43 protein-coding genes, 2 tRNA genes and 10 pseudogenes are annotated in these 57,671 nt (G+C 60.7%); 24 read left to right on the forward strand and 31 right to left on the reverse strand.

Features of this window, described 5'->3' with window-relative positions; translation table 11 throughout:
• The 5 genes from JFT80_RS04740 to JFT80_RS04760 form a co-directional block, all read right to left on the reverse strand.
• Positions 1-143, reverse strand: a 143-nt coding sequence (locus tag JFT80_RS04740) for a ClpX C4-type zinc finger protein (protein ID WP_274610160.1), incomplete at its 3' end; no start/stop codon positions are given.
• 112 nt (positions 144-255) lie between these two features.
• A complete protein-coding gene (gene clpP, locus JFT80_RS04745) occupies positions 256-891 on the reverse strand; it encodes an ATP-dependent Clp endopeptidase proteolytic subunit ClpP (protein ID WP_150712569.1) in 636 nt (211 codons plus the stop codon).
• Positions 892-983: 92 nt separating this feature from the next.
• On the reverse strand, positions 984-2,294 hold the full coding sequence (tig, locus tag JFT80_RS04750) for a trigger factor (RefSeq protein ID WP_201147097.1): 1,311 nt from the start codon (positions 2,292-2,294) through the stop codon (positions 984-986).
• 401 nt (positions 2,295-2,695) lie between these two features.
• A tRNA-His gene (locus JFT80_RS04755) sits at positions 2,696-2,771 on the reverse strand.
• Positions 2,772-2,803: 32 nt separating this feature from the next.
• Positions 2,804-2,880, reverse strand: a tRNA-Arg gene (locus JFT80_RS04760).
• 274 nt (positions 2,881-3,154) lie between these two features.
• Here JFT80_RS04760 and folD point away from each other — a divergent pair.
• Together folD and pbpG are read left to right on the forward strand one after the other, a co-directional pair.
• The gene (gene folD, locus JFT80_RS04765; RefSeq protein ID WP_201147098.1) at positions 3,155-4,009 is read left to right on the forward strand and encodes a bifunctional methylenetetrahydrofolate dehydrogenase/methenyltetrahydrofolate cyclohydrolase FolD; all 855 of its coding nucleotides are present in this window, start codon (positions 3,155-3,157) and stop codon (positions 4,007-4,009) included.
• A 238-nt stretch (positions 4,010-4,247) separates the two neighbouring features.
• On the forward strand, positions 4,248-5,186 hold the full coding sequence (gene pbpG / locus JFT80_RS04770; RefSeq protein WP_201147099.1) for a D-alanyl-D-alanine endopeptidase: 939 nt from the start codon (positions 4,248-4,250) through the stop codon (positions 5,184-5,186).
• 49 nt (positions 5,187-5,235) lie between these two features.
• Here pbpG and JFT80_RS04775 read toward each other — a convergent pair whose 3' ends face one another.
• The 3 genes from JFT80_RS04775 to JFT80_RS04785 form a co-directional block, all read right to left on the reverse strand.
• Positions 5,236-5,442 (reverse strand): hypothetical protein, encoded by a 207-nt coding sequence (locus JFT80_RS04775; RefSeq protein ID WP_122839350.1) that lies wholly within the window; start codon positions 5,440-5,442, stop codon positions 5,236-5,238.
• Between the two features lie 17 nt (positions 5,443-5,459).
• Entirely contained in the window at positions 5,460-5,666 is a 207-nt protein-coding gene (locus JFT80_RS04780) for a DUF6021 family protein (RefSeq protein WP_122839351.1), read from the reverse strand.
• Between the two features lie 89 nt (positions 5,667-5,755).
• Positions 5,756-6,427 (reverse strand): peptidase C39 family protein, encoded by a 672-nt coding sequence (locus JFT80_RS04785; protein WP_201147136.1) that lies wholly within the window; start codon positions 6,425-6,427, stop codon positions 5,756-5,758.
• A gap of 221 nt (positions 6,428-6,648) precedes the next feature.
• Here JFT80_RS04785 and JFT80_RS04790 point away from each other — a divergent pair, with 221 nt between their 5' ends.
• Entirely contained in the window at positions 6,649-6,804 is a 156-nt protein-coding gene (locus tag JFT80_RS04790) for a hypothetical protein (protein ID WP_201147100.1), read from the forward strand.
• 68 nt (positions 6,805-6,872) lie between these two features.
• Here the strand turns inward: JFT80_RS04790 and JFT80_RS04795 are convergent, their stop codons facing one another.
• Together JFT80_RS04795 and JFT80_RS04800 are read right to left on the reverse strand one after the other, a co-directional pair.
• Entirely contained in the window at positions 6,873-7,622 is a 750-nt protein-coding gene (locus JFT80_RS04795; protein WP_201147101.1) for a TerC family protein, read from the reverse strand.
• A gap of 29 nt (positions 7,623-7,651) precedes the next feature.
• Positions 7,652-7,897: a hypothetical protein gene (locus tag JFT80_RS04800; RefSeq protein WP_201147102.1), complete on the reverse strand. Its 246-nt coding sequence runs from the start codon at positions 7,895-7,897 to the stop codon at positions 7,652-7,654.
• A gap of 133 nt (positions 7,898-8,030) precedes the next feature.
• On the opposite strand from JFT80_RS04800, the pseudogene nhaR reads away from it, so the two are divergent.
• Positions 8,031-8,929 (forward strand): annotated as a pseudogene (nhaR, locus tag JFT80_RS04805) (transcriptional activator NhaR).
• Between the two features lie 4 nt (positions 8,930-8,933).
• On the opposite strand, the gene JFT80_RS04810 reads toward nhaR, so the two are convergent.
• Positions 8,934-10,088 (reverse strand): MFS transporter, encoded by a 1,155-nt coding sequence (locus JFT80_RS04810; RefSeq protein ID WP_201147103.1) that lies wholly within the window; start codon positions 10,086-10,088, stop codon positions 8,934-8,936.
• A 259-nt stretch (positions 10,089-10,347) separates the two neighbouring features.
• On the opposite strand from JFT80_RS04810, the gene sstT reads away from it, so the two are divergent.
• Positions 10,348-11,580, forward strand: coding sequence for a serine/threonine transporter SstT (sstT, locus tag JFT80_RS04815; RefSeq protein ID WP_201147104.1), 1,233 nt, complete (start codon positions 10,348-10,350; stop codon positions 11,578-11,580).
• 154 nt (positions 11,581-11,734) lie between these two features.
• Here the strand turns inward: sstT and JFT80_RS04820 are convergent, their stop codons facing one another.
• Positions 11,735-12,244: a DUF1993 family protein gene (locus JFT80_RS04820; protein ID WP_201147105.1), complete on the reverse strand. Its 510-nt coding sequence runs from the start codon at positions 12,242-12,244 to the stop codon at positions 11,735-11,737.
• Positions 12,245-12,445: 201 nt separating this feature from the next.
• On the opposite strand from JFT80_RS04820, the gene JFT80_RS04825 reads away from it, so the two are divergent.
• The gene (locus tag JFT80_RS04825) at positions 12,446-13,093 is read left to right on the forward strand and encodes a YceH family protein (RefSeq protein WP_201147106.1); all 648 of its coding nucleotides are present in this window, start codon (positions 12,446-12,448) and stop codon (positions 13,091-13,093) included.
• A gap of 134 nt (positions 13,094-13,227) precedes the next feature.
• On the opposite strand, the gene JFT80_RS04830 is transcribed toward JFT80_RS04825, so the two are convergent.
• On the reverse strand, positions 13,228-14,046 hold the full coding sequence (locus JFT80_RS04830; protein ID WP_122839357.1) for a shikimate 5-dehydrogenase: 819 nt from the start codon (positions 14,044-14,046) through the stop codon (positions 13,228-13,230).
• A gap of 244 nt (positions 14,047-14,290) precedes the next feature.
• On the opposite strand from JFT80_RS04830, the gene JFT80_RS04835 reads away from it, so the two are divergent.
• From JFT80_RS04835 to JFT80_RS04845, 3 genes and pseudogenes are all read left to right on the forward strand, one after another.
• Entirely contained in the window at positions 14,291-14,671 is a 381-nt protein-coding gene (locus JFT80_RS04835; protein ID WP_201147107.1) for a hypothetical protein, read from the forward strand.
• Between the two features lie 233 nt (positions 14,672-14,904).
• Positions 14,905-15,098: pseudogene (locus tag JFT80_RS04840) on the forward strand (hypothetical protein).
• Between the two features lie 103 nt (positions 15,099-15,201).
• Positions 15,202-15,384 (forward strand): hypothetical protein, encoded by a 183-nt coding sequence (locus tag JFT80_RS04845; RefSeq protein WP_201147108.1) that lies wholly within the window; start codon positions 15,202-15,204, stop codon positions 15,382-15,384.
• Here JFT80_RS04845 and JFT80_RS04850 read toward each other — a convergent pair.
• Both JFT80_RS04850 and JFT80_RS04855 read right to left on the reverse strand, forming a co-directional pair.
• Positions 15,381-16,443, reverse strand: a pseudogene (locus tag JFT80_RS04850) (AI-2E family transporter). The gene JFT80_RS04845 and the pseudogene JFT80_RS04850 overlap by 4 nt on opposite strands.
• A 553-nt stretch (positions 16,444-16,996) precedes the next feature.
• Positions 16,997-17,713, reverse strand: coding sequence for a FadR/GntR family transcriptional regulator (locus JFT80_RS04855; RefSeq protein WP_201147109.1), 717 nt, complete (start codon positions 17,711-17,713; stop codon positions 16,997-16,999).
• 277 nt (positions 17,714-17,990) lie between these two features.
• Between JFT80_RS04855 and JFT80_RS04860 the strand changes: the two genes are divergently transcribed.
• From JFT80_RS04860 to ampC, 3 genes and pseudogenes are all read left to right on the forward strand, one after another.
• On the forward strand, positions 17,991-19,337 hold the full coding sequence (locus JFT80_RS04860; RefSeq protein ID WP_201147110.1) for an MFS transporter: 1,347 nt from the start codon (positions 17,991-17,993) through the stop codon (positions 19,335-19,337).
• 37 nt (positions 19,338-19,374) lie between these two features.
• Positions 19,375-20,718, forward strand: coding sequence for a glucarate dehydratase (gene gudD / locus JFT80_RS04865; RefSeq protein ID WP_201147111.1), 1,344 nt, complete (start codon positions 19,375-19,377; stop codon positions 20,716-20,718).
• Positions 20,719-20,839: 121 nt separating this feature from the next.
• Positions 20,840-22,005, forward strand: a pseudogene (gene ampC / locus JFT80_RS04870) (class C beta-lactamase).
• 61 nt (positions 22,006-22,066) lie between these two features.
• On the opposite strand, the gene JFT80_RS04875 reads toward ampC, so the two are convergent.
• Positions 22,067-22,615, reverse strand: a complete 549-nt coding sequence (locus tag JFT80_RS04875; protein WP_201147137.1) for a DUF4174 domain-containing protein — start codon at positions 22,613-22,615, stop codon at positions 22,067-22,069.
• Positions 22,616-22,826: 211 nt separating this feature from the next.
• Here JFT80_RS04875 and JFT80_RS04880 point away from each other — a divergent pair, with 211 nt between their 5' ends.
• Complete coding sequence (locus JFT80_RS04880) at positions 22,827-23,297, forward strand: GNAT family N-acetyltransferase (protein WP_201147112.1); 471 nt, start codon at positions 22,827-22,829, stop codon at positions 23,295-23,297.
• Between the two features lie 12 nt (positions 23,298-23,309).
• Here JFT80_RS04880 and JFT80_RS04885 read toward each other — a convergent pair whose 3' ends face one another.
• From JFT80_RS04885 to JFT80_RS04895, 3 genes and pseudogenes are all read right to left on the reverse strand, one after another.
• Positions 23,310-24,095, reverse strand: a complete 786-nt coding sequence (locus JFT80_RS04885; RefSeq protein WP_201147113.1) for a sulfite exporter TauE/SafE family protein — start codon at positions 24,093-24,095, stop codon at positions 23,310-23,312.
• A 216-nt stretch (positions 24,096-24,311) separates the two neighbouring features.
• Positions 24,312-25,525: pseudogene (locus tag JFT80_RS04890) on the reverse strand (MFS transporter).
• Positions 25,526-25,590: 65 nt separating this feature from the next.
• Positions 25,591-26,339, reverse strand: a pseudogene (locus tag JFT80_RS04895) (hypothetical protein).
• 226 nt (positions 26,340-26,565) lie between these two features.
• Here JFT80_RS04895 and JFT80_RS04900 point away from each other — a divergent pair.
• Both JFT80_RS04900 and JFT80_RS04905 read left to right on the forward strand, forming a co-directional pair.
• Positions 26,566-27,387 carry an aldo/keto reductase gene (locus JFT80_RS04900; protein WP_201147114.1) on the forward strand — a complete coding sequence of 274 codons (822 nt, stop codon included), beginning with the start codon at positions 26,566-26,568 and terminating at the stop codon, positions 27,385-27,387.
• Positions 27,388-27,415: 28 nt separating this feature from the next.
• On the forward strand, positions 27,416-27,886 hold the full coding sequence (locus JFT80_RS04905) for a DUF1810 domain-containing protein (RefSeq protein WP_201147115.1): 471 nt from the start codon (positions 27,416-27,418) through the stop codon (positions 27,884-27,886).
• Here JFT80_RS04905 and JFT80_RS04910 read toward each other — a convergent pair.
• Positions 27,851-30,211 carry a DNA polymerase II gene (locus JFT80_RS04910; protein WP_201147116.1) on the reverse strand — a complete coding sequence of 787 codons (2,361 nt, stop codon included), beginning with the start codon at positions 30,209-30,211 and terminating at the stop codon, positions 27,851-27,853. The two genes, JFT80_RS04905 and JFT80_RS04910, sit on opposite strands and share 36 nt — an antisense overlap.
• Before the next feature lie 215 nt (positions 30,212-30,426).
• On the opposite strand from JFT80_RS04910, the gene JFT80_RS04915 reads away from it, so the two are divergent.
• Positions 30,427-30,867, forward strand: coding sequence for a CBS domain-containing protein (locus JFT80_RS04915; protein WP_008084932.1), 441 nt, complete (start codon positions 30,427-30,429; stop codon positions 30,865-30,867).
• Between the two features lie 101 nt (positions 30,868-30,968).
• Here JFT80_RS04915 and JFT80_RS04920 read toward each other — a convergent pair whose 3' ends face one another.
• The gene (locus JFT80_RS04920; RefSeq protein WP_122839373.1) at positions 30,969-31,592 is read right to left on the reverse strand and encodes a glutathione S-transferase; all 624 of its coding nucleotides are present in this window, start codon (positions 31,590-31,592) and stop codon (positions 30,969-30,971) included.
• 156 nt (positions 31,593-31,748) lie between these two features.
• Between JFT80_RS04920 and JFT80_RS04925 the strand changes: the two genes are divergently transcribed.
• From JFT80_RS04925 to JFT80_RS04935, 3 genes are all read left to right on the forward strand, one after another.
• Positions 31,749-32,270 (forward strand): DUF3455 domain-containing protein, encoded by a 522-nt coding sequence (locus tag JFT80_RS04925; protein ID WP_201147117.1) that lies wholly within the window; start codon positions 31,749-31,751, stop codon positions 32,268-32,270.
• Positions 32,271-32,537: 267 nt separating this feature from the next.
• Entirely contained in the window at positions 32,538-33,065 is a 528-nt protein-coding gene (locus JFT80_RS04930) for a sigma-70 family RNA polymerase sigma factor (protein WP_374091325.1), read from the forward strand.
• A complete protein-coding gene (locus JFT80_RS04935; protein WP_201147119.1) occupies positions 33,062-33,781 on the forward strand; it encodes an anti-sigma factor domain-containing protein in 720 nt (239 codons plus the stop codon). Before JFT80_RS04930 ends, JFT80_RS04935 begins: the two co-directional genes overlap by 4 nt.
• A 63-nt stretch (positions 33,782-33,844) precedes the next feature.
• Here the strand turns inward: JFT80_RS04935 and JFT80_RS04940 are convergent, their stop codons facing one another.
• Positions 33,845-34,936, reverse strand: coding sequence for a DUF1615 domain-containing protein (locus JFT80_RS04940; RefSeq protein WP_201147120.1), 1,092 nt, complete (start codon positions 34,934-34,936; stop codon positions 33,845-33,847).
• 291 nt (positions 34,937-35,227) lie between these two features.
• Between JFT80_RS04940 and JFT80_RS04945 the strand changes: the two genes are divergently transcribed.
• Complete coding sequence (locus tag JFT80_RS04945; protein WP_201147121.1) at positions 35,228-36,763, forward strand: FAD-dependent oxidoreductase; 1,536 nt, start codon at positions 35,228-35,230, stop codon at positions 36,761-36,763.
• Between the two features lie 62 nt (positions 36,764-36,825).
• Here the strand turns inward: JFT80_RS04945 and hemB are convergent, their stop codons facing one another.
• From hemB to JFT80_RS04960, 3 genes are all read right to left on the reverse strand, one after another.
• Positions 36,826-37,800, reverse strand: coding sequence for a porphobilinogen synthase (hemB, locus tag JFT80_RS04950; protein ID WP_201147122.1), 975 nt, complete (start codon positions 37,798-37,800; stop codon positions 36,826-36,828).
• 141 nt (positions 37,801-37,941) lie between these two features.
• Positions 37,942-38,784, reverse strand: coding sequence for a PhzF family phenazine biosynthesis protein (locus JFT80_RS04955; RefSeq protein ID WP_201147123.1), 843 nt, complete (start codon positions 38,782-38,784; stop codon positions 37,942-37,944).
• 27 nt (positions 38,785-38,811) lie between these two features.
• Positions 38,812-39,510, reverse strand: a complete 699-nt coding sequence (locus JFT80_RS04960) for a glutathione binding-like protein (RefSeq protein WP_201147124.1) — start codon at positions 39,508-39,510, stop codon at positions 38,812-38,814.
• 362 nt (positions 39,511-39,872) lie between these two features.
• Here JFT80_RS04960 and JFT80_RS04965 point away from each other — a divergent pair, with 362 nt between their 5' ends.
• Both JFT80_RS04965 and JFT80_RS04970 read left to right on the forward strand, forming a co-directional pair.
• On the forward strand, positions 39,873-40,547 hold the full coding sequence (locus JFT80_RS04965) for a histidine phosphatase family protein (RefSeq protein ID WP_201147125.1): 675 nt from the start codon (positions 39,873-39,875) through the stop codon (positions 40,545-40,547).
• A 67-nt stretch (positions 40,548-40,614) separates the two neighbouring features.
• Positions 40,615-41,669: pseudogene (locus JFT80_RS04970) on the forward strand (permease).
• A 38-nt stretch (positions 41,670-41,707) separates the two neighbouring features.
• Here JFT80_RS04970 and mnmH read toward each other — a convergent pair.
• The 3 genes and pseudogenes from mnmH to JFT80_RS24750 all read right to left on the reverse strand — a co-directional run bounded on the left by mnmH (position 41,708) and on the right by JFT80_RS24750 (position 54,445).
• Entirely contained in the window at positions 41,708-42,811 is a 1,104-nt protein-coding gene (gene mnmH / locus JFT80_RS04975; protein WP_122839383.1) for a tRNA 2-selenouridine(34) synthase MnmH, read from the reverse strand.
• Positions 42,811-43,844: pseudogene (selD, locus tag JFT80_RS04980) on the reverse strand (selenide, water dikinase SelD). Before selD ends, mnmH begins: the two are co-directional and overlap by 1 nt.
• Positions 43,845-44,026: 182 nt before the next feature.
• Positions 44,027-54,445, reverse strand: a pseudogene (locus JFT80_RS24750) (autotransporter-associated beta strand repeat-containing protein).
• A 465-nt stretch (positions 54,446-54,910) separates the two neighbouring features.
• Here JFT80_RS24750 and JFT80_RS05005 point away from each other — a divergent pair.
• A complete protein-coding gene (locus JFT80_RS05005; RefSeq protein ID WP_045060943.1) occupies positions 54,911-55,138 on the forward strand; it encodes a DUF6555 family protein in 228 nt (75 codons plus the stop codon).
• 84 nt (positions 55,139-55,222) lie between these two features.
• Here the strand turns inward: JFT80_RS05005 and JFT80_RS05010 are convergent, their stop codons facing one another.
• The 3 genes and pseudogenes from JFT80_RS05010 to JFT80_RS05020 all read right to left on the reverse strand — a co-directional run bounded on the left by JFT80_RS05010 (position 55,223) and on the right by JFT80_RS05020 (position 56,412).
• On the reverse strand, positions 55,223-55,390 hold the full coding sequence (locus JFT80_RS05010) for a metallothionein (RefSeq protein ID WP_122839385.1): 168 nt from the start codon (positions 55,388-55,390) through the stop codon (positions 55,223-55,225).
• Between the two features lie 82 nt (positions 55,391-55,472).
• On the reverse strand, positions 55,473-55,925 hold the full coding sequence (locus JFT80_RS05015) for a DMT family transporter (RefSeq protein WP_122839386.1): 453 nt from the start codon (positions 55,923-55,925) through the stop codon (positions 55,473-55,475).
• Positions 55,926-55,927: 2 nt separating this feature from the next.
• Positions 55,928-56,412, reverse strand: a pseudogene (locus JFT80_RS05020) (DMT family transporter).
• Positions 56,413-56,628: 216 nt separating this feature from the next.
• Here JFT80_RS05020 and JFT80_RS05025 point away from each other — a divergent pair.
• Positions 56,629-57,561: a LysR family transcriptional regulator gene (locus tag JFT80_RS05025; protein ID WP_201147129.1), complete on the forward strand. Its 933-nt coding sequence runs from the start codon at positions 56,629-56,631 to the stop codon at positions 57,559-57,561.
• The last annotated feature ends 110 nt before the right edge of the window (positions 57,562-57,671 follow it).

Genomic DNA, 57,671 nt, shown 5'->3' on the forward strand with positions numbered 1-57,671 from the left:
ATGTCATTGCACAGGTCGACGCACTCGTCGCAGATAAAGACCGAGGGGCCGGCAATCAATTTGCGCACTTCATGCTGGCTTTTGCCACAGAAGGAGCAATAGAGCAGCTTGCCGTTGTCCTCGCCGTTGCGGGTGTCAGTCATTCGTTCGATCCAAATCCGATAGGCTTGCAACACAAGATGAAGGCTATTGCGGGCTTTTTCAAGCCCGCTGGCGAACAGACTCGCCGACCAAGCCTATTTTGAGCTGCTTATTTTAAGCGGGGCGCTGGTTGATCACTTCATCGATCAAGCCGTATTCCTTCGCAGCTTCGGCGCTCATGAAGTTGTCGCGATTGGTATCGCGCTCGATTTCTTCAAGTGTGTGCCCGCTGTGCTTGGCCATCAGCGTATTGAGACGCTCGCGAATGAACAGGATTTCCTTGGCATGGATTTCGATGTCCGAAGCCTGGCCCTGGAAACCGCCCAGTGGCTGGTGAATCATCACACGCGAGTTCGGCAGGCAGAAACGTTTGCCTGGAGCGCCTGCGGTCAGCAGGAACGCGCCCATGCTGCAGGCCTGGCCGATGCAAGTGGTCGATACGTTGGGTTTGATGAACTGCATGGTGTCGTAGATCGACATGCCAGCCGTCACCGAACCGCCCGGGGAGTTGATATAGAGATGGATGTCCTTGTCCGGGTTTTCCGCTTCAAGGAACAGCAGTTGCGCACAGATCAGGTTGGCCATGTAGTCCTCTACCGGACCAACCAGAAAGATCACTCGCTCCTTGAGCAGGCGCGAGTAGATGTCATAGGCGCGTTCGCCACGAGCAGATTGCTCGACAACCATCGGGACCAGGCCGCCTGCGGCCTGGATATCAGAGTTCTGCTGAATATACGAATTACGGAACATGCTCTGCAGTCACTCCCAAATAGTTATGTCTTGAATACGCATAAGCCAGCTCGAAGGCTGGCTTATGTGTGTACTTCTTAACGCAAAAACAATCAGTCGGCTTTTGGAGCTTCTACCGGCTTGACAGCTTCTTCGTAAGAGACCGACTTGTCGGTCACGCTAGCTTTCTGCAGAACAGTATCCACAACTTGTTCTTCCAGCACAACCGAACGAACTTCGTTCAGTTGCTGCTCGTTCTTGTAGTACCACGACACAACCTGCTCAGGCTCCTGGTAAGCCGAAGCCATTTCCTGAATCATTTCGCGAACGCGAGCTTCGTCAGGCTTCAGGTCGAACTGCTTGACCACTTCAGCCACGATCAGACCCAGCACAACGCGGCGCTTGGCTTGCTCTTCGAACAGCTCGGCCGGCAGTTGGTCAGGCTTGATGTTGCCGCCGAACTGCTGAACAGCCTGCACGCGCAGACGGTCAACTTCGTTGGACAGCAGAGCCTTAGGCACTTCGATCGGGTTGGTGGCCAGCAGACCGTCCATTACCTGATTTTTGACCTTGGATTTGATCGCCTGACGCAGTTCACGCTCCATGTTCTTGCGAACTTCGGTGCGGAAACCGTCGATGCCGCTTTCCTTGATGCCGAATTGAGCGAAGAACTCTTCGTTCAGCTCAGGCAGCTTAGGCTCGGATACAGTGTTGACGGTCACGGTGAACTCGGCGGTTTTGCCAGCCAGGTCCAGGTTCTGATAGTCCTCTGGGAAGGTCAGGTTCAGAACGCGTTCTTCGCCAGCCTTGGCGCCGACCAGGCCTTCTTCAAAGCCAGGGATCATGCGGCCGGAACCCAGCACCAGCTGAGTACCCTTGGCGGAACCGCCAGCGAACACTTCGCCATCAACCTTGCCAACGAAATCGATGTTCAGTTGGTCTTCGTTCTGAGCGGCGCGATCGGTCACTTCAAAACGGGTGTTCTGCTTGCGCAGGATGTCGAGCATTTTGTCCAGGTCAGCGTCAGCCACGTCAGCGCTCAGGCGCTCAACGGTGATGCCTTCGAAACCGGCAACGGTGAACTCAGGGAACACTTCGAATACAGCAACGTATTCCAGGTCTTTGCCAGCTTCGAGCGACTTAGGCTCGATCGAAGGCGAACCCGCCGGGTTCAGCTTCTGCTCAACCACAGCTTCGTAGAAGGAGGACTGGATCACGTCGCCTACAGCTTCCTGACGAGCGTCAGCACCGAAACGGCGCTTGATTTCGCTCATTGGCACTTTGCCTGGACGGAAGCCAGCAATCTTGGCCTTTTGGGCAGTCTGCTGCAGACGCTTGTTGACCTGGCTCTCAATGCGCTCAGCCGGCACGGTGACGCTCATGCGGCGCTCAAGAGCAGTAGTATTTTCAACAGAAACTTGCATGGATATTCCTCGTTGCACAGACGTTAGCCGGCCGTTTCCGACCCCAGAATCAAGGGCATGCATTCTAGTGGGTCAAACTCAAGAAGTCACCCTACTGAAAACGGGTAAAAAAACAGCAGGCAATTTATAGGGACCGATGCACGATTGCAGCGCGCCCCACAGGCGAATACAACCAATCACGCCAGGGCTCTGCGCCAACCTCTTCTATATATAGAAGGGACTGCCAATCACTCCCTGACGGCCGGACCTGCAAGCAAGCCCGGCGGGCAGCACGGCATCATCGAGCAACATAAATACGACGAAGCGCCCTGCCCCTGCGACCTAAAGACGGCGACGCCGACTTTTGAAACCCCTAAAACAAAAAAGGCGCCAGACTGTTAAATCTGGCGCCTTTCGAAATATGGGGTGGACGATGGGGATCGAACCCACGACAACGGGAGTCACAATCCCGTGCTCTACCAACTGAGCTACGCCCACCATATCGCGTTACTTGTGCCAAAGCTGCCTAATGGCGCACCCGGCAGGACTCGAACCTGCGACCATCCGCTTAGAAGGCGGATGCTCTATCCAGCTGAGCTACGGGCGCCTTATTAATCTGTACTCTTAAAGGACTACAAACTAAGTGCTTCCAGCCTTCGCAGAATCGTAATCCTGCTTGACCTTCTTAACCAGTGCTAGGCTGTGCCCGACAAGTGCGACGAATAGTATAGAGGGCTCCCAAGGTCGTCAAATCTTTTTTGAAAAAAATTCATTTAATTAAAGGGGTTAGAGGAATTTGCAGACCAAGCGCCTTTGCCCTCACCGCATGACATGCGAGAATGCGTTCTCTTTTTTCCCCTCTCGATGGTTAATCACGCGCAATGACTGCACAACTAATCGACGGCAAATCGATCGCCGCCAGCCTGCGCCAGCAGATCGCCAAACGCGTCACCGAGCGTCGCCAGCAAGGCCTGCGCACTCCCGGTCTTGCGGTGATCCTGATCGGCAGCGATCCTGCCTCTCAGGTTTATGTCTCGCACAAGCGTAAAGACTGTGAAGAGGTCGGCTTCCTGTCCCAAGCTTATGACCTGCCTTCAGAAACCACCCAGGAAGCACTCACCCAGCTGATCGATCGCCTCAACGACGACCCGGCAATCGACGGCGTCCTGCTTCAACTGCCCCTGCCGGAACACCTGGACGCTTCCAAGCTGCTGGAACGCATTCGCCCGGACAAGGACGTTGACGGATTTCACCCTTACAACGTCGGCCGCCTTGCCCAGCGCATCCCGCTGCTGCGCCCGTGCACACCCAAGGGCATCATGACCTTGCTGGAAAGCACCGGCGTCGACCTTTATGGACTGGACGCAGTGGTCGTCGGCGCCTCCAACATCGTTGGTCGTCCGATGGCGATGGAACTGCTGCTGGCCGGTTGCACCGTGACCGTAACCCACCGCTTCACCAAGGATCTCGCCGGCCATGTTGGCCGTGCCGACCTGGTGGTCGTGGCTGCCGGCAAGCCGGGCCTGGTCAAGGGCGAATGGATCAAGGAAGGCGCAATCGTCATCGACGTCGGCATCAACCGTCAGGACGACGGCAAACTGGTTGGTGACGTTGTCTACGAAACCGCCCTGCCCCGCGCTGGCTGGATTACGCCAGTGCCCGGCGGTGTTGGTCCGATGACCCGCGCCTGCCTGCTGGAAAACACCCTCTACGCGGCAGAAACCCTGCACGTCTGATGGCATTGTGTGCCTTGCACGCTGAGCCAACAAACCCCGCCAATGGCGGGGTTTTTTGTATTCGCCGAACCCAACCTACCATTCGCCGGAAACCCGCTGTTTTGTACGTCTTTTCAAGGACTTTGACCTGTTATTTGATCAACCATCGACAGTTCTTCAGCCATACTCCTAAAATGCGCCGCTTTTAAGAAATAACCCGTTACAAAACGGCTTATCCACCTCTTATGAGTCTGCCAGCGTGAAAATTCGTCTTTCGATTCTGAGCCTGTTTTTTGCATTTGCAGGGACATTCATCACGCCATCGGTCAACGCCGCCGAAACCACCTCGGCGCCTCGGGATGCCACACAACTGAAGATCGCCTCCGGCAGCGCGTTGCTGATGGACATGCAGACCAACAAAGTCATCTACTCCAGCAACCCTGACGTGATCGTACCGATCGCTTCCGTCAGCAAGCTGATGACAGGCTTGGTAGTGGTTGAAGCCCGACAGAACATGGATGAATGGATCGATGTCGATATCAGCCACACCCCGGAAATGAAGGGTGTGTTCTCTCGAGTCAAACTGAAAAGTGAACTGCCGCGCCGCGAGATGCTGCTGATTGCTCTGATGTCCTCGGAAAACCGTGCCGCCGCCAGCCTCGCGCATCACTATCCGGGCGGTTATGCCGCCTTCATCGCGGCAATGAACGCCAAGGCCAAGGCGCTCGGCATGACCAACACGCACTACGTCGAACCCACCGGTCTGTCGGAGCGCAACGTTTCCACCGCCCGCGACCTGAGCAAACTGCTGGTGGCCGCGAACAAATATCCAATCCTCAGCGAACTCACCACCACCAAGGAAAAGACCGTGTCTTTCCGTAAACCCAGTTACACCCTGGGTTTTCGCAATACCGATCACTTGGTCAATAAAGCCGACTGGGACATCAAGATCACCAAAACCGGCTTCACCAATCCCGCCGGACATTGCCTGGTACTGGTGACCCGAATGGGCAACCGCCCTGTTGCGCTGGTAATACTTGATGCGTTCGGCAAATACACCCATTTTGCCGACGCCAGCCGTATCCGCAGCTGGATGGAAACCGGCAAGAGCGCCAGCGTTCCAGCGGTAGCTCAGCAATATAAAGCGGAGAAAAACCTCAAGTCGCGCCAGAGCGGCGTGGTTGAAGCCTCGAAGTAAACGCAGCCGCAAAAAAGCCCCGATCGTCCGGGGCTTTTACTGCCTGCCATCAGTCGTTCGGCAGCGGCATCTGGTCATCATCCGGAATGCCATCTCCCGCACTTGGATCCCTGTGGTGCTCGGCCGGCGTCACCAGCGGACGCGCCATTGGATCGCGCAGTGGACTGTCCGGATCGAGGACGGGGTCTATATCGTCCTCAGGCGTAGTCGGGACACTGTCCGGACGCTTGTCATTGAAACTCGAATCGGTAGACATACGCACCTCACAGAAAATCAGGGTTTGAGGTCACTTAGCGGGTCGTAAGGCTTGGCCGGTGCCTTCTCGTTCTTGTTCGGATCCTTGTCCAGTGGCGCGATGGCGGGCCCGACGGGATCGACTTGCGGGTCTGCAGCGTCAGGCGAATCAGGATCAAAACCCAGGTCATCACCGGACGAATGCTCCGATGAATGCGGGCCGGCGGGAGTATTTGAATGTGCCATGGGCGCCTCCTTGGTCTGGCCCGGAAAACCCGGGCCTTGTACTTCAGAGGCTTGCGACGCGCGACGGTGCCCGGCAGATGACGAACGGACTACTGAGAGCCCAGCGCCCTCTTCGCCCGCGCGGCAGCTTGCTCCTGACCGGCCTGGGCCAGATCGTTCGCGGCCTTCAGCCAGCGTTGCTGATCAACATCGGCAGGGATCTGCTCCGGCTTCTGAAGCAGTACCGCCCAGCCGCCGCCGTCCTTGAACGCCGACTCGAATGAACTGAAGCTCATCAGGGTCCGGCGATCCATCCCGGCGCGCAACAGAACGGTCTGCTTCTGGGTGTTGTAGCCGGACAGAATGGCGTAGCGCGGCCCAGCCCAGAACGCCGAGCCTTCGTTGAACCGCACCATCACCGGATAACCGGCGGCCACCTGGGTGAGCAATGCTGGCAGATCGTCGTCCAGGGGGTAGACCACCAGGCCATATTCCCGGGCAAGGTTGACCATGTTCTGCTGCAGCTGAGCCTCGGCTGCCGGCAGACGCAGCGGCTTGTCGAGCAAACCGGGCGTGATCGCGATGCCCTGTTGCGACAGCAGGCTGGCCAGCACCTGCGGACCGCTTTGATGGGTCTGCCCGCGATAGAAGGTGCCACTGAGCTCGACCCGTTCCGGCAGCCGTTTGATTTGCGGCGAGACGCTGCCGGCGCAGCCAGTCAGGCTCGCAAGGCTCCAGGCGAACAGCGCTGCAGCCATAATTCGAGGAAATACCCGTACCATCATCTCTCTTGTTCAAATGCCGGCAATCGATCGACCGGCCAGGTCGTCGATCATAGGGCGACAGGCAGCCAGGGTATAGCCTCAAGTGCCAGTAGCGGCGCTTCGATAGAGCGAACTGGTTGGTGACAGGCGACCTTTGGTCAATAGCCTGCAACATGGCAACGGCTAGACTGTCATTTAGCAAGAGTGGTTGCCCGCAGCAGGGCAAAGAGGAGGCACTGATGAGCCTGACCATGACTATCGTAATGCTGATTGCCGGATGGCTGGCCGTGGCCACCGCCATGCTGTGGGGCGTGCTGCGCATTTCCCGCCGCCACCATCACCCGGTGCAACCTGCACCCCTGGCGCAGCCCCGCAAAACCGTATCTGCGCACTGACTGGCCAGGGTTAAACAAACAAAAACGGCCGCCTGGTGACCAGGCGGCCGTTGCGTTTTCAGTCAGCGTCAAGCTTCAGCAGTCGCACGCTTCTGCCTGGCACGACGCGACAGCATGTTCAGCACCTCGATACCGGCCGAGAACGCCATGGCCGCATATACATAGCCTTTCGGCACGTGGGCACCAAAGCCCTCGGCGATCAGCGTCATGCCGATCATGATCAGGAAGCCCAGTGCCAGCATCACTACCGTCGGGTTGTCGTTGATGAACTTGGCCAGCGGCTCAGCGGCAAACAGCATCACCAATACCGACACCACGACTGCAATCACCATGATCGGCAAGTGTTCGGTCATGCCGACAGCGGTGATGATGCTGTCGATCGAGAACACCATGTCGAGCAACAGGATCTGACCGATAGCGGCGGCGAAGCCCAGGGTCACGGTCGACGTCGCGGTCTTCGGATCATCCGGCGACGGATCCATGCTGTGGTGGATCTCGGTCGTGGCTTTCCAGACCAGGAACAGACCACCGGCGATCAGAATCATGTCCTTCCACGAGAAAGCCTGCCCCAGGATCTCGATCACCGGCGCGGTCAACTGCACGATGAAGGCAATGGTGCTCAACAGCGCCAGACGCAGGATCAGCGCCATGCCGATACCGATGCGACGGGCCTTCTGCCGATGCTGCTCAGGCAGTTTGTTGGTCAGGATCGAGATAAAGATCAGGTTGTCGATGCCGAGCACGATTTCCATCACCACCAATGTGGCCAATGCAACCCAGGCAGCAGGGCTGGCGGCGAGTTCTAACAGATATTCCATGGGTCAGTCCTGACTCTGTGTAAGACGATTTAGATGGTTTTGGAGGAAGATTCGGATTGTTCCGCGTCTTTTTCCGGCGTTTGTTTTTTCTCGATCAACCCGCCGGTGGCGTCGCTGAGCGCCTGCTCGGCAGCTTTGTGGGTATCGTCGATGGCTTGCTTGGCGCTTTCCGCCGCCTTGCCCATCAACTGCTGGGCGCTTTTTTCAGCCTGATCGCAACCTGTCAGAACCAGTAAAGACGTAATCAGCAATAGTGCCGTGGTTTTAAGTTTCATGATGCTTCCTTGATAGAACAGACAGGGTCAGCAGACCGGCCGTCGATGGCTGGGCATTCTAGGCAAGCAAACACTTCAGGAAAATTCGTATTTTTAGCGGCTATACTTCGATTTTTACGAACTGTTGATCAACATGCTCAATTATCGCCAGCTTCACTATTTCTGGGTCGTGGCCAAAACCGGCAGCATTGTGCGCGCCTGCGAACAGCTCAACCTGACGCCGCAGACCATCAGCGGGCAGATCTCGCTGCTGGAACAAACCTATGGGATCGAACTGTTCCAGCGCGTCGGCCGGCAGCTGGAGCTGACCGAAGCCGGGCGCCAGACCCTGCCATTCGTCGAGCAAATGTTCCAGCTGGGGGCGAACTGGAGCTGATGCTGCGCGCCCAGCCCAACGAACAGCAGATCCTGTTTCGCGTCGGTGTTGCCGATGTGGTGCCCAAGTCCATCGTCTATCGCCTGATCGCGCCGACCATGGAACTGAACGAGCCGCTGCGCATTACCTGCCGCGAGGACAAACTTGAACGGTTACTGGCGGATCTGGCGATCCAGCGCCTGGACCTGGTGATCTCCGACAGCCCCATGCCTTCGCACCTCGACATCAAGGGCTACAGCCAGAAACTCGGGGAGTGCGGCATCAGTTTCTTCGCCACTGCGCAATTGGCGGCGCTATACGGCCAGGATTTTCCCCGCAGCCTTCACGGTGCCCCGCTACTGATTCCCGGGCCGGAAACCGTGGTGCGCAGTCGCTTGCAGCGCTGGTTCGCCGAGCAGCAGATACAGCCAAGAATTGTCGGCGAGTTCGATGACAGCGCGCTGATGCAGGCCTTCGGGCAATCCGGCAGCGGGATTTTCATCGGCCCCAGCGTGATCGCCGATGAAGTCAGACGCCAATATGGCGTGGAGGTGATCGGCCAGACGGACGCGGTCACCGAGTCGTTCTACGCCATCTCGGTGGAGCGCAAGGTCAAGCACCCCGGTATCGTTGCGATTACCGAAGGCGCCCGACGCGAGCTGTTTCCCGGGGTTTAACCCCTCAGGCGCAAACTTCCCTGGGTTTGAAGGTCATCAGGGCGATGGCCAGCAGGATCGAGGCAAGGATAAACGCCGCCCCGGCGAACCCGAGGCCTTGCAGGCCAACGCTGTCGATCACGCGACCACCTACCATGGCGCCCAGGCCGATGCCGAGGTTGGCCCCGGCAATGTTCAGCGACGCGGCAAACGCTGGCGCTTCGGGGGCGGCCTTCATGAGCCGAACGTGGCTGACCAGGAACAACGCAGCCTGGGTCACGCCCCAGATCCCCATCGCCGCCGCCAGGCCCAGGGTCGAATGAATGTTCGGCACCAGCGTCACCATGCCGGCAATCATGAATGCGCAAAACATCACCGAAGCAATCAGCGGATGGCGATCCACGGCACGGCCGCCCAGGGAGTTACCGATCAGGCCGACCGCACCAAAGCCCATCAGGCACCAGCCGACCAGGGTGCCGTTGAAACCGGCAAGCCGCTCGAGGATATCCGCCAGATAGGTGTAGGCGGTAAACATGCCGCTGAACACCAGGATCGACAACAGCACATGGCCGATCATCAACGGGCTGCGCAGGATCTTGAATTGCGAGCGGAAACTGACTTGGTGCTGATGCAGGTTGGTCTTCGGCAAATAAACAAACAGCAGCAAGGCCTTGGCGAACGCGATCACCGCCAGAATGCCGAAAGCACTGCGCCAGCCGAACGCATCGGAAATCAGCGTGCCGACCGGAATGCCGAACACCGTCGCGCAGACAATGCCGAAGCCGATCTTGGCGATCGCGCGACCGGCGAAATCCGGGCCGACAATGTCCACAGCCGTCTCGCTGGCCAAGGCCCAGAACACGGGCAACCCCAGCGCCGGGATCAACCGGGCAAACGCCATCACCCAGATATTCGGCGCCAGCGCCGCCACGGTATTGGCCAGACCGAACATGATCAGGATGCTGATGAACAGCTTGCGTCGCTCGAAACGGGCGAAATACGCGGTCAAGAATGGACCGAACATGGCCACCGTAAAAGCGAATAGAGTCACCAGCAGCCCGGCTTGCGGGATGGTCACTTCGAGGTCTCGGGCAATCGCCGGCAGCAGGCCGACGATGACGAATTCCGTAGTCAGCACCGTGAAGCCGGCGGCGGACAACAGAAGGATGGGCAACAGCATGGGAAACTCCAACAAAACGACGACACCAGCGATGACCCGGAGGCCCGCTGGCAGAACTTGAAAATGAGGATCGGCCATCCTACCAGAAGTGTTTGCGCACCGGGATGCACGAACCTGCAAAACCGGTTGAACAACCCGGCGGCCAATCGTCACAGGCCTGAAGGATAAGGCCTACGCTGTGATAAAGTCCGCGCCCCGCGATATGCACACCCTGTTCGTCGGCTAGCCCGCACCTAAAAAAATCAGAGATGCCCGCTTTATGACCCCTTCATCCCCTTCCCTGCTGCACCGCCTGAAAAGCACCGGCCTGGTTACCCAAATCATCATCGGCCTGATCGCCGGCATTGCCCTGGCGCTGCTCGCGCCGGACGTGGCGAAGTCCACTGCATTCATCGGCAAGGTATTCGTCTCGGCGCTGAAAGCAGTCGCGCCGATCCTGGTGTTCGTGCTGGTCATGGCGTCGATCGCCAATCACAAGCACGGCCAGGAGACTCACATCCGGCCGATCCTGTTCCTGTACCTGCTGGGCACATTCGCTGCGGCGGTGGTCGCGGTCGTTGCCAGCATGATGTTCCCGTCGAGCCTGGTGCTCTCCACCCAGGACGTGGCTGTAACGGCACCTGGCGGCATCGGCGAGGTATTGCAGAGCCTGCTGTTAAGTGTGGTGGACAACCCTGTCAGCGCGCTGATGAACGCCAACTTCATCGGTATTCTGGCGTGGGCAATCGGCATGGGCGTGGCCATCCGCCATGCGGGCGACACCACACGCGAAGTACTGGGCGACCTGTCCAACGGCGTGACCCTGATCGTGCGCATGGTGATCCGCTTCGCCCCGCTGGGGATTTTCGGCCTCGTGGCCTCGACCCTGGCGACCTCCGGCTTCGGCGCGCTGATCGGTTATGCGCACCTGCTGGCCGTGTTGCTCGGCTGTATGCTGTTCGTGGCGCTGGTGATGAACCCATTGATCGTGTTCTGGAAACTGCGTCGCAACCCTTACCCGCTGGTGCTGATGTGCCTGCGGGAAAGCGGCATTACCGCGTTTTTCACCCGCAGTTCGGCGGCGAACATTCCGGTCAACCTGGAATTGAGCAAGCGCCTGGGCCTGCATGAAGACACCTATTCGGTATCGATCCCGCTGGGCGCAACCATCAATATGGCTGGCGCGGCGATCACCATTACTGTGCTGACACTGGCGGCCGTGCACACTTTGGGCATTGCCGTGGATATTCCAACGGCGATCCTGCTCAGCTTGGTCGCAGCGATTTGCGCCTGTGGCGCTTCCGGTGTGGCCGGTGGCTCGCTGCTGCTGATCCCGTTGGCATGCAGCCTGTTCGGCATTCCGAGCGAGATTGCCATGCAGGTGGTGGCGGTCGGTTTCATCATTGGTGTGTTGCAGGATTCGGCAGAAACGGCGCTGAACTCCTCCACCGACGTGCTGTTTACCGCCGCGGCCTGCCTGGGTGAAGAAGAGAAAGCCCAACGCACCGCGTGACCCTGTAGGAGTGAGCCTGCTCGCGATTGCGGAATGTCAGACAAGTACCCGCTGGCTGACACACCGCGATCGCGAGCAGGCTCGCTCCTGCACAAAAGCAACAAAAAGCCCGCCAAGGCGCAAACCTTGGCGGGCTTTTTTGTTGCCGGAAGTTTTAGAACGCGCCCATGTAATCGCGTTTGCCCACTTCAACACCGTTATGACGCAGCAGCGCGTAAGTGGTGGTGACGTGGAAGAAGAACTGCGGCAGACCGTAGGTCAACAGGTAAGCCTGACCGCTGAAGCGCTTCTCTTTCGGGGTGCCCGGACGAGTAACGATTTCGATGCCTTCCTTGCCATTGATCTGCTCTGGCTTGATCTCGCCGATGAAGGCCAAGACCTTGGCGATCAACGCTTGCAGGTCAGCGAAGGTGGTTTCTGTGTCGTCGTATTTCGGCAATTCGATTTCAGCCAGACGCGCGGAAACGCCTTTGGCGAAGTCGACCGCGATCTGCACCTGACGCACCAGCGGGAACATGTCCGGGTACAGGCGGGCTTGCAGGAAGGCGTTCGGGTCGATGTTTTTCTCGGTGGCGTGGGCTTCAGCCTTTTTCAGGACATCGCTCAGCGCGTTGAGCATTTGTTGAAAAACCGGGACGGATGCGGCGTACAGGGAAATGGTCATGGCAGTCTCGTGTAGTGGCTGGGTGGAACGTGGGGGCGATTATAGCCTTGGAACGGATCGACACGCTGATGTGCATGCATGCGTGTCCATTGGCCACTGCCGCAGATTCGGGATAGTCTCTTTAGCGCAAGATTCCCGGCTCGATTGATATGGGGATGAGTCGTGGTTGCCGACCCGACTGCCAATTAGGGATAGAAAAAAATGACCACCGAACAAGAATCCACCTTCGATGAGCCACGGCTCAACGCCACGGAAATCCGCATTCTCGGTTCGCTGATCGAGAAGCAGGCGACCAGCCCGGAAACCTATCCGCTGACGCTCAATGCGCTGGTGACGGCCTGTAACCAGAAAACCAGCCGCGAGCCGGTGATGAACCTGACTCAGGGTCAGGTCGGTCAGAGCCTGCGAGCGCTGGAAGGCCGCGGTTTCGCCAAGCTGGTCATGGGCAGTCGCGCCGATCGTTGGGAGCACAAGGTCGACAAAGCGCTGGAACTGGTACCGGCGCAGGTGATTCTGACGGGATTGCTGTTTTTGCGCGGCCCGCAAACCATCAATGAACTGCTGACCCGCAGTGGGCGCATGCACGACTTCGAAGATGCCGAGCAGGTGATGCATCAGCTTGAGCGTTTGATTGCGCGCGGCCTGGCCGTGTTGATCCCGCGTCAGGCCGGCCAGCGCGAAGACCGTTACACCCACGCGCTGGGCGATCCGGCGGATATCGAGGCGATTCTGGCCGCACGGCATAACCCTGCGGAACGCGGCTCGAGCGGTGGCGTTTCAGTCGAGCGGATCGAAGAGCTTGAGGCGCGGATTGCAGCGCTGGAAGAGCGCTTGGCCCGCCTCGAATAACCTGACGAATGTATTTCCTGACTTGAACACCCGGAAAATGCGTTCCCCTGACTTGAACAACACGGAAGATGCGTTTTCCATGTAGGGCGCATTGCACCCTATCAATAGGTGGATGACGCCCCCGCGCGGGCACGTCAGCTGCGTGCGAACTCTACCGCCAGGCGAAACTGCTCATCCGTCGGCCGCACGCCGGTGTATAGCACGAACTGCTCCAGCGCCTGGATGGCGATCACTTCAAGCCCTGTGATCACTCGCTTGCCCTCGGCACGTCCGCGCACGATCAGCGGCGTTTCCGAGGGGATTGCCACCACATCGAAGATTGTTTGCGCTTTTTCAATCGCATCTGCCGCAAAGGCCAACTGCTCCGCTTCCGGCCCACCAGTCATGCCGATCGGCGTGACGTTGATCAGCATCTGTGCCCGCTCATTTCCCAGCTCTGCTTGCCATTCATAGCCCAGCGAAGTGGCCAGGGCGCGCCCGGCCTGTTCGTTGCGGGCGACGATCAGGCCATTGCCGTAACCGCCATCGCGCAGCGCACTCGCCACCGCCTTGGCCATGCCGCCGCTTCCGCGCAGGGCGAAGGTTGAATCCTTGGGCACCTGATGAGTTTCAAGCAGCTGCGCAATGGCGATGTAATCGGTGTTGTAAGCCTTGAGGTGGCCATCGGTGTTGACGATGGTATTGATCGACTGGATGGCCGCAGCCGATGCGTCCAGCTCATCGACCAGGGCGATGCAGGCCTCCTTGAACGGCATCGACACCCCGCAGCCACGGATGCCCAACGCGCGAATGCCGCCCACCGCACCAGGCAAGTCCTGGCTGCTGAACGCCTTGTAGTAAAAATTCAGGCCCAACTGCTCGTACAGATGATTGTGAAAGCGCAGGCCAAAATTCCCCGGACGCCCCGAAAGGGACATGCACAGCTGGGTATCTCGGTTGGGGTTCATCTGCATGAAAAAATCTCCATCAAGTGCACTTTCAGATGGACGGGATTGGCCATTCCATCCTGTTCTGTTCGATCATAAAGGTCAGCGTTCGCTTGGGAACGGGACCGTCGGCAAGCCGGTACAGACCTTACACAAAATTTACCCAGCGGCTGTGCTGAATTTCAGAATTTCGCTGTCATAGAAGTATCCCCGCGACAACTGTGGGCCTGGTGCAGGCCCTGCCGCCGGGTCGAAGAACCGAGGACTTATCATGATTCGTAAACTCCCTATCGTGGCCCTGCTGATTGGTGCATTCGCTGTCGCAGGGCAAGCAGAAGCCCATGGCGGCAACTATTGGCAAGGCCCTGCGGTGTTTGGCGCGATCGTCGGCTCGGCCATTATCGGTTCGGCGCTTATCAACCAGGACCGCCCTGTCTATGTGCAACAGGCGCCCGTGTATGCCGCACCACCACCGGTTTATGTGCAACAACCGCCGCCACCGGTCTACTACCAGCCAGCGCCGGTCTACGTTCAACAGCCGGTCTACTATCAGCCAGCGCCGGTGTACTACGGTCCACCCCGCGGCTACTACGGTCCACCGCGCGGCTATTACGGCCCGCCCCGTGGTTATTACGGCCGCCCGCACTACTGATAGACCCATCAGGCCCCGCCTCGAAAACGGGGCTTTTTGTGCCCGCTGATCGGCTCAGGTCTGGATCGATTTTGCCGAGGTCGCTGTCGGAACAGCGCTTGCAAGCAAATTCGGCAAGATTGACTCGATCCTCTTTCCCCATTTTGGATAAAACAGTCATATTTATGTCATGTCAGGTCCGCAAGCTTGGGCCTGTCCGCCAATAACAGGTTGATAACAACAAGGACGACCTCATGCCCACACAGAATCCGCATCGCAATGTCGGCCTGTGCACCTCCAGCAAGGTGTATGACACGCTGACCGAACTCAAGCACCTGGAAGGCCACCGCAACGCCAAGTTCCTCTCGCTGCTGACCGAAAACCTGGTGCGCAAGGGGTGCTCAATGAGCAGGAAGTGGTGCATATGCTGGACCTGGTGGTCGACTGAACGCAGCACACACTGGCGTCAATGACGACTATCGAAAACGTTGATTTTCCGTAGAGCCGGCGAGTCCTTAAGGTAGCTCCATCGATTGATGGAGGTACTTGTCATGGCTCAGGTTCAAATCATGTCCGTTATCGGCAGCGCCGTTCCCGCCTCGCTCAGAGCTTCGGGATTGCTGGCCTGTTGGTATCTGATGCGCGACGGCGAGCCAATCAGCGGCCCGCTGACTTCGCTGCCAGCGGCACAGGCCCTGTCGCAGAAGATCGTCGACGGTGCATTCAACGCTTAAGGCAGTTGCACCCTGGGTTTGGTTTCACTGAAGATCGCCCAGCTCGACATGAACAGCGCGGCGATCAGTGGCCCGATCACAAAGCCATTGAGGCCGAACACCGCCATGCCGCCCAGCGTTGAAATAAGGATCATGTAGTCCGGCATCTTGGTGTCTTTGCCCACCAGGATTGGACGCAGTACGTTGTCCACCAGGCCGATGACGAATACCCCGAACAACCCCAGTACCACGCCCTGCCAGATCGCCCCGGTCAGCAGGAAGTAAGCGGCCACCGGCCCCCAGACAATGCCCGCCCCCACCGCCGGCAACAGCGACAGAAACGCCATCAGCACCGCCCACAGCAACGCACTCGGAATATCCAGAAACCAGAACATCAGTCCCCCCAGAGCGCCCTGCGTGACAGCCACCAACAGATTGCCTTTAACGGTCGCGCGCACCACGCGATTGAACTTGAGCTGCAGCCGGCGTTTCTGGTGTTCCTGCAGCGGCACTGCCGCGCGAACCTTGCGCGCCAGCTCGGGGCCGTCGCGCAGGAGGAAGAACAGCAGGTACAGCATGATGAAAAAACTCACGACAAACTCAAACGTGCCCTGGCCAAAACTGAAGGCCTGGGATGCCAGGACCTGGCCCCCGGTCATGGCGCTCTTCACCAGTTTTTCCACGCAAGCCGTTCAACTCGCCCATGCCGAAGCGGTCGAGCTGGTGCTGGAAGTAGGTAGGCAGGCTGTGTTTGAACTGGGCCACATAGGCCGCAATATCCAGCTCGCCGCTTTCCACACTCTTGTAGAACACCGCGCCTTCCTGCACCAGCAACGCACTGATGATGATCACCGGCAAAATCGCGATCACCAGGCACACACTCAGGGTGCACAGCGAGGTCACGTTGCGCTGCCAGCCAAACTTCAACTGCAGGCGGCGCTGCAAGGGTGCAAACACAATTCCCAGAATCACCGCCCAGAACACCGCACCGTAAAATGGCAGCAGGATCCAGATGAAGGCGGCGGTGACCACGAACAGCAGTATCACCAACGATTTATTCTGTAGCGTCTTTTCGTTCATGTCCGATCCATGTCAGTCCACAGGCCGCAAGTTCGCGACCTGATGCTTAGTCCACCACGGTCCGCGCGAGTGCCATCCGTTTGTGGATAAAGCATAGATGGAGATCGATAGACCCCGAGGGACTTACAACCCCGCCGCCGCCCAGGCATTTTCACCAAAAAAGCCTGACAGGCAGATGCCGTCAGGCTTGCGAATACAACGACTGATTAATCCGGCACGGTCGCCTGGTGCCGTTTAGCGACGATCATCTGACAGCGGCGAAGGTTCATCCGCTGGCGGCATGTCTTCGTCCGCAGTGGGGTCCATCCAGTCTTCAGGACGATCCGCATCCGCCTCGGACGGATCCCGCGAGGGTCCATGCCAGGGGGCGCATCGTGATCCATCAACGGCTCATCCGTGCCGGGCATGGGTCTGGCGGGGTCGGTGTCGGGGGTTGTGCCGGGGAAGTTCGTTTCGTTAGCCATGACGCACCTCATTGATGAGGTCCAGCAAATCTGGGCCGTACTTGTTGGAAAGCGGTTCGGGCGCCGCGTGCTGTCGGCGAGACGGACGGTCAGGTGTGATCGGCGAGAAAGCGGTCGCGACTGTTGGTCAGGTGCAACCACATGGCAGCGCGCGCCGCGTCAGTGTCCTGGCGTTTGATCGCATTGAGGATTGCCTCATGCTCAAGGTTGGCCAGCAGGCCCAGCTTGCTCAAGTCCGCCGCACCGCGTTCGGCGGCGTTGACCCGGGTTCGAGGAATCATCGCGTGCCCCAGGTGCTGCATGATTTCACTGAAGCAGGCATTGCCGGTGGCTTCGGCGATCAGCAAGTGAAAACGCCTGTCGGCTTCAACGCAACTGTCGTTATTCGCCAGCAAGCGCTGGTAGTCGTCGAGCGCTTGGCGCATTTGCACCAGGTGCTGATCCGAACGGCGCATAGCTGCCAACGCGGCGGCCTGGGTTTCCAGCCCCATGCGCAGCTCCAGGATGCTGCGCACCCCCAGCGCGGTATCGACGTTCAATCGCAGGCCCTGCTGCGTCTCACGCTCCAGCACAAAGGTACCGATGCCGTGACGTGTCTCGACATAACCCGACGCCTGCAGCTTGGAGATTGCCTCGCGCACCACGGTGCGACTGACCCCGTGTTCCTGCACGATCGAGTTCTCGGACGGCAGCTTGTCCCCTGGCTGCATCTGCCCCAGCAAGATGCTCTGGGTCAGCTTGGCGACCAGGTCATGGGCCAGGTTATGGGTGCGCTTGCGAGCGGGTGCTTCGAGGTCTTCTTGCATGGCGTCATCCGAAAGCGGAACTGCTGCAATCGTAGCACTGCGCTGCTCGGGAATCTCTGGAAAAGACAGTTAACTTGTATGACAACACTCAACCAAACCCTAGTAAATAGCTCATTACAGCGCCAACACCTCCGCTACAGATTAAAAATACCACCTGTCTCTGCCAGTTTACTGAGCAGAACACCTTGCAGACGTAAAAATAGCAGTTGTATGATGTCTATCAACAACGCAACAGGAAGCTCCACCCCGCATAAAAATAATCAGTGGGAGAACATCTGTGAAATCATCCATACACGGGATGAACCAGGCCGCCGATCCGGTCCTGAGTTCCGCCATCTCGAAAGTCAAACGCCACGTCTTGCCGCTGTTCGTCATCATGTTCATCGTCAACTACATTGACCGGGTGAACATCGGTTTTGTCCGCACCCACATGGAACACGATCTGGGCATCGGTGCCGCCGCTTACGGCTTCGGCGCTGGCCTGTTCTTTATCGGTTACGCGTTGTTCGAAGTCCCCTCCAACATGCTTTTGCAAAAAGTCGGCGCACGCATCTGGCTGACCCGCATCATGCTCACCTGGGGTCTGGTCGCCGCCGGCATGGCGTTCATCCAGAACGAAACCCACTTCTATGTTTTGCGCTTTCTGCTCGGCGTAGCCGAAGCCGGATTTTTTCCCGGCGTGATCTACTACTTCACCCGTTGGCTGCCCGGCGTTGAACGCGGCAAAGCGATCGCGATCTTCCTCAGCGGTTCGGCCGTGGCCTCGCTGATTTCCGGGCCGTTGTCCGGCCTGCTCCTGCAAATCAACGGACTCGGCCTGCACGGCTGGCAATGGATGTACTTCATCGAGGGGATGTTTTCAGTGTGCCTGTGCGTGTTCGTCTGGTTCTGGCTCGACGCCAAACCCCACGATGCGAAATGGCTGACCCGTGCCGAACAGGACGCCCTGGTCACAGCCATCGACGATGAACAGAAGGCCCGCGAAGCCGCCACACCCATCCGTCCATCGATGGGCAAACTGCTCAAGGATCGGCAGATCATTCTGTTCTGCCTGATCTACTTCCTCATCCAGTTGACGATCTACGCCGCGACGTTCTGGCTGCCGAGCATCATCAAGAAGATGGGCGAAATGAGCGACGTTCAGGTCGGGCTCTTCAACTCGATTCCGTGGCTGTTGTCGATCATCGGCATGTACGCCTTTGCCTCGTTTTCCGCCAAATGGAAACATCAACAAGCCTGGGTCGCCACTGCGTTGTTGATCGCTGCAGCGGGGATGTTCATGTCCACCACTGGCGGGCCGATCTTCGCCTTCGTCGCGATCTGCTTTGCGGCGCTGGGGTTCAAATCCGCCTCGTCGCTGTTCTGGCCGATTCCCCAGGCGTATCTGGATGCACGAATCGCCGCCGCAGTGATCGCGCTGATCAACTCGGTGGGTAACCTAGGCGGTTTCGTCGCGCCGACCACGTTCGGCCTGCTCGAAGAGCACACCGGCTCGATTCAGGGCGGCCTCTATGGCTTGGCCGCGACCTCGATCATCGCCGCGATCATTGTTTTCTTCGCACGCACCGCACCCAAACCCGCCGCTGAAATCGCCGTGGCCGACGCCGCGCCGAAACACGCCTGACTGGCGTTTTCGCAGACGACTCACAAGGACAACAACAATGAATGCACACGACAGCGCCAAAGCCCCGATCATCACCGACATGCAAGTCATCCCGGTGGCCGGCCACGACGGCATGCTGCTCAATCTGAGCGGCGCCCACGGGCCATTTTTTACCCGCAACATCGTCATTCTCAAAGACAACGCCGGCCACACCGGTGTCGGCGAAATACCCGGCGGCGAACGCATTCGCCAGACACTGGAAGATGCACGCAGCCTGGTGATCGGCAGCCCGATCGGCACCTATCAAAAGATCCTCAATCAAGTGCGCCAGACTTTTGCCGAGCGCGATGCCGGCGGCCGTGGCCTGCAAACCTTCGACCTGCGCATCACCATCCACGCGGTCACTGGTCTAGAAGCCGCCCTGCTCGACCTTCTCGGTCAGCACCTCGACGTACCGGTCGCGGCGCTGCTCGGTGAAGGTCAGCAACGTGATGAAGTGAAGATGCTCGGCTATCTGTTTTACGTCGGTGATCAGCGCGAAACCGACCTCGCCTACCGCAGCGAGCCGGACGCCGACAATGAATGGTTTCGCCTGCGCCATGAGAAAGCCATGACTGCCGAAGCCGTGGTGCGTCTGGCTGAAGCGGCGCAGGCGAAATACGGTTTCAAGGACTTCAAACTCAAGGGCGGCGTGTTGTCAGGGGATGAGGAAATCGAAGCCGTGACGGCCCTGGCCGAACGCTTCCCTGACGCACGCATCACCCTGGACCCGAATGGCGCATGGTCACTGAAGGAGGCAATCCGTCTGTGCCGCGATCAGCACCATGTGCTCGCTTACGCCGAGGACCCTTGCGGAGCGGAAAACGGCTATTCGGGCCGTGAAGTGATGGCCGAGTTCCGCCGCGCCACCGGGCTGAAAACCGCCACCAACATGATCGCCACAGACTGGCGTGAAATGGGCCACGCGATCCAGTTGCAGTCAGTCGATATTCCGCTGGCCGACCCGCACTTCTGGACGATGCAGGGTTCGGTTCGAGTCGCGCAGATGTGCCATGAGTGGGGCCTGACCTGGGGTTCGCATTCCAATAATCACTTCGATATTTCCTTGGCGATGTTCACTCACGTGGCTGCCGCAGCGCCGGGCGACATCACCGCCATCGACACCCACTGGATCTGGCAGGACGGCCAGCGCCTGACCAAGGCACCGCTGCAAATCATCGGCGGCTGCGTGCAGGTGCCGAAGAAACCGGGGCTGGGTGTTGAGCTGGACATGGATCAAGTGGCCAAGGCGCACGAACTTTATAAAGGAATGGGCCTGGGTGCGCGGGATGACAGCGTGGCCATGCAGTTTCTGATTCCGGGGTGGACGTTCGATAACAAGCGGCCGTGTCTGGTGCGCTAGGGCTTTTGGCGGTGTACAGATCCGTTTTCCGGCCTTGCAGGAAGTGACAGTCTCCTTGCTCAGGATTCATTCTCCACTTAGCCTGTACAATATGCAAAAACACCAAGGACTACCACCCCTCATGCACATCTCCAGCCTCAGCAAAACCCTGGCCTGCAGCGCATTCGGACTCCTCCTCGCCACGACCCACTGCATCGCCGCTGCGCCCTCCGATCAACAAATCGAAGCGACCGTGAAGGCCGCCGTGACCCCCGTCATGCAGCAACAAAACATCGCGGGCATGGCGGTAGCCGTCACCTACAAAGGCCAGGCGCATTATTTCAACTTCGGTGCAGCCTCCAGGGAAACCGGCAAGGCGGTCACTGAAAACACCTTGTTCGAGATAGGCTCACTCAGCAAAACCTTCACCGCGACCCTGGCCGCCTACGCCCAGGCCAGCGGCAAATTGTCCCTGTCGACAAAGGCCAGCCAGATTCTCCCGGCATTGCAAGGTAGCGCCTTCGACAACATCAGCGTGCTGCAACTGGGCACGTATACCGCCGGTGGTCTGCCGTTGCAGTTCCTCGAAAATGCCGACTCGCCAGACAACATGATCGGCTATTTCCAGCAGTGGAAGCCGACCTATGACGCTGGCAGCCATCGACTATATTCCAACCCAAGCCTGGGGCTCTTTGGCTATCTGGCCGCGCAAAGCATGGGGGCGCCATTTGACCAGTTGATGGAACAGACCTTGCTGCCAAAACTGGGCCTTTCCCATACCTGGCTCAAAGTCCCAACGGCCGAAATGGCACTGTACGCCCAGGGCTACAACAAGGAGGACAAACCCGTCAGAGTCGGCCCGGGAGCGCTCGATTCCGAGGCGTACGGGGTCAAAACCAGCGCCGTCGACATGCTGCGCTATGTCGAGGCAAACATGCGGCCGACGAAGCTGGAAGCGCCGATGCAACAGGCTATCGCTACCACCCACACCGGTTACTACAGCGTCGCAAACATGACTCAGGGGCTGGGTTGGGAGCTGTACAGCTACCCCATCACACTCGACCAGCTACTGGCCGGGAATTCAACGGAAATGGCGATGCAGGCGCATCAAGTCAAGTGGCTTAACCCCCGCAACCACAGCCGCAGAATGTACTGATCAACAAGACCGGCTCGACTGGCGGCTTTGGCGCCTATGCGGCGTTCGTGCCCTCCAAGGAGATAGGCATCGTGATTCTTGCGAACAAGAACTTTCCAATCCCCGACAGGGTCAAGATCGCTCACTCGGTTCTGGGCGTGCTGGCACACTGATCGAAACTACCTTCCGTGTGAACACTAAAATGGGCGACCTGTGCAGGTCGCCCATTTTGTTTCAGTCGTCGGGCATTTCAGGCGGCTTGGCGGGTTTAGCCGGTTTGGCAGGTTTCGCGCCCTTGGCGCCTTTGGCCGGCTCGGCTTCGGCCGGTGCCGCCACCGCCGCTGCCGCCGCTTCTTTTTCAGCCATCGGCATGGCATCGATAGTGCTGAAAATCTGCTTCAGGTCTACCGTCCCCAATTGTTCAAGCTTCTTCTCACCATCCTTGCCCACAAGAATGACCTTGGTCTGCGCCCCTGCCCCCATCTTCAGTGCACGAATCAGCGCCATCGTACTTTGTGGGTCGAGGTCTTTGCCCTCTCGCTGACCCATGGTGTTGATCACCGAATAAAGCACCATGTTGCGGTCGGTGAAGCCTTTTTTGTTGTCGGGCTCTTCCAGGGATTTTTTCAGGCTGACCCACGTCGGGTCCACCGTGCTGGGCGCGATCACGATCAGCGGACGCGAGCGGCCCTTGTCCATGTCCAGCGGTGAATCGCCGTCAGCGGCGAGCAAGGGGCCGGCGAGTACCAGCAAGGTAGTCAGGGTCAAAGACCTGATGAGCATGCGCATCTCCTTTTGTAATCCACGCTCTAATGATTGCGCATCGCGGTGATTGTTCCGGGTGACGCACCGCAATAATGTTTCGCCTTGTTCAAAGCTTAGGTCAGGGCGATTATTGCGCAACCGCCATCCTGTGCGCAGTTGATGACTTGAAACGAACATTCTATGGTCGGCGCACGACAAGCCAGCGTCATGAAAAGGAGCTTCAAGCGCCATGCAAATCGACTACCTGTGCGACCATCCAGCACTCATCCCCGAGTTGGCCGAACTCAATTTCAACGAGTGGGGTCAATACCGTCCCGGCGACACACTGCAAGCCAGAACCGTGCGCATGCGGGCGGCCTGTGGCAAAGGTGCAGTGCCCTCGGTTGTGGTCGCCATTGAAGGTGCACAATTGCTCGGAGGCGCCCTGCTGATCGACAGCGACATGAAAACCCGTCCCGAGCTGACGCCGTGGCTGGCCGGGGTGTATGTGAAGACTGAACAGCGCGGCCGCGGGGTCGCGTCGCAACTGGTCAAGCGCATAGTCGAAGAAGCTGCAGCGCTGGGTGTGCCGCAGTTGTATCTGTACACCGACGCGGCGCAGTCGTTGTATGCGCGGCTGGGCTGGGAAGTTGTCGAGCATACGGTCGATGACGAGGGGCTCGACATCACTGTGATGAAGCGTCTGATCCAAAAGGCCTGACGCACGGCTCACTCAGAACGCCAATTTGTAACCGATCAATACCAGCATGGTCGCCAGGCAAGGTCGCAGCACTTCATCGGAGATCCGTCCGGTGAGGTGACTGCCCAGCCAGATGCCCGGCAGCGAGCCGATCAACAAATAGCCCAGCACGTGCCAGTCCATGTTGCCCATGCTCGCGTGGCCAAGACCGGCGACGAGGGTCAGCGGTACGGCGTGGGCGATTTCGGTGCCCACCAGGCGCCGGGTTGGCAGCAGTGGATAGAGGATGAACAAGGCCACGGTGCCCAGCGCGCCAGCGCCGATGGACGTCAGTGCGACCATTGTGCCAAGGACCAAACCGGTGATGACAGTCATCACATTGAGGCGCGGACCGCTCGGGTTGTAGTTGCCGCCAGCTCGTTTGTGGGCGAAATCGAGCAGGCGTTTCTTGAAGAAAATTGCCAGTGCCGTCGCGAACAGTACGAAACCCAGGGCCTGTTTGATAACGGCATTCATGGCATCCGGAGAGCTGTGCAGCGTGCTCAGGAACCACAATGTCATGACCACTGCCGGGACACTGCCGAGGGTCAGCCAGCCGGTGATCGCCCAGTCGATATTCTTGTTTTTGCGGTGAACCAGAACACCACTGGATTTGGTGATGGCGGCGTACAGCAGGTCAGTGCCGACCGCTGTGGCCGGGTTGATACCGAACCACAGCAGGATCGGCGTCATCAACGAACCACCGCCGACACCGGTCATGCCGACGATAAAACCTACCACCAGCCCGGCAATCACCAGGCCGAAATTTGCCAATTCCATTAAGACGTCCAGAAAAACGACAGGAAAAATCTGGCCCGCAGCATAGCGATTTTTCTTATAACTACTTATATCAATGCGGACTATGGTTATATCGATTCGGCAATGATGTTGAATGGCGGACCGCTCGCGAGCAACTTTACTCCCACAGGGGGTGCGACGCAGGCAGCCGTGGCAGGCAAGCGTTGCGCCCACAGAATGAGTTCGGATCATTGCAGGTCAGTGCGACCGCCGCCCCGGCTTGAAGCTGTAATGGCTATTAACAAAAACCGTAGCAAACGCCACCAGCGACAAAATCAGCAACGCCCAGGGAAACGCCATCGCGCCCACCCGGTCCAGCAGCAGACCACCGAACAGTCCGCCCCCGGCAATGGCCACGTTCCAGGAAGTCGTCAGCATCGCCTGCACCACATCAACGTTCTCCCCCGCAGAATCCGCAGCCGCCGTCAGCAGCAACGTTGCCGACCCGCCAAATGACAGACCCCACACCGCCATGCAGCCATACACCACCCAAGGCGACGACGCAGCCATGGCCAGCACCAGCGCGGTAAGCGAAAAACCGCGAGGCTGATCAGCGCCAACCGGCGCAACCAACGGTCCACCAGCAGGCCAATCACCCAGATACCCACCAGAGAACTGACACCGAACACCAGCAGCACCAGGTCCACCCGTTCACCCAGACCCGCCTGGGTCAGGAACGGATCGATGTAGGTGTACAGAATGTTATGCCCCAGCATCCATGTCAGCACCACAAACAACACAGGACGCACGCCCTTCATGCTGAACACCTTGGCCAGGGGCAGGCGCTCGGTGTCGGGCTGGCCGGGACGGTCCGGCACGGCGACCATGATCCAGGCCGCCAGCAGCAGCGCCAGGGCCGACATGATGCCGAACGAGGCGCGCCAGCCAATCAGGTTACCCAGCCAGGTCCCGGCAGGCGTGCCGAGCGACAGCGCGACCGGGGTGCCAAGCATCGCGATCGCCAGCGCCCGACCTTGCAGGCGCGGGGTGACCAGGCCCCGGGCGTAACCGGCCATGATGCCCCACGCCAGGCCCGCGGCCATGCCCGCCAGGAAGCGCGACACCAAGGTCAGCCCGTAGTGACTGGAGAACGTCGTGACTGTGTTGAACAACAGAAATCCGCACACCGTCATCATCAGCACTCGCCGACGCCGCCAGCCGCGAGTCGCCACAGTCAGCGGAATGGCCGCCACGATCGAGCCAAGGGCATAGAGCGTTACCAGCTGGCCGGCCCACACTTCGCTGACCTGCAACCCGGCGCCGATCTGCGTCAGCAACCCGGCCGGCAGGGTTTCGGTGAGCACGGCGATAAAACCGGTCATGGCGAACGCCAGCAGCGCAGCGTAAGGCAGCTTTTCGCTCTTGGCAGAGTGTTCGGTGCGCGCACGTTCGACGGCGGCCTGGTCTGTCATGAAGGTTGCAGCTCCCTTTCAAGCGAGATAAATTGTATACAACTTTACACTGTAACTGACTCGGATCACTGCACCGGTAAAAAATTCAGAAACAGCAGGCTCTGCGCGTAGTTCAGGCCGATCCGTCGATATCGCTCGTCGAGCATCTGGGTCAACAGGTCCAGGCGCGCAACGATCTTGCCGAATTCCACGGCAAAACTCAGGTTGCTGCCCTCCTCCGAGATCTCGTTTGAAAACAGCAAGGGTCCGCCCTGGGGGTTCTGCCGCTGACTGAGGATCCAGGTGGCTTTCTCGATGTTGCGCGCGGCGTTGTTGACGAAGGTCGGATTGATCGCATCCGTCATGTAGAACTCCAGCCGGTCACCGTGGGCCGTCACCAGCATGCTGCCGATGGCATAGATGAACGCACCGACCCGGTCGCCGAGAAACTCCGGACTCATGGCATAGCTCAGCGCCGCCAGATCCTTCCTGCCCCCAGGGTGGGCAGCGGTTGCTGCTGCTCGATCGCCATGCGCACCTGTTTTTCGGCAATTCGAGCGTCGAGAAAGCCGGACTTTTTCAGCTCGTCGGGGTTGCGCAGGTACAGCTTGTTCATGAGCAGGTAGAGGCTGTCGAGGTTGTCGCGCATGGTCAGGGTGGCCATGCGGTCGACGCTGGTCTGGAGAAATTCCTGGGGTTTGCCTTCGCGAAACTGGCTGATGACGTCCCGTCCCTGCTGCTGGCTGCAACCGGTGACGAACAGCAGCGTCATGCAGGCGATCAGCCAGCGTTGGCCGCGGATGTGCGCGGTGATGAGGGACAACAATTGGGCCATGAATTTTGCGACTTGGGCATTGGCCGGCGGTGGGGATCGCCGCGGGCAGGCCATGGATAGAGCCGCGAATGCTGAAAAAGTGCAGTGCCGACGGTCCGTAAACCTGCACAAAGGATGCGCCACTCAACAACGTCCACCGGCTGCGGTAGCCTGGAGCCTTGCAGCAATGAACCTCATGCCATTCATGCTGCCGAACGTACACCAGCGAATTTTTCAGGAGGTTTGCATGCGTACCCTCGAATTGGCCGGCGTGCAGGTGCCGGTGATTGGCCAGGGCACCTGGCGCATGGGTGAAGACCGCTCCGACCACAAGCGTGAAGTCGCAGCCCTGCGCACGGGGATCGAGCTGGGCATGACCCTGATCGACAGCGCCGAAATGTACGCCGAGGGCGGTGCCGAGACAGTGGTCGGCGAAGCCATTACCGGCCTGCGCGATCAGGTGTTTCTGGTCAGCAAGGTCTATCCGCACAACGCCAGTCGCAAGGGCATCGCGCAAGCCTGCGAGCGTAGCCTGCGTCGGCTCGACACCGATTACATTGATCTCTATCTGTTGCATTGGCGCGGCCAGTATCCGCTGGAGGAAACCGTCGAGGCCTTCGAACGCCTGCGCGAGGATGGCAAGATCGGCCGCTGGGGCGTGTCGAATTTTGATGTCGATGACCTGCAGGAACTGGCCAATCCGGCGTGCGCCACCAATCAGGTGCTCTACAACCTCGAAGAGCGCGGCATCGAATTCGATCTGTTGCCATGGTGCCAACAGCAGCGTATGCCGCTCATGGCCTACTGTCCCATTGGCCAAGGTGGGCATATGCTGGCCCACGCCACCCTTGGACAAGTGGCAGCCCGTCACGCCGCGACACCGGCGCAGGTGGCACTGGCATGGATTCTGCGACAGGACGGGGTGATCGCCATCCCCAAGGCGGTGCGACCCGAGCACGTCAAACTCAACGCCCAAGCCCAGGACATCAGGCTTGAACCCGGGGATCTGGAGGCGCTGGACCAAGTGTTTCGTGCGCCACAACGCAAACAGCGACTGGCCATGGTCTAGGCCATCGGTTTCATCAGAGGGCTTCTACATGAGAAGCACCGATCCGCTGGACTCCTTTAACCTGGACCGCTTCCTCCAGGCGCAGGACCCGGTGTTCGACTACGTCCTCGAGGAACTGGCTGCCGGCCGCAAACGCAGCCACTGGATGTGGTTCGTGTTCCCGCAGTTCGCCGGGCTGGGCGGCAGTGAAATGTCCCGGCGCTTCGCTATCCAATCGGCTGCAGAAGCGATGGCCTATCTGGATCATGCAGTGCTGGGTACACGCCTGCGCACCTGCACTCAGTTGGTGCTGAACGTGCAGCAACGTTCGATTGCAGAAATCTTTGGTCACCCGGATGACCTGAAATTCCACTCGTCAATGACGCTGTTCGCTCAGTTTGCCGCTGAAGACAGCCTCTTCCATCAGGCACTGGAACGCTACTTCCACGGCATTCTTGATGAGTGGACATTGCAGTTGCTTGACTCAAAACAGGCCCAGTTGCCCGCCGATCAGGGTTGAGAAGTCGTCATCGACAAACGGCAGAATCGCGTCTGCAATCGGTTGCAGTTGCCGGGTGATGTAGTGGTCGTAGTCGATGGCCGCGCGACGCACTTCCAGCGGCTCCGGGCCAGCCAGGGTGATGACGTAGCTGATCCAGCCGCCGTTCTGGTATTGCCGTGGACGGCCGTGCTGCACGTTGTATTCGTCGGCCAGCCGTGCCGCGCGCACATGGGGCGGCACATTGCGTTCGTAATCGTCGAGAGTGCGGCGCAGGCGCTTGCGATAGATCAGTCGATCATCGAACTCGCCGGCCAACGTCTTGCGCACATAATCGCGCACGTAATCCTGATACGGCTTGCGCTGGAAAATCCGCTCGTAGAGTTCCTGCTGAAACTGCCGGGCCAACAGCGACCAGTCGGTGCGTACGGTTTCCAGGCCTTTATAGACCATTTCTTCCGTCCCATCGGCGCGGCTCACCAGCCCGGCATAGCGCTTCTTGCTGCCCTCTTCCGCGCCCCGAATGGTCGGCATCAGAAAGCGTTTGTAGTGCGTCTCGAACTGCAATTCCAGGACACTTTCCAGGCCGAACTCGTCCCGTACATGCTCGCGCCACCAATCGTTGACGTGCTTGACCAGTGCATGGCCAATCTCTGCGGCTTCTGCCTGGCCGTGGGGACGACGCAGCCAAACGAAGGTTGAATCGGTGTCGCCGTAGATCACCGCGTGCCCCTGCTCTTCGATCAGCTTGCGCGTGCGCAACATGATTTCGTGGCCGCGCAAGGTGATTGAGGAGGCCAGTCGCGTATCGAAGAACCGACAGCCGCTGGAACCGAGCACGCCGTAGAAGGCGTTCATGATGATTTTCAGCGCTTGGGACAATGGCGCGTTGTGCTCGCGCTTGGCGGTCTCGCGACCTTCAGCCACCCGCGACACGATCGACGGCAGGCAATGCCGCGTGCGTGAGAACCGCGCGCCACGGAAGCCCGGCACCGAGTCGGTGTCGTCCGGGTGCTGCAAGCCTTCGATCAGCCCCACCGGGTCGATCAGAAAGGTGCGAATGATCGACGGATAAAGGCTTTTGTAGTCGAGCACCAGCACCGACTCGTAGAGCCCCGGGCGCGAGTCCATGACAAAGCCGCCGGGACTGGCCTGCGGCGGATTAGTCCCCAGGTTCGGCGCGACAAAACCCTGGCGGTGCATCAACGGCATGTACAGGTGGGTGAACGCCGCCACCGAACCACCGCTGCGATCCGCCGGCAGGCCGGTGACGCTGGCGCGCTCCAGCAGGAACGTCAGCAGTTCGGTCTTGGCGAAGATCCGCGTGACCAGTTCGCAGTCCTTGAGGTTGTACTTGGCCAGCGCCGGTTTGTCCTCGGCGAACATCCGATTGATTTCGTCCATGCGCTGATACGGCGTGTTGATGGATTTGCCCTCGCCCAGCAGCGTCTGGGCGACGTTTTCCAGGCTGAACGAGGGAAAACTCCAGGTCGCCGAGCGCAGCGATTCAATGCCATCGATGATCAGCCGCCCCGCTGCCGAGGCGAAGTAGTGATTGCGGCTGCCGTGCTCACGCCATTGCATCTCTTCGCCGCCACGGCCGATCTTCAGCGGCACACCGAGACGCCGGGCATGTTCGTGGAGGATGCGCAGGTCGAACTGCACGACGTTCCAACCGATGATCGCGTCGGGGTCGTGGCGGGCGAACCAGTCGTTGAGTTTCTTCAGGATGAGCGTGCGCGAGTCGCAATATTCGAGATCGAAATCGACGATGCTGGCATCACCGTTCGCGGCGCCAAGCATGTACACCTGACGCTCGCCGCAGCCTTCCAGGGCAATGGAATACAACTCACCGGTTTCGGTGGTTTCGATGTCGAGCGAGACCAGCCGCAGCTTTGGTCGGTAAGCCGGGGCGGGTTTGAGGTGTGCGTTGAGCAAAACCCCGTCGGCATCGGGCGTGCCGCTGAAAAACACCGGGGCGGTGATGAAACGCTCCATCAGATAGCGCTCAGGCGGGCGCACATCGGCTTCGTAGACGTCGACACCCGCGCGATTGAGCGCTGTTTCCAGGCGCATCAACTGACCATGTTGCTGGCAATACAAGCCGAGCACCGGGCGATGCTCGAAATCCTGCAGGGCCAACGGGCGCAGTTCGACGTTCTTTTCATCGTGCAGCAGGCGTTCAGCCGCTGCGCGCTGCTCGGCGGGGATAAACGCCACCGACGGCTGATGCGGCAAGCGCACACGGCGCGGCCCGGCGTCGGTCGCCAGCCAGAACTCGACTTCGGTGCCGGCCGGCGTATCGCGCCAATGCCGGGTCAGGACGAAGCCCTGCGGTAAATCCACCACTGCAACCTCGGGAAACTGAATCTGGTGGGCATTCTACGCGTATCCTCGTCACAGCTGCCGAGCCAGCGAGGTTATGTGGCGTTGGAACGGGAAAATGTATAAAAAAACTGCCAAATGACGTTTTTTGCATCATATCCGCCGCTTTTGCGTCTTGCCCTCGACGCCCGGGTCTATGATTCTTCTAGAACAACGACAACACCAGAGTACCCACCATGAAAACCGTCGCCCAACTGCTCAAGTTGAAAGATCAGAAGAATCAGGAAGTGCACCAGATCAAGCCCGACCACATGGTGCTGGAAGCGTTGATGAAGATGGCCGAGAAGAACGTCGGCGCCCTGCTCGTGGTGGAAGACGACAAAGTGGTAGGCATCATCAGTGAACGCGATTACGCGCGCAAACTGGTGTTGCATGGCCGCTCATCGGTGGGCACACCGGTTCGCGACATCATGGTGGCGAACGTGATCACCGTGGACACCCACCAGACCGTCGACACCTGTCTGGGCATCATGTCCGACAAACGCCTGCGTCACTTGCCGGTGGTGGAGAACGGCAAGTTGATCGGCTTGCTGTCGATTGGTGACCTGGTGAAAGAAGCGATTGCCGAACAGGCCGAGCTGATCAAACAGCTGGAGCAGTACATCCGCGGAGAATAGTTCGGGTCCCACTTGTGGGTGATCCTGCTCGCGATGGAGTGTCAGTCGACATCATTGGATCTGACATTCCATCGCGAGCAGGCTCGCTCCCACAGTATTGTTCACGTTGGCCAATGCCGGGCAAACACCGGTGCCAATGTCGGATGCCGGTCGATTCGCTCCAGCCACGCATAAAATCCTGGCCGGGTGCTACGCAGATGTTCGCGGCTACCCGCCCAGCGGCTGACCACGGCGGCCAGAACGTCCAGAGCGCCTGGCGCCTCGTCGCCCAGGTACAACTCGCCGGAAAACTGGTCGGCGAACACCTCCCAACTCCAGTGCAGGCGCTGGCGCGCGCCGGCCATGAGGTTCTGCCGGGACTTCTCATCCGATTCGTCCAGCCAGCGCTCGGGGTAGTCGATGATGCCGATCGCCGCATAACAATTGCTGACAATGAACGCCAGACCGCGAATGGCCTGGTCGCGTTCGGCGACGTCGTCCGGCAGCAGGTTCGACTGGGGAAAGGTCAGCCCCAGGTGGATGAGGATCGCGGCGCTCTCGGTCAGGACGCTGCCGTCGGGCAATTGCAGGGTTGGTATCTGCTTCAGCGGATTGAGTTTCTCCAGGGCCTGGGCCGACTCTGGTGAGGCCTCGACATCGATGAAACGATAGGGAATCTCGCAGAGTTCCAACGCCGCCTCAATCGCCGCAGCGCCGGAGTTCCTGTGTCCGTAGAGCTGGTACATACACACCTCCTTTGCAGTTCTCTCTTTGTAGCAGCTGACTCGGCTCCTGCGGAAAAATTTCTTTTTCGCCTCTGCATCCAAATCGCCCCGTGGCGGGTAGTACCTGTAGCAGCCCTGATGCTGCACAGCGGATTACCCACTTTCGGAGTGCTATCAATGAACGCCAAACAGCTGATGTGCCTTGCCGGTTTGCTTGCCACCACTACCGCCGCCTTCGCCCAGACGGGGTTGCCCGACAGTATCAAGGTGCCGGACGGGCACAAGGTGGCGATGGAGACCACCGGGGTCGGCGAGATCACCTATGAGTGCCGCGACAAGCCCAACGTCGCCGGGCAGACCGAGTGGACCTTCGTCGGCCCGAAAGCGGTGCTCAACGATCGCAGCGGCAAGCAGGTCGGCACCTATTTTGGTCCACCCGCCACCTGGCAGGCCAAGGACGGTTCAAAAGTCACCGGCACGCAATTGGCCGTGGCGCCATCGAGCCCGGGCAACCTGCCCTATCAGTTGGTCAAGGCCAACCCGGCCGAAGGCAAAGGCGCCATGACCGGCGTGAGTTACATCCAGCGCGTCGCACTCAAGGGCGGCGTAGCGCCGGGCAGCGAATGCACAGCGGCGAACAAGGGCAAACAGGAAGTGGTGAAGTACCAGGCCGATTACATCTTCTGGGCCGCGAACTGATTCCGGCACCCACCTCGAATAAACGCCTGGACACTGCAATATTCTGGAACACATGCATTATCCGTGATCCGGGACACCTGCAATTTCTGTGACCGGGAACAGCTGTAGCAGCTCTGGCAGCTGCGGAAACAGGGCTTATCCGCGAGGGTGGTCGGTCAGCAGATTCAACATTTGCTGACAAAAAGCCATCGCGGGCAAGCCTTGCGCCTACAGGAGTTGTGTTTGTTTGCTAGATTGCATGCCAGGTCCCAACAATGGCTGAGCACAGTGTCCTTGCCCGAACCCTTATTCGATTACGAAGCACACCTGGCCGCCTGCGGGCGAGGCGAACGGCAGGCCTTGCGCGATTTATACGTGCAGGAAAGTCCGCGCCTGCTGGGCGTGGCCAAGCGCCTGGTCCGCGACACGGCACTGGCCGAAGACATTGTCCACGATGCATTTCTGAAAATCTGGAACGGTGCCGCGCGATTCGATCCCGCGCGAGGCTCGGCGCGGGGCTGGATGTACAGCGTAACGCGGCACCTGGCGCTGAATTTCCTGCGCGACCATCGGCGCGAAAGCCACGACGAGACCGAAGTGCCGGACGTTACCGAAGCTTTCGATGACCAGGCCGATTCCGGGCGCATCCATCACTGCCTGGAGCAATTGGATCCGGCACGGCGCACTTGCATCGTGCATGCGTACGTCGACGGTTATTCCCACGCCGAGATATCACACAAGCTCGGCACCCCGCTGGGCACGGTCAAAGCCTGGATCAAGCGCAGCCTGACGGCGTTGCGGGAGTGCATGGGATGATCAGCAGACCTTTGAACGAAACCCCTGAAGAGCGCGACGAACTGGCCAGCGAGTATGTACTGGGCACGCTCCCGGCCGAGTTGCGAGTTCAGGTGCGCCTTCGCCTCGAGGACGACGCCGAGTTGCGCACGGCGGTCGACAGCTGGGAACGTCGCCTGCTCGGCCTGACCGACCTCGTCGAGCCTGTGCTTCCCTCTACCCAATTGTGGCCGAGGATTGAGCGCAGTGTGCAGGTCCTGGAGCCCAAACCCCGGTCACCTGCCCCGCGCGCGCCCTCCTGGTGGAACCTGCTGCCCTTATGGCGCGGGCTGGCCGGTGCCGGGCTAGCAGCCAGTCTGCTGTTCGGTGCATTGCTGTTGACGCAGACCACGGCCAAGCCGACCTACCTGGTGGTATTGGTCGGCCCTCAGGACAAGGCGCCGGGCTGGGTCGTCCAGGCGAGCAACCCAAGGGAGTTGCAGCTGATTCCGCTGGGGGTGGTTGAAGTTCCAGCCGACAAGGCGCTGGAATTCTGGACCAAGGCTGACGGTTGGCAAGGACCGGTATCCCTGGGTCTGGTCAAACCGGGGCAAACCCTGTCGGTGCCGCTGGATAAGCTGCCACCACTGGTCCCGGATCAACTGTTCGAGCTGACCCTGGAGAACCCCAATGGCTCGCCGATCGGCAAGCCCACCGGGCCGATTCAATTCATCGGCCGGGCAGTGAAGGTCATTTGATTGAATTTACCCTGGGCCGTCTGATGCAAACAACCGCGCGCTCCCACAGAGGCCTGGGCCCGCTCAGCGGGCTCGGGCCATGCAGCGTTTGTAACGCTCATCCACCCGTTTGGCGAACCAGGCCGTGGTCAGTTTGCGGGTGATTTTCGGGCTTTGCAGGACGATCCCCGGCAACACCGCACGCGGCAATGACTTGCCTTCGGCCTTCTCCGCCAACTCGAATACCCGTTGATAGAGTTTGGTCTCTTCGAATTCCAGGGTTTTGCCTTTGTCCAGTTGATCGCGAATGGTCGGATTGCGCATGCCCAACGACTTGCCAAGGGTGCGCACCGCCAGTTCCGTGCTGCCAGGCATGATCGAATCGTAACGAATCAAATCGCCATCCAGCGCCAGCGGGATGCCCGAGGCACGGCTGACGGCATTCTGGAATGCGGCATTGCGACTGGCGTACCAGCCGGCGTTGAAATCGGCGAAGCGGTACAGGGGTTGTTCGTAACTCACCGGGTAGCCGAGCAAATGCGCGATGCCGAAATACATGCCGCCGCGACGGCTGAACACTTCGTGGCGGATCGTGCCGTCCACCGGGTACGGGTAACCCTTGGCGTGCTGCTCGGCGAAATCGATGCTGACCTGCATCGGCCCACCGGTATGCACCGGGTTAAATCCGCCGAACAGCGTCTGCCCCATTGGCACCATGCCGATGAAATCATCGAAGATCGCGCTCAGTTCCTTTTCACTGCGCGCGGCATTGAGCCGGGTGCTGTAGCTCTTGCCGTTAGGCGATTTGACCTGCAGCGCGCCACTGACCAGCAGGCGGGGGATATGCACCTTGGCGGCCCGGCGGTCGATCTCTTCACGGGCGATCTTGCCCAGCCCGGGCACTGGCGGGTCCACTTGGAACGTCGACTCCTGCTCGGTGACGGCGAGCACCGAGCAGAGGTTTTGCGTACTCGGATAAATGCCCTGCGCGGCGAATGCGGCATAGATGTCCGTGGCCCAGCCCTGGCGATCGGCTGTTTTGGCCGGCAACAGACGCACCAGTTCAGCCTTGACCTCTGCGGGCTTGCGCGCAGGCGGTTCCGGTGTCCTTTGCGTGGCGCAACCGGCGAGTACCAGTAGCGCGGTGACGCTTGTGATCAATCGATTGGCTTGCATGGTGTTCCATCAGATTCTTCGGGACGGTTAACCATACGATCAATGGCATGGCGCAGGCTATGACTCTTGCCGCCGCTAGCTGTTCCCCCGACTAAACCGGGTGCGATTTGCGCGGGATCTGCATGCAATCCGGGTAGGAGCTGCCGAGAGAAACGAGGCTGCGATCTTTTGATCGGAACGCCGTCCCCAGCAGGCATGCTTTTACCAGAGGGCTTTTTCCGTTGGGCAGGCCGTCTGGACGCGGTTTCGGGCTGGACCATACTTGAGCAACACGGCGAGGAGACCAGCCCCATGAATCGAAGCGATGTGCTGATTGTCGGCGCCGGCCCCACTGGACTGGTACTGGCGCTGTGGTTGAGCAAACTGGGGATTCGGGTGCGGATCATCGACAAGAGCTCGGCGCCCGGCACGACCTCCCGGGCGTTGGCGGTGCAGGCGCGCACCCTTGAACTGTATCGCCAGCTCGACCTCGCCGACACCGTGGTGCAGAACGGTCATCGCGTTGCCGCGGCGAATTTCTGGGTCAAGGGCGGGCCTGTCGCGCGCTTGCCCCTGACGGCCGTCGGCGAAGGCCTCACGCCCTACTCTTTCCTGGAAATATATCCCCAGGACCAGCACGAGCGACTATTGATCACCCGCCTCGAAGCCTTTGGAATCAAGGTTGAACGCAGTACCGAACTTGAAAGTTTCGAGGAAACCGGCGACGGCGTCAGCGCGCAATTGCGCTTGCCGGACGGCCAGCAGGAAATTTGCCAGGCGTGTTACCTGGCCGGGTGTGATGGCGCCCGATCGATCGTGCGCAAGGCCCTCGATACCGACTTTCCCGGCGGCACCTACCAGCAGATTTTCTACGTGGCCGATGTGCATGCCAGCGGCGAGGCCCTCAATGGCGAATTGCACGTGGACCTGGATGAGGCCGACTTCCTTGCGGTGTTTCCCATGGCCGAGCAAGGTCGCGCGCGTCTGATCGGCACAGTGCGCGGTGAGCGCGCCGAACAGTCGGAAAACCTGAGGTTCGAGGATGTCAGCAATCACGCGATCCAGAACATGAACGTGCAGATCGAGCAGGTGAACTGGTTCTCGACCTACCGCGTGCATCACCGGGTGGCGGATCACTTTCGCACCGGTCGCGCGTTTCTGCTGGGGGACGCCGCCCACGTCCACAGTCCGGTCGGCGGCCAGGGCATGAACACCGGGATCGGCGACGCCATCAACCTGGCGTGGAAACTCGCCGCCGTGTTGAGTGGCGGTGCCGAAGCGCGGTTGCTCGACAGTTATGAACCGGAACGCATCGCTTTTGCCCGCAAACTGGTCGCCACTACCGACCGGGTATTCAGTTTGGTCACCGCCCAGGGCCCCATGGCCGACCTGCTGCGCACCCGCCTGGCGCCGTTGCTCATTCCGAGAATGGCCGCGTTCGAAACATCCCGCGAATTTCTGTTTCGCACGGTTTCGCAGATCACTCTGAATTACCGGGCGATGGCATTAAGTGCAGGCGTGGCCGGGCATGTCCATGGAGGGGATCGACTGCCTTGGGCGCACGATGGCGAAGGCGACAATTATGAATCGCTCAAGCAACCGGTCTGGCAGGTGCATGTGTATGGCGACACCAGCGACGAAATGATCGCCTGGTGCGTGGAGCATCACCTGCCGTTGCAGGTATTTGCCTGGCGGCCTGCGTTCGAAGCGGCCGGCCTGGGACGTAACGGGTTCTACCTGTTACGACCGGATACCTATGTGGCGATCGCCGAGAACAGCTCGGATCCGAAGGTGATCGAACGCTATTTCCGTGATCACGGGATTCGTACGTTTTTCACCAACCCCTGACACCCTACACAACAAACATGTGGCAGCGGGCTTGCCCGCTGCCACAGGCAGGTTGCTGTTGGTTAGATCCCGGCCAGCGCCAGGTCCATCGCGAAGTAGGTGAAAATCAGATCGGCACCGGCGCGTTTGATCGCCCCCAGGCTTTCGCGGACCACCCGGTCTTCGTCAATGGCCCCGGCCTGGGCGCCGAACTTGATCATCGCGTATTCGCCGCTGACCTGGTACGCCGCCAGCGGCAGGCGCGAGGCCTCGCGGATGTCGCGGATGATGTCCAGGTACGCGCCGGCCGGCTTGACCATCAGCGCATCCGCGCCTTCCTGCTCGTCCAGCAAAGACTCGCGCACCGCTTCGCGGCGGTTCATCGGGTTCATCTGGTAGCTCTTTCGATCGCCCTTGAGGGCACTGCCACCGGCTTCACGAAACGGGCCGTAAAGCGCCGAAGCGAACTTGGTCGAATAGGCCATGATCGGCGTGTGGGTGAAACCGGCGGCATCCAGTGCCCGGCGAATTGCCTGGACCTGCCCGTCCATCGCCGCCGAAGGAGCGATCACATCGGCACCGGCCTGGGCTGCAGCAACGGCCTGCCGGCCGAGGTTGACCAGGGTCTGATCGTTGTCGACTTCATGGTTGTGCATGACCCCGCAGTGGCCATGGTCGGTGTATTCGCAGAAGCAGGTGTCGGACATCACGATCATGTCCGGCACTGCATCCTTGGCGATGCGCGACATGCGAGACACCAGCCCGTTTTCGTTCCAGGTATCGCTGCCGTTGCTGTCCAGGTGATGCGATACGCCGAAGGTCATCACCGACTTGATGCCGGCACGGGCGTAACGCTCGATCTCGCCGGCCAGTTTGCGCTCGGGAATACGCATCACGCCGGGCATGCTCTTGATCGGCACGAAGTCATCGATTTCTTCCTCGACGAAAATCGGCAGCACCAGATCGTTCAGGCTGAATTCGGTTTCCTGGAACAGGCTGCGCAGGCTCGCATTGCGGCGCAGACGGCGGGGACGTGCTTCGGGGAACTGACTGGACATGGGGCCTTTCCTGAAAAAACGGCAGATGAGACGAAAGTCGTAGGGGGCGAAGCTTATGCCTTGTGCGGCGTACCGCACAAACGCTTGTTGACCAAGAGTGCGTTACCGGTCGGGCAATAATCACCAGACGGCACGGTCGGTCTAGAGGGTCAAAGTGCCGCTGATGCAGGTCACCACGGGGCCACCAACCCAGATTTCGTCGCCCACCTGCTCGACCTGGATTCGCCCGGCGCGACCCATGGTCACACCCTGGCTGACCACATAGCTCGGCGGTGCCAGCCCTTCCATGAGTAGCCACTGCGCCAGCCCGGCATTCAGGCTGCCGGTGGCCGGATCTTCAGGCATGCCGTCGCCGCTGATAAATGCACGCACTTCGAACTGCGCGGCATCGCCATCGCGTGCCGGCTGCCAGGGCGCAACGACCCCGACCGCGAGGCCGAGCATTTGCGCATGGTCGGGCTGCAGGTCCAGCACCTGCTGGCGATCAGCCAGCATCACCGCCAGCCAGCCGGCGCCATTATCGACCCACTGACTGCGCAGGATCGCACCGCGCTCCAGGCCCAATCCCAGGCGCACCCGTTCTACAATCCCGGCATCCACCGGCCCGGTCCTGATCAGCGGCGGCGCCAGGAAGGCCAGCTCCGCGCCCTGGCGACGAATGCGCACCAGCCCGACTCCGCACTCCTGAATCACCTCCTCGGCCATGGGCACGCCGCCGGCTTCCAGCCAGGCATGACAAGTCCCCAGGGTCGGATGACCGGCGAATGGCAGCTCCTTGAGCGTGGTGAAGATCCGCACCCGGTAGTCGGCCCGCGGGTCACGGGGCTGGAGGATGAAGGTGGTCTCGCTGAGGTTGGTCCAGGCGGCAAACGCCGCCATCCGCTCGTCGCTCAGTTCATCAGCGCCGAACACCACCGCCAGCGGATTGCCTTTGAGCGGGCTGCGGCTGAACACATCTACCTGCTTGAAATCGAATGAATGCATGGCCTTTCCCTGGTCTTGTTGAATGGACTACTTCGGAATTTCCAGCCCGCGCATGACTGCCGGCCGCGCCAGGAAGCGCTCAAGCACCCGCGTCACGTTCTTGAAGTCGTTGATGCCCACCAGGTCGCCCGCTTCATAGAAGCCGATCAGGTTGCGCACCCAGGGGAACGTGGCGATGTCGGCAATGGTGTAGCGCTCGCCCATGATCCAGTCCCGCCCTTGCAGCCGGGTATCGAGCACCTTGAGCAGGCGCTTGCTTTCGTCCACATAGCGACCGAGTGGGCGTTTATCCTCGTAGTCCTTGCCGGCGAATTTATTGAAGAAGCCGAGCTGGCCAAACATCGGCCCGATGCCACCCATCTGGAACATCAGCCACTGGATCGTCTCGTAACGCGCCGTCGATTCCTGAGCCAGTAACTGCCCGCTCTTGTCGGCGAGGTAGATCAGAATCGCCCCGGACTCGAACAGCGCCAAGGGTTGATCGGCCGGACCATGCGGATCGAGAATCGCCGGGATCTTGTTGTTCGGGTTTAGCGACAGAAACGCCGGGGACAACTGATCGTTGCTGTCGAAAGCGACCTTGTGCGGCTCGTACGGCAGGCCGATCTCTTCGAGCATGATCGAGACTTTGACGCCGTTGGGGGTCGGCAAGGAGTAGAGCTGAATCCAGTCAGGGTACTGCGCCGGCCATTTCTGGGTGATCGGGAACGCGGACAGATCGGTCATGGGAAGCATCCAGTCACAAATTGAACCCCGATATTAATGTAGGAGCTGCCGCAGGCTGCGAACTTTTGATCTTGAGCCTGATTTTTCAAGGTTGCTGAACATCAAGCGCAAAAGATCGCAGCCTCCGGCAGCTGCGACGACAAGTTGTAACATCCTGTCGGTAACTTTTCCTACATCCGAGAAAGCATCCCGGTAGAGTGCGGCGCACCTCTCGGGATCGAACCAAATGGGCTTCAGGCACTCTGATCCTTGCCCCTTCGGAAACGGACCGGCTCAACGACAGGGAAAACACCCGGTGCTGGGAGCCAGTGGTGTAAAGGTTTGTCAGCCTTAATCGAACTTGCTGAAGAACCCCTTATTCCATGACGAACCTGATAAGTTTCGCCAAACGTTTCAAACACCGCGCCTACGTGGTCCTGCCCTCCCTGCTGGCGGTCAGCGCGGTCTTTCTGTCACTCGAATCCAGCGAGAGCCGCGCGCAGCCGGTCGATGGCACGCAGACGCTGGTGTTCCTGCGCCACGCCGAAAAGCCCGAGGGCGGTCTGGGTCAGCTCAATTGTCAGGGCCTGAATCGCGCCATCGACCTGTCGACAGTACTGCCGGAGAGATTCGGCAAAGCCGATTACGTATTCGCCGCCAACCCGACGCGCAATGTCGAGGAAGGTGAGTTGGACAACTCCTACAGCTACATTCGCCCGCTGATGACCATCAGCCCGGCAGCGATCAAGCTCGGTTTGCCGGTGAACATCGAGTTTTCAGCCAACGACACCAGCGATCTGGCCCGTGAGTTGCTCGCCGACAAGTACCACAACTCGACGATTTACACCGCGTGGTCCCATGGTTACCTGCCGGAACTGATCAACAAAGTCGCGGACAAAGCGGTCGGCGGCAAGCAGCACATTACCGATGACTGGTCGGGTGACGATTTTGATTCGCTCTACGTGCTGACCCTGACCTGGCACAACGGCAAGGCCAGCCTGCAGAGCCATAGCTACAAGCAGGGGCTGGATAACGGTCGCGAGACCTGCCCAACGTAAGTGTCTGCGCCGGGAGGAGGAGCTGGGCTATCATGAACCCTTTCCTTCTTGCCCCCGGAACCTCCCCATGTCACTCTCATCCACAGCTGCCCCCTCCAGGGGCTGGTCGTTCTGGTGGAAACCTGCGCTCTTCGTCCTGGTCGCCTGTATCGGCCTGTATTACGTCAAATGGTCGCCCTACTACGCCAAGGCTTTCCTGGCCGCTGACAACCACAGCATCGGCGCCTCCATCCTCAACGACGCCCAGACCGCTCCCTGGCCGCTGCACTGACCTATGCCAAGGTGTATTTCCTGGCGATCTGGAAAGCTGCAGTGCTGGCAGTGATTCTCGGCTCGTTGCTGCAGGTATTGATCCCCCGCGACTGGCTGCTGCGCCTGTTCGGCCGCGCCGGTTTTGCCTCGACCTTGCGCGGCGGCCTGTTCGCCCTGCCGGGCATGATGTGTTCATGCTGCGCGGCACCGGTGGCGGCCAGCATGCGTCGCTCCAATGTGTCGGTCGGCGCCGCGCTGGCGTTCTGGATCGGCAATCCGGTGCTCAACCCGGCCACGCTGGTGTTCATGGGCTTCGTGCTGGGCTGGGGCTTTACGGCGCTGCGCCTGGTGGCGGGTATCGTGCTGGTGTTTGGCGTGTCCTGGGTGGCACAGCGCATGTCCGGCCCTCAGGTGCTGCCTGAAGCGGCTGTGGAAGCAGTGAGTGAAGCGAGCACGGTGGATGTGCAACCGTTCCTGGTGCGCTGGGGCCGCACGCTCTGGCAACTGTTCTGGAGCACCATCCCGATTTACATCCTGGCAGTGCTGGTGCTCGGCGCAGTGCGGGTCTGGGTGTTTCCGCACATCGATGGCGCCATGGCCAACAGCCTGATGTGGCTGGTGCCGCTGGCGATCATCGGCACTTTGTTCGTGATTCCAACAGCAGCGGAAATCCCCATCGTGCAAACCATGATGACCCTCGGCATGGGCACTGCCCCCGCCGTCGCGCTGCTGATGACCCTGCCGAGCATCAGCCTGCCGTCGCTGCTGATGCTGCGCAAGGATTTCGATGCGAGGGTGCTGGTGAGTGTGGCGCTGATGACCATGGGGATTGGTGTGGTCAGCGGGTTGATCGGGGCGGCTTTGCTGTAGATTCTGTGGCGCCCGTTAGGGCGCCAGCACAGGCAACATCACCCCCGCTGAACAGCACGCTCGAGCAGATACTCGAGCACCGCGTCCCGCTCCCCGGCAAACTCGATTCGCGCGCCCTTTTTCTCGCGCTGGAACGCATACATCGGGTCGTAATACTCGCTCAACAAGCCCTCGATCCATGCCCGATGCAGGTCCACCGAGCCGGTGCGCGCCTGCTGTTCCAGGGCATCCTCCATCAACAGCAGCATGCGCCGGTGCCGTTCGCCACCCAAGCGTTTTTGCACATTATTGAGGCTTTCCAGCAACCGCTCGGAGAACAGCGCAAACCCGCCATCACCATGCACAGTGATGAATTCGGCGCACAGGTCTACCACGTAATCGCGCAGGATCCGCTCGACCCGCCCTTGCAGGCTGTCTTCCAGCCAGACCATCGGATACTGCTGCATGCCCTGGAACAACGGCAGCGGCAAGGCGCAACTGCCGACCGTGCGGCTCTCGTCTTCCAATACGAAGCGCTCGATGCCGACCGCACGTTTTTTCAGGATGTCCACGGCCAGGCGGTTTTCAAAATCGATGTTGGAGGGCTGGTCAGTGGCGCGTTTGCCAAAACTGGAGCCGCGGTGATTGGCATGGCCTTCAAGGTCCAGACCGTTGCTCAACTGCGTGAGCACCTCGGTCTTGCCGGTACCGGTCATGCCGCCCAGCAACACGAAATCACACTGGGTCACTGCCTGGTCGACCGTGTCCAGCAGGAACGAGCGCATGGCCTTGTAGCCGCCACCGACTCGTGGGTACTCGATGCCTGCCTCGTCCTTGAGCCACTGCTGCACAAGCTGCGAGCGCAAGCCACCGCGAAAACAGTACAGATAACCTTCAGGATGAGCCCGGGCAAAATCGGCCCAGGCCTGGATACGTTCGGCCTTGATCGCACCGGACACCAGTTGGTGCCCGAGGGTGATCGCTGCCTCCTGCCCGTGCTGCTTGTAGCAGGTGCCGATGCGCTGGCGCTCGTGGTCATTCATCAGCGGCAGGTTGACCACGCCGGGAAACGAGCCCTTGGCGAATTCCACCGGTGCACGAGCATCGAGCATGGGTCGGTCGTTGAGGAAAATGGCGCGGTAGTCGGTGCAGTCGATTGGCATCAGAACACCTCGACCGCGTGGCTCTGTCGCTCAACCAACTCACCGATGGGCTCAAGGGTCAGTCCCAGTTCGGCGGCCACGCTCAGAAACTGCGGGTTGCCTGCCGGAGTGACCGCTATCAGCAGGCCGCCGCTGGTTTGCGGGTCGCACAGCACACGCTTGTGCAGTTCCTGCAGACGTCCCAGTTTGCTGGCATAGCTGTCGAAATTGCGCAGGGTGCCGCCTGGGACACAACCCTGCTCAAGGTAATACTCAACACCGGCCAGGCGCGGCACGCGGTCGTACTCGATACGCGCGGTCGAGTGGCTGCCGCCGGCCATTTCCACCAGGTGCCCGAGCAGGCCGAACCCGGTGACGTCGGTCATCGCGGTCACGCCCTCAAGCTTGCCGAAACGGCTGCCGGGCTTGTTCAGGGTGCACATCCAGTCCCGGGCCAGGCCGATATCGACGTGGCGCAACTTGCCCTTTTTCTCGGCGGTGGTGAGGATGCCGATCCCCAGGGGTTTGGTGAGGTACAACAGGCATCCGGCGGTCGCGGTGTCGTTGCGTTTCATGTGGCGTTTTTCCACCAGACCGGTCACGGCCAGGCCGAAAATCGGTTCGGGCGCGTCGATGGAGTGCCCGCCGGCCAAGGGAATGCCTGCTTCATCACAGATCGAGCGACCGCCACGAATCACTTCGCGCGCGACTTCCGGCGCCAGCACATTGACCGGCCAGCCGAGGATCGCAATCGCCATCAACGGATCACCGCCCATTGCGTAGATATCGCTGATCGCGTTGGTCGCCGCAATGCGGCCGAAGTCGTACGGGTCATCGACGATCGGCATGAAAAAGTCAGTGGTCGAAACCACGCCGCGCTCGGCATCGATCTCGTACACCGCCGCATCATCGCGCGAGGCGTTGCCGACCCACAGTTTCGGGTCCAGGTTCTGCGCCCCGCTGCCTGCCAGGATCACTTCCAGCACCTGGGGGAAATCTTGCAGCCGCATCCTGCACCGTGGCTGTATTGGGTCAGACGAATCGGCTCGCTCATGGGGGGCACCTTGTGTAGTCAGGTCGACAATCGTACAGCATGCGCGCGGCCATGTAGGGCCGGCTTGCCGACGATCGCAGTACCCCGGTGTATCAGTGGCACCGCCACCGCAGGCAAGCCGGCTCCTGCAAAATCAAAAAAAAACCGCCCTTGCGGGCGGCTGAAAGTGCTTCGACCCTAAATCAGAAGCCCAGGCTGAAGCTGATGGTCATCGCATGGTCATTGCTGTCTTTCGACAGTTGCCCCGAGTAACCGACCCCGAGCTTGCCGGTCGGGCTGATCTGGAAGTCCACACCTGCTTCGACCAGCGCGCTGTCCTTGGCAATCGGCACACCCTGGGTGTGGAACGAGGCGCCGCCGTCGATAAAGGTCAGGTCGGCGTCAGGCTTGGTGTCGCCGAAGGCATGCCGCCAGCCGATGGCCGCGCGCGGGGTGAATTGCCCGCCGTTGGCCAAGGTGATGACTTTGCCGGCGCGCACGCCCAGGGTCGAGAAGGTGATGTCCTGATCGGCCTCGGCCTCCAGGCGCCCTACCCCACCTTTTTCCTTGGCCTTGTCGGAGTCGTAGTTGACGTACGAGAGGCCGGCAAACGGTTCCAGGGCAATGCCGGCGGCATCGATTGTGTAACCGACTTCGCCGAACACCTGGGCGCTGCGAGCATCGTAGTTGGCTTCAAGCCGGTCGTTGTAGGCACCAACGCTGACGTCGCGCTTGGTCTCTATGTCATGCCAGCTGTAAGCCGCGCCCAGGCGCACGGCCAGCGCGTCGAAATGCGAGTTGAGGTAGGCCGCCAAGTGGTAGCTTTCGACCGTGGCATCGGAACGACGCTCGTGGGCGTCGAGGTCGCTACGCGTGTAGCCGGCGGCCATACCGGCGCGCCATTGCGCGTCGATCTGCTTATCGGTGCCGAGCATAAAGCCACTGAGGTTGCGATCGAGTTTGGCGCTGTTGCTGTCGCCATCCATTTCGCCCCAGGCGCCGAGCGCGCGCATCCAACCGACCATTTCACCGTGGCAGCCGCCGCTGCTCAGGCGGTTTTCGCTCGGTGCCAGCGCCCGGGCTGGATCATCCGGGCCACTGCAGGAAGGTTGGCGCATACGGTCATTGACCGCGTCGCGGATGTAGCGCGAGTCCTCGATAATAGCGCTGGCGGTGCTGGCGTGAATTTCCCCGGACAGGCTGTCAAAGGCGTTACGGGCACCGGCAGTGCTCAGGTTGACGATCTCGTTCTGCAGTAACGCACCGGCCACACCATTGCGCTCCAGGGCCGAGGCTGTGCCGCGCTGGTTACCGGTGGCCGCTACCTCGGCGAAGGAGGTCTGGTTGCGGCTGACCGTCCGGTCGACTGCGTTGGCGCCATAGACCAGGGACGTATCAAGAAACACCTGCTCCGGCAGATCAGTGGTGCTGAACGTACCGTCGACCCCGCCACCGGCCGTGATCAGCGAGTAACGGGTGTCACCGGTGAACGGTATCAGACTATTCACCACCAGGCCTCCGCCCAGGTTGGCCGTCCCGCCGACCACCAGCGCAGTGGCGGTCGGCGAAGTGATGGTCAACGCGAGCAGGCCGTCGGCCGCGTTAGTAAAGTTGCCCGCGACGCTCAGGTTGCCCGCGCTGGCACCGGACTGCACCACACCATGGTTGACCAGCGAACCGACGCTGCCGTTACCGCTCAGGCCTGCACTGTTGGCCACTGTGACCTGGCCACCGAGGGTGCCCGGGGTCTGCCGGTCGCCGACCTGCAGAACACCTTGCTCCACTCCCACAGTGCCACTGAAAGGCTGGTTACCGGTCAGCAGCAGCACGCCGGCGCCCTGTTTGACCAGGTCGCCGGTGCCACTGAGCACTCCGTTAAAACGACCGTCGGTGCTCTGGGCAAACAGCAACCGCGCGTTGTTCAGAATGTTGCCTTGGAGGCTGGCCGTGTTGCCCACCAACGTACCGCCGCTGATAGTCGTGCCGCCGCTGTAGGTATTGGCACCGCTCAAGACCAGGACTCCGGAGTCGAGCTTCTCGATCCCGCCGGCTCCCACCAGCGGCGTGGAGATTTGCGTGGTGACCCCGGCATTGACCCGCACCGGTGCCAGGCTGCCATCTGCGCCATTGACCGGCGTGAGGCTGCCGCCTGCGCCAGGTACCAGGCTGTAGCCGGGATCAAGAAACTGCAGGCCAGTGAAGCCCTGGTTCCCGGCCACCGTGACAGTCCCGCCCTGGCCGCCGAACACCGCAAACTGATTGGTAGACGCCTGGCTCGCAGTGCCATCGACATCAGTCCAGTTGGTGCCGGAGCCCCAGGTGCCGCTGCCGCCGACGATACTGCCATCGGCGTTGGTCTTGTCGCCGTTCCAGAACTGCACCTCGCCCGCAGCGGATTGCACCAGCAGGTTGATCTGGTTGGCCAGCGCGGTTTGCAGGGTCAAGGCCGCCGGCAGCACGCCACCGGCAGGCTGCCATAAACCAGACCGTTGTCGGTCAGGCTGCCGCCGTAGCGGAACAGTTGATAGACGCCGGTGCCGAAGCCCCCGGCATTGGCTACATTGAGCGTGCCATCGAGGGTCAGGTCGCGGGCAACGTTGACTACGGTGGTGGCGCTGCTGGCCGCACCGAGACTGAAGTCCAGATCGGTACCCGCGGTCAGCACCAGCGCACCCACCGACAACGGCGCCGCACTGCCGCCACCAGCCAGGGTCGAGCCGTCGGCCATCTGCACCACTGCGCCGATTTGCCCGCTACCGGCCAGGGTTGCGCCGCTTGCGACTGTCAGTTCGGCACTGTCGAGGCTGCCATCGACCCGCAATGCGCCGGCCTGCACCTCGGTATTGCCGGTAAAGCCGTTGCTGCCGGTCAGGAGCAATTGCCCGGCCCCCGTCTTGGTCAGCGTGCCGCTGCCGGTAAGGTTGCCGGTGAAGCTGCCGTCAGTGTTCTGTTCGAAGGTCAGCGTGGCGTTGTTGACGATCGCCCCTTGCAGGCTGCCGGTATCGCCGCGAGTGCCGCCAGCGTTGAGGGTGGTGCCGCCGGTGTAGGTGTTGGCGCCGCTGAGCAACAACTCGCCGTTGCCGTTTTTCACCAGGCTGCCATTGCCGGCGATCACTCCGCTGAGGGTGGTGTCCTGGGCCCCGGCCAGGGTCAGTTGGCCGTCGAGGTTGATGGCATTCATCAGCTGCAGAGCCGCGCTGCTGTCCAGGGTACCGTTGCCGGTTGCGGTCAGGGCGCCTGTACCGATAGCGCTATTGTTGCCAAGGATCAGCGAGCCGCCGTTGAGCCCGGTTCCGCCACTGTAGCTGTTGTTGCCATTGAGAGTCAGGGCAGCGGCGCCTGTCTTGAGCAGGCTGCCGGAACCGCTGATCGCGCCATCCAGAGTCAGGGCATTGGCGCCGGCAACGGTAAGGCCACCGTTGAGCAGCACGGCGTTGCCGAGGCTGATTGCAGAGTTGCTGTCCAGCGTAGTGCCGTTGGCTGCGATCAACACGCCGCTGCCGAGTGCCAGGTCATTACCCACCACAAGCTTGCCGCCGTTGAGTGCGGTGCCGCCGGTGTAGCCGTTCGCAGCGTTGAGCACCAGGGTGCCGGCGTCGTATTTGCCGAGGGTGCCGGCACCGTTGAGGGCAACATCGAGCGTCGCGGTAGCGTTCGGGTCGACGCGCACCGTCGAGTTGCCAAGGGCGCCATTGACCAGCAGTAACTCCCCTGCACCGCCGTCCGCCAGCGTGTAGCCGTCAGTCGCGAATTGCAGGCCGGTGACGCTTTGCGGGCCAGTGACAGCGACGTTACCCGCCGCTCCCTGGAACACCGCGAAGCTGCCGGCCCACCCCAGATTGAGGGTGCCGTTGACGTCGGTCCAGTTGGTGGTGCCGGTGCCCCAGGTGCCGCTGCCGCCATCCACCGACCCGTTGGCGATCAGTTGATTGCCGTCCCAGAATTGCACGGTGACGCCCGGTGCGGTGACCAGCAGGTTGATCTGGTTGGCCAGCGCGGTTTGCAGGGTCAGGTCGCCGGGGGTGACGCTGCCCGGAACGCTGCCGACCAGCAGACCGTTGTCGGTCAGGCCACCGGTGTAGTTGATGAGGCGATACACGCCGCTGCCGAAGCCGCCGATGTCACTGACGTTGAGCGTACCGTCGAGCGTCAGGTCGCCACCCACATTGACCAGCGCGTTGCCGCCGCCAGACACCGGAACACCGAGCCCGACGTCCAGGTTCGAGTTGCCGGCCAGCACCAGCGAGCCTAACGACAAGGTGCTGCCGGTCGCTGCGCCCAGGTGACCACCATCGGCAACATTCACCGCGCCTGCGAGGCTGCCACTGCCTGAGAGGGTAGCGCCGCTGTTGACCAGCACATTGCCGCTCGCCAGCGAACCACTAACATCCAGGGTGCCGGCGTTGATACGGGTATCGCCAGTCAGGCTGTTGCTGCCTGCAAGACTAAGGGTGCCGCTGCCCAGCTTGTCGAGCATGCCAGTACCGGTGAGCGCTCCAGCAAAGGTGCTGCTGCTGTTACTGGCGCCGATGCTCAGCATATTGCCGGCCCCAACCAGCGCCGTGCCGTTGCCGCCAAGGCTGGCCAGGCTGGCAGATGCCCCCAGGTTCAGTTGGCTGCCCGCCGCCAGATTGACCGCCGCATTGGTGCCCAGCGCCGTGCCACTGAGGGTGCTCAAGCTGCCAGCCAGTACATCGAAAGTGCCGCTGAAGGTATTGTTGCCAACCAGCGTCAGGTCAGCCAGACCACTCTTGATCAGCGAACCGGAGCCGGCGACGATACCGGCCAGCGTCAGGTTATTGTTGCCCGCTACTTCAAGGCCAGCGTTGAGATTGAGGTTATTGGCCAGCACCAGCGCTGCACTGTTATCGAGTGTAGAAGCGCCCGCGACGGTCAGCGCGCCGCCGCCCAATGCCGCGCCGTTGCCAAGGGTCAGGGTGCCGGCATTCAACGTGGTGCCGCCCTGCCAGGTGTTGACGCCGTTGAGGGTCAGGTTGGCGGCGCCGTCCTTGATCAGGGCGCCTGTGCCACTGAGCATGCCACCGAGGGTCAGGTTGTTACTGCCGGCAGCGGTGAGGTTGGCGTTCAGCACCACGTTGTTGCCCACGCCCAGAGCCGCATTGCTATCCAGGGATGAAGCGCCACCCACGGTCAGGTTACCCAGCCCCAATGCCGCAGCATTGCCCAGGGTCAGGGAGCCGCTGTCCAAGGTGGTGCCGCCGAGGAAATTGTTCGCCCCAGTGAGGGTGAGGTTGCCCGCACCGTTTTTGCTCAGGCTGCCGGCGCCGTTGATCGACCCCGCCAGAGTCAGATTGGCAGTGCCGGCGATGCCGAGATTGCCCGCCAGATTGACCGCGTTGTTGACGCTCACGCCAGTGGCAGCCTCCAGGAGAGTGCCATTGGCGGCATTCAGGGTGCCGGAGCCCAGCGCCGAATTCGAGGCCAGGATCAAGCCGCCAGCGTTCAGTGCGATCGGGCCGATAAAGTTGTTATTGCCCGCCAGGGTCAGGTTGGCCGCGCCGTTCTTGATCAGGCCACCGACTCCGCCAATGGCCCCATTGAGTGCCAGGGCGTTGCTGCCGTTAATGCTCAGGTTGCCATTGAGGCTGACCGCGTTGCCCAGTGCCACCGCTGTGTTGCTGTCCAGCGAGGTGCCCGCAGCGGTCGTGAGCAGACCGCTGCCCAGCGCCGTATTGCTGCCGACGATCAGTGTGCCGCCGCTAAGTTCGGTGCCGCCGGTGTAGCTGTTGGCGCCATTGAGCACCAGGGTGCCGCTGTCGAGTTTGGCCAGAAGGCCCGCACCGTTGATGCCCACGTCGACAGTGGCCGTGGCGCCAGGATCGACGCGGATCGGCGTGTTACCGCCCGTGCCGTTGACGGCGGTCAGTTGCCCCGCCGCACCGGTCAGCAGGTTGTAGCCGTCCGTAACGAACTGCATGCCGTTGAAGGTTTGTGTACCGTTCACGGTCACGTTGCCCGCCGTGCCTTGGAACACTGCGAAGTCGCTGGCCCAGGTCTGGTTCAGCAGACCATTGACCGAGGTCCAGTTGGTACTCCCGGCGTTCCAGGTGCCGGTGCCGCCGTCCACGACGCCATTGGCAATGGTCTGGCTGCCATCCCAGAAGCGGATGTCCAGGTTCGGTGCCGAGACCAGCAGGTTGATCTGGTTGCCCACGGCAGTTTGCACCGCCAGGTCGGCAAGGCTGAAGCCGACCGGAATTGCGCCGACATCCAGGCCAAGGTCGACCAGGCTGCCGGTGTAATTGATCAGGCGATAAACCCCGACACCAAAGCCGCCGGCATCGGCGACGTTGAGTGTGCCGTCCAGGGTCAGGTTGCCGCCGACGTTGAGCAAGGACGTAGTGGACGGCGCGCCGAGTGCCACATCCAGGTTGGCGCCGCTGGCCAGTGCCAGTGCGCCTACGGACAGGGTATTGCCGCTGCTCAGGTTCAAATGACCGTTATTCAACACGTTCAAGGTGCTCAGCAGCGAACCGGTGCCGGTCAGGATCGCGCCGTTGCTCACATTGATATTGCCGCTGCCCAACGAGCCGCTGACATCCAGCGTGCCGCCGCTGACCAGCGTGTCGCCGGTATAGCCATTGATACCGGTCAGGTTCAGGGTGCCGGTGCCGACCTTGGTCAAGCCACCCGCGCCGCCGAGACTGCCATCAAAGGTGCTCGTGGTGTTGACGCCGCCCACCGCCAGGGTGCTGCCCGCACCGATGTCCACGCTGCCGCTGCCGGTGAGGCCGGCCAGACTGGCATCGCTGCCCAGGTTCAGGCTCGCGCCTGCGCTGATGTTGGCGCCCGAGGTATTGCCTAATGCGCCGCTGCCGAGCGTGGTAATACTGCCAGACAGGATATTCAACGCACCGGTGAAGGTGTTGTTACCACTAAGGGTCAGGTCGGCCAGGCCGTTTTTGTTCAGGTTAGCGGCGCCGCTGATCACGCCGCCAAGGTTGAGGTCGTTGTTACCGGCGATGCCCAGGTCAGCATTCAGCGCTATCGCGTTGCCGAGGGTGAAGGCCGCACTGTTATCAAGCGAAGAAGCGCCGCCCACGGTCAACGCCCCGGCGCCTAGTGCAGCGGCATTGCCCAGGGTCAAGCTGCCGGCGTTGAGCGTGGTGCCGCCCTGAAAGGTGTTGAGGCCATTGAGGGTCAGGTTGGCCGCGCCGTTCTTGATCAGCGCACTGGTGCCGCTGACAACGCCACCCAGGGTCAGGCTCTGGGTACCGCCGACCGTGAGGCCAGCGTTCAGGGCGATGGCGTTACCCAGACTCACCAGGGGTGAATTGCTGTCCAGGACAGCCGCACCGCTGACGGTCAAGCCACCCAGGCCTAATGCGCCACTGTTGCCGACGGTCAGCTTGCCCGCGTTCAAATTGGTGCCGCCGAGGTAGCCGTTACTGCCATTGAGCGTCAGGTTGGCTGCGCCGTTTTTCACCAGGCTGCCGGCACCATTCACCAACCCCGCCAGGGTGAGGTCGGCGCTGCCGCCGACGTTCAGCGCACCCGCCAGGTTCACCTGGTTGAGCAGGCTGACTGCGGTATTGGCATCAAGTGTGGTATTGGCGCCGGCGTTCAATGCGCCGCTACCCAGCGCCGAACTGGAACCGACAATCAACTTGCCGGCGTTGAGTACGGTGTTGCCCAGATAGTTGCTGCTACCGTTGAGGGTCAGGTCGGCGGCGCCATTCTTGATCAGCCCGCCAATGCCATTGACGGCGCCGTTGAGGGTCAGCGCATTACTGCCACTGAGGGTCAGGTTACCGCCGAGGTTGACGTTGTTGGCCAGGGTGGCTGCAGTGTTTGCATCGAGCGAAGTACCGCCAACCGCATTTAACGCGCCGGTACCCAGCGCGGTGTTGGAGCCCACGATCAGCGACCCGGCGTTCAGCGCCGTGGTGCCGGTGTAGGTGTTCGCGCCCGTGAGTATCAGGCTGGAGGCACCGGTCTTGATCAGGCCGCCGGCGCCAACGATGACGCCGCCAAGGGTCAGCGCATTGGCGCCGCCAACGCTCAGGTTGGCATTGAGGTTGATGGCATTGTTCAGGCTCAGGGCAGAACTGCCATTAAGTGCACTGGCGCCGCCCACGGTCAAGGCACCGGCGCCCAACGCTGCAGCATTGCCGACGGTCAGAGTGCCCGCGTTGAGGGTGGTGCCGCCCAGGTAGGTATTAACGCCGTTGAGGGTAAGGTTGCTGGCGCCAGTCTTGATCAGCTGGTTGGCACCGCTGACTACGCCATCCAGGGTCAGGGCATTGCTGCCACCAACGGTCAGCGCGGCGTTCAGGGTGACGTTATTGGCCAGGACAACAGCGGCGCTGCTGTCCAGGGTTGATCCGCCCGCAACCGTCAGCGCACCGCTGCCCAGGGCGCTGGCGTTGCCCACGCTCAGGCCGCCAGCGTTCAAGGTGGTGCCGCCAATGAAAGAGTTGGCACCGTTGAGCGTCAGTGTTGAGGCGCCGTTTTTGTCAGGCCGCCGCTGCCGCTCACAGTGGCGCCGAGGGTCAGGTTGGCGCTGCCTCCGATGTTCAAGTTACCTGTGGTGGTCAGCGCGTTGTTCACCACCACCGCCGTGCTGGCGTCCAGCGTGGTCCCCGCCGCAGTAGTCAGGTTGCCCAGGCCCAATGCGCTATTGGAACCCAGCACCAGCGTGCCGGCATTAAGCGTGGTATTACCTGCGTAGCCGTTGTTGCCGCTGAGCGTCAGCGCGGCACTGCCATTCTTGATCAACCCACCGGCACCGTTGATAACGCCACCCAGGCCGATTGCCTGGGTGCCACCGATGGACAGGTCGCCGCCCAGATTGATGGCGTTGGCCAGGCTCACTGCGGTGCTGGCATCGAGGAGGTGCCTGCCGTCCGTGTTCAGCGCGCCGCTGCCCAATGCCGTGTTGGAGGCGAGGATCAAACCACCGGCGTTCAGCGCAGTGGGACCGAGATAGGTATTGGAGCCGGTCAGGGTCAGGTCGAAAGACCATTCTTGATCAATCCACTACTGCCGGAAATCACCCCGTTGAGCACCAGGGCGTTGCTGCCAACAGTGGTCAGGTTGCCGTTGAGTGCGATGGCGTTGTTCAGGGTTGCACCGGTGGTGCTGTTGAGGCTTGCCGCAGCATTGACATTCAGGGCCCCGCTGCCCAGGGCATTGTTATTGCCCAGGCTCAGGGTGCCGGCGTTCAGATCGGTACTGCCGGTATAGCCGCTGTTGTTACCGGTCAGGGCCAGGGTGCCACTGCCGTTTTTCGAGATGCCACCGGCACCGCTGATTATTCCGGCCAGGGTCAGGCTACCTGTGCCGGAAGTACCCACGGCGCTGTTGAGCACCAGCGTGTTATTCAACGTGATGGTGCCTGGCGCCTGCAACACGGTGGATCCGCCGACCGTCACCGTGCCGCTGCCGAATGCCTGGTTATTGCCCAGTTGCACCGAACCGCCATTGAGGGTCGTGCCGCCCAGATAGGTATTGGCCCCGTTGAGAACCAACTGTGCTGTACCGTTCTTGGTCAGGCCGCCACTGCCGGAAATCACCCCGCCGAGGGTCACAGCGTTAGTACCCAGCACTTGCAAGCCGCCAGCGCCCAGGGAGATGAGGTTGCTCAGGGTCAAACCACCGGAGCTGGCCTGCAACCCGCCGCCGTTGGACGTGAGCACTCCACTGCCAAAAGTGCCACTATTGTTGAATTGGGCGATGCCGCCATTGAGGGTGGTGCTGCCGGTGACCAAGGGTCCCTGCAACGTCCAGGTGCCACTGTTGACCGTCAGGTTGTTGAAATTCACATAGTTGGCGCTGGAAGCCGTGCCTATACCTGAGGTACCGCCACCCACGCCGATGGGGTTTTGCAGCACCAGCGAGTTGATGCCCCCGGCCCCACCGTCGATTTGGCCGGTCGGTGCAAAGGTCAGGTTGACGCCGATCAACCCACCCAGGGCCAGGCCAATGCCGCCACCGTTGGAAATGGTCGATCCAGTGATGGCGGTGAAGGTATTGGTGCTGCCAGCCCCCATCGAAACGCCACCGCTGATGGTGCCGGAATTGACGAACGTGTTGCCGTTGGCGGACGACTCAAACGCCATCCGCCCGTTGATCGTGCCCGCGTTGATTACATTGACCTGGGACCCGCCACGAACCGCCACCACCGGACTGTCGGCCGACAACAACGCGAGGTTCAACAGGGCCGTCGAGCCGATCGTGCCGTTGTTGACGATATTGGTGCTGCCACCAGCGCTGTTGCTCAGGTTCAGCGCCATGCCATTCAAACTGGCCAGGTTCACGCCAAGCAAGTCGCCCGTCCCACGAATGATGCCCGTGGCGGCGTTGGTGATGTTGACCACCGACGCACCGGCATTACCGATGACGGCCCCGGCACTGAGCACCGTCACGGCGCCCAGCAAGGCAGGATCAATCAGCCCCGCGTTGTTGAGCGTGATGTTGTTGCCCGTCAGGTTGAGCACCTGCCCGCCCAGCGTCGCGTTCAACTGGGCGGCAGAGCCTACGTTGACGGTCAGGTCGTTTACTGCACTGGAAAAGTTGTTCAGGAACAGTGGCAGCGATGGCACCCCGGAGCAGGTAACCGTCCCGCCCGCCGTCGGGTTGCCCGGCGTGCAAGCCGCCATCGCAGGCGAACTGGCAAAGCCGACCGCGACGCCAACCACTCCAAGACGCACAGCCAGAAATAGGGGAGACACACGAAAAATCGGGGCGATGAGGGATCTGATGTCCACGGGCAGTTCCTTGCGTGGTTGTTCCTTTCTTCCTTGAAGGGCGTGCTGCGTTGGCCATAGTGGCCAGGAATCCTTCAACACGCAGATCAAGACTGCGACGGCGTGTGCCGTATCACTCCTGCAACACCGTAGTAGACAAGCGTGCGGAGGGTAAACCTGCCCGGTGGGTTAATTAGCATTAATACTTTTGTGCATCGACCGCCAGGATGCGGTATCACGGGTGAGGGTATTCCGCAGGGGGTTGGGTGTCAGTTTCAGGCTGGGAGCCCATCCCGACTCGCTGCCGTCTGACAATCCGACTGAATTTTCCGGCCCGCCGATGATCCTTCTAATACCACAGGGAGAATCACGGGCTTTATGAACAACGCAAAATTATTCGTCATTGAGTACACCCTTCATGGCGCCCCCAAGTCTTTCATTATCCGTCTGGACAAGATGGACAACGCAGAGGCTTGGCATTGGGCAAGCTGTGACGCCGGTGTGGGTCGGATCCCGCGCTTTGGCCGGGAGAAGGTGCAGAAGACCAGCAAACCGATGGCCGAGAAATTCGGCGTCGAGAACGTGACCTGGCGGCCGGCTGGCTGACCCACGAAGCATGGTTTGCCCACAACAACAGTGGAGCCTGAAAAGGCTCCACTTTGTTTGGGTGACCGGTTATTGGGTGACCGGTTACCTGTGGGCGCACTTGCAGCCTTTGGATGAACACTCTTCGCCATGCTCGTGGTGCTTGGCGCAAGCTTCGCAGCAGTAATGCTTGCCGTGTCGAGCGATCGGGTGCTCACCCAGCTCGCACTTGCATTTGGGGCAGTCGCAGGTATCGGTCCTGGTCACGGTCATGGTCTTGACTCCATCGTTATGGTCGTCCGGATGCAGCGGATGCCCACCCGTGATTACAGTGTAGGACCATCAACCATCAACGTTACGCCTGCCGCGCATTACTGCGGTACATGAACACCAGTGCCAGCGCCAGGCACACCATGGCCAGGATCCGGCTGCCCGACAACTCGATTGCCGGGTTGCCCAGCCAGCCGAAATTGTCGATCAGCATGCCCATGCCCAACTGCCCGACGATAACCGCCACAGTGGCGACAGCCGCCCCTACCCGTGGCACTGCGCCGACCATCACCATCATGTAGACCACGCCGAAGAGGGCGCCGCTGAGCTGCCATTTCGGCACGTCGAGCAGACTCACCGCATGGGTCGGTTCGAAGAACAGGATCAGCAAGCCGGTCACCACAGCGCCGACCACGAAGGTCAACAGACTGCTGCGCAACACGCCTACCGTTTCACCCAGGCGTCCATTGATCGCCGCCTGCACACTCAACACCGCACCGGCCGCTACGACCACCGCCAACAAAATAAACAGACTCATGATCAACCCCTGGCAATCAGAACAAGTGCGGCAACAATCAACACCAACGCCAGCCAGCGTTCACCGTTGACCTTTTTGCGCGTTGCGCCGAACCAGCCGAAATGGTCGATCAGTACGCTTTTGCCGACCTGCCCTGAAAGAATCGCGATCATCGTCATGGCGATGCCGATATGCGGCGTGGCCAGCGTGAGTACGATCACGTAAACGGGGCCCAGGAATCCGCCGATCAGTTGCCAGCGCGGCAAGGTGTTCAACGCCGGCCCCTGTTGCGGGCCGCTCATCAACAGCAGCAGAAACAAGATGGCCGAGCCAACGCCAAAGATGCTCAAGGTCGCCCACAGATGCCCGACCTGACCCCCAGCGGCCCCAGCAACCCGGCCTCCACGGAAAGCCCCATGCCGGCCAGGATCACCAGCGGCAACAGCAGCAGCCGTAGCCCGGGTTTGGTGGCAGGCGTCGCAGCGACCTGTTCGATTGAAGATTGCATAAAGATAACCTGTGGTCAGTTAACACAAACCCATGTGGGCGCGAGCCTGCTCGCGAAAACGCTGCTCGGGTCGGCAACAAGCCGGTGAACGATGATTTCGCGCGCAGACTTGCGCCCAATGGGCGAAGGAGGCGTGCATTATCGGCTGGCGCCGCTTTGCGATAAATGGGAGCATCCGGACAACACTTTTGCGAAAAACGCACAGCAGGATTCAGCATGCACGGGCTTAACGAACTCGGATTCAAGGCGCTACGGCTGTTTGTCGCAGTGCTCGACCACGGCAGTTTTTCCGAAGTCGCCCGCCGCGAAGGCGTAGCGCCCTCGTCGATTTCCCGGCAGATCCAGTTGATGGAACAGGCGCTGAACCAGCAATTGCTCTATCGCCACACCCGCGCCGTGACGCCGACCGAGGCCGGGCGCATGCTCGGTTACCATGCGCGATTGCTGCTGGTGCAATTGGAAGAGGCTGAACAAGCGTTACAGGAACAACAAAGCGAACCCACCGGCCTGGTGCGCATCAACGCCCCGGTGGTGTTCGGTCAGCGGCATCTGACGCCCTGGCTTGGCGAGTTGTGCGCGCGTTACCCGAAGCTGCAACTGGATATCCAGCAGACCGACAGCTACGTCGATCCGCTGCAGGAAGGTGCCGATCTGCTGTTTCGCATCGGCCCGCTGCACGATTCGAGCATGCAGGCGCGGATTCTGGCGCCGCACCGCTTTCAGGTCGCGGCCAGCCCGGCATATCTCAAGCGCCACGGCACACCGCAACAGCCTGAGGATCTGGCGCAACACCAATGCCTCGCCTACAAAGGTGCAACCGGCCAGCAGCGCTGGTTTTTCCGCAAGGATCAGCAGGACTGGGTGCCTTACTCGGTGAAGGGGCCCATCACCGGCAACCATGCCGACACCCTCACTCAAGCGGCGGAACAGGGCCTGGGGCTGGTGATGTTTCCGTCATGGCTGATTGGCGAAGCGGTGCGAAACGGCACGCTGGTGCCCGTGCTGGAGGAGTATCAGGTATCCAACAGCCTGGAACCGCAGCAGATCGCCGTCCTCTGGCCCGGTAGCCGACGGTTGTCGGTGAAGGTCAGGACGGTGATCGATTTTGTCGAATGCTTCGGGGCGGTGCCGTACTGGGACCGACCCTAGCTGGCGAGGTGGGCAGTGCGCTATGGCACCATCCTGGAGCAGGCAACCTGCCCCTCGCCACAGGAGCTCTATTGCCACAGGCATGTACTGGCCACCAAAAACGTCAGGCG

This window comes from Pseudomonas sp. TH10 (genome assembly GCF_016651255.1).
Lineage (GTDB): Bacteria > Pseudomonadota > Gammaproteobacteria > Pseudomonadales > Pseudomonadaceae > Aquipseudomonas.

What these genes read in the sequence shown, in the direction of transcription:
- JFT80_RS04925 (WP_201147117.1), top strand. Translation starts at nt 31,749, where the DNA reads ATGAACGCCAAACAGCTGATGTGCCTTGCCGGTTTGCTTGCCACCACT.
- JFT80_RS04855 (WP_201147109.1), bottom strand. Translation starts at nt 17,713, where the DNA reads ATGCAAGAAGACCTCGAAGCACCCGCTCGCAAGCGCACCCATAACCTG.
- JFT80_RS04955 (WP_201147123.1), bottom strand. Translation starts at nt 38,784, where the DNA reads ATGCATTCATTCGATTTCAAGCAGGTAGATGTGTTCAGCCGCAGCCCG.
- JFT80_RS04775 (WP_122839350.1), bottom strand. Translation starts at nt 5,442, where the DNA reads ATGTCTACCGATTCGAGTTTCAATGACAAGCGTCCGGACAGTGTCCCG.
- JFT80_RS05010 (WP_122839385.1), bottom strand. Translation starts at nt 55,390, where the DNA reads ATGACCGTGACCAGGACCGATACCTGCGACTGCCCCAAATGCAAGTGC.
- hemB (WP_201147122.1), bottom strand. Translation starts at nt 37,800, where the DNA reads ATGTCCAGTCAGTTCCCCGAAGCACGTCCCCGCCGTCTGCGCCGCAAT.
- JFT80_RS04915 (WP_008084932.1), top strand. Translation starts at nt 30,427, where the DNA reads ATGAAAACCGTCGCCCAACTGCTCAAGTTGAAAGATCAGAAGAATCAG.
- JFT80_RS04945 (WP_201147121.1), top strand. Translation starts at nt 35,228, where the DNA reads ATGAATCGAAGCGATGTGCTGATTGTCGGCGCCGGCCCCACTGGACTG.
- JFT80_RS04795 (WP_201147101.1), bottom strand. Translation starts at nt 7,622, where the DNA reads ATGGAATATCTGTTAGAACTCGCCGCCAGCCCTGCTGCCTGGGTTGCA.
- JFT80_RS04900 (WP_201147114.1), top strand. Translation starts at nt 26,566, where the DNA reads ATGCGTACCCTCGAATTGGCCGGCGTGCAGGTGCCGGTGATTGGCCAG.
- JFT80_RS04785 (WP_201147136.1), bottom strand. Translation starts at nt 6,427, where the DNA reads ATGGTACGGGTATTTCCTCGAATTATGGCTGCAGCGCTGTTCGCCTGG.
- JFT80_RS04820 (WP_201147105.1), bottom strand. Translation starts at nt 12,244, where the DNA reads ATGACCATTTCCCTGTACGCCGCATCCGTCCCGGTTTTTCAACAAATG.
- JFT80_RS04780 (WP_122839351.1), bottom strand. Translation starts at nt 5,666, where the DNA reads ATGGCACATTCAAATACTCCCGCCGGCCCGCATTCATCGGAGCATTCG.
- clpP (WP_150712569.1), bottom strand. Translation starts at nt 891, where the DNA reads ATGTTCCGTAATTCGTATATTCAGCAGAACTCTGATATCCAGGCCGCA.
- JFT80_RS05005 (WP_045060943.1), top strand. Translation starts at nt 54,911, where the DNA reads ATGAACAACGCAAAATTATTCGTCATTGAGTACACCCTTCATGGCGCC.
- JFT80_RS04790 (WP_201147100.1), top strand. Translation starts at nt 6,649, where the DNA reads ATGAGCCTGACCATGACTATCGTAATGCTGATTGCCGGATGGCTGGCC.
- gudD (WP_201147111.1), top strand. Translation starts at nt 19,375, where the DNA reads ATGAATGCACACGACAGCGCCAAAGCCCCGATCATCACCGACATGCAA.
- JFT80_RS04825 (WP_201147106.1), top strand. Translation starts at nt 12,446, where the DNA reads ATGACCACCGAACAAGAATCCACCTTCGATGAGCCACGGCTCAACGCC.
- JFT80_RS04965 (WP_201147125.1), top strand. Translation starts at nt 39,873, where the DNA reads ATGACGAACCTGATAAGTTTCGCCAAACGTTTCAAACACCGCGCCTAC.
- JFT80_RS05015 (WP_122839386.1), bottom strand. Translation starts at nt 55,925, where the DNA reads ATGAGTCTGTTTATTTTGTTGGCGGTGGTCGTAGCGGCCGGTGCGGTG.
- JFT80_RS04960 (WP_201147124.1), bottom strand. Translation starts at nt 39,510, where the DNA reads ATGACCGATCTGTCCGCGTTCCCGATCACCCAGAAATGGCCGGCGCAG.
- tig (WP_201147097.1), bottom strand. Translation starts at nt 2,294, where the DNA reads ATGCAAGTTTCTGTTGAAAATACTACTGCTCTTGAGCGCCGCATGAGC.
- JFT80_RS04830 (WP_122839357.1), bottom strand. Translation starts at nt 14,046, where the DNA reads ATGCAGATGAACCCCAACCGAGATACCCAGCTGTGCATGTCCCTTTCG.
- sstT (WP_201147104.1), top strand. Translation starts at nt 10,348, where the DNA reads ATGACCCCTTCATCCCCTTCCCTGCTGCACCGCCTGAAAAGCACCGGC.
- JFT80_RS04885 (WP_201147113.1), bottom strand. Translation starts at nt 24,095, where the DNA reads ATGGAATTGGCAAATTTCGGCCTGGTGATTGCCGGGCTGGTGGTAGGT.
- JFT80_RS04875 (WP_201147137.1), bottom strand. Translation starts at nt 22,615, where the DNA reads ATGCTCATCAGGTCTTTGACCCTGACTACCTTGCTGGTACTCGCCGGC.
- JFT80_RS05025 (WP_201147129.1), top strand. Translation starts at nt 56,629, where the DNA reads ATGCACGGGCTTAACGAACTCGGATTCAAGGCGCTACGGCTGTTTGTC.
- JFT80_RS04940 (WP_201147120.1), bottom strand. Translation starts at nt 34,936, where the DNA reads ATGCAAGCCAATCGATTGATCACAAGCGTCACCGCGCTACTGGTACTC.
- JFT80_RS04905 (WP_201147115.1), top strand. Translation starts at nt 27,416, where the DNA reads ATGAGAAGCACCGATCCGCTGGACTCCTTTAACCTGGACCGCTTCCTC.
- folD (WP_201147098.1), top strand. Translation starts at nt 3,155, where the DNA reads ATGACTGCACAACTAATCGACGGCAAATCGATCGCCGCCAGCCTGCGC.
- mnmH (WP_122839383.1), bottom strand. Translation starts at nt 42,811, where the DNA reads ATGCCAATCGACTGCACCGACTACCGCGCCATTTTCCTCAACGACCGA.
- JFT80_RS04845 (WP_201147108.1), top strand. Translation starts at nt 15,202, where the DNA reads ATGGCTCAGGTTCAAATCATGTCCGTTATCGGCAGCGCCGTTCCCGCC.
- JFT80_RS04935 (WP_201147119.1), top strand. Translation starts at nt 33,062, where the DNA reads ATGATCAGCAGACCTTTGAACGAAACCCCTGAAGAGCGCGACGAACTG.
- JFT80_RS04835 (WP_201147107.1), top strand. Translation starts at nt 14,291, where the DNA reads ATGATTCGTAAACTCCCTATCGTGGCCCTGCTGATTGGTGCATTCGCT.
- JFT80_RS04880 (WP_201147112.1), top strand. Translation starts at nt 22,827, where the DNA reads ATGCAAATCGACTACCTGTGCGACCATCCAGCACTCATCCCCGAGTTG.
- JFT80_RS04810 (WP_201147103.1), bottom strand. Translation starts at nt 10,088, where the DNA reads ATGCTGTTGCCCATCCTTCTGTTGTCCGCCGCCGGCTTCACGGTGCTG.
- JFT80_RS04920 (WP_122839373.1), bottom strand. Translation starts at nt 31,592, where the DNA reads ATGTACCAGCTCTACGGACACAGGAACTCCGGCGCTGCGGCGATTGAG.
- JFT80_RS04800 (WP_201147102.1), bottom strand. Translation starts at nt 7,897, where the DNA reads ATGAAACTTAAAACCACGGCACTATTGCTGATTACGTCTTTACTGGTT.